Raw genomic sequence first — 57671 nt, 5'->3', positions numbered from 1 at the left:
CAATAGAAATTGTGGCACGAGCCGGGACTCCTGCCACCACGTATCCTGCTGTACCGGCCCCAGGCTCAAGAGCCCGACGGCCACGACCACCAGCAACGCGCCACGCGCGGCGCCAAAGGCCATGCCCAGGAACCGGTCCGTCCCGGAAAGCCCGGTGACGCGAATCAGTTCGCCGATCAGATAATTGATCATTGCGCCAACCAGCAAGGTGGCGATAAACAAGATGGCACAGCCCGCGATCACGCGAGCCGACGGAGTTTCGATGTATCCGGCGAGGTACTGGGACAGCGAACCACCAAACATCCAGGCTACGACTCCCGCGATGATCCAGGTCAGCAGCGAGAGGGCTTCCTTGACGAAGCCGCGGCTCAGACTGATCAATGCGGAGATGGCGACGATCGCAACGATCGCCCAGTCAACCCAGGTAAATGGCACGGTGCAGCCTACAGACGGATAAGGCGGCGCATTTTAGCAGAGCGCAGGGCTGTCGGTAAGCTGCACGATTCAAATCAGCTAAATCGCTGTCAGCCGCGCTCTGGCTGGAAGCGCACCACAAAACCCTTGAGGTTCTGCTGGCGGCTGAGCAGATCACGCAGGCGGTCGGCTTCGGCACGCTCGATCAGCGGGCCGACAAACACCCGATTCTTGCCATCGGCGGAACGGATGTAGGCGTTGTAGCCCTGGCTGCGCAGGGTTTTCTGCAAGTTCTCGGCACTTTCGCGACTGGTCAGGCTGGCCAGTTGCACCGACCAACTGACCGACAGGCCATTGGCATCCACGCGACTTTGCGTGGTGTCCGGCTTGGTCGTGGCGGCAGTAATCGGCTGGCTTGGGGCCGGCTTGACCGCTGGAGCGGCCGGAACGGGGGCTGGAGCCGGAGCGACTGACGGCTTGTTCGGTGCGGCAGGCGCAGGCGTTGCGGGTGCAGGTGCAGGCGCAATCGGCATCGACGGCGCCGACTGCTCGGCCAGCTCCTCGTCGCTCGGGACAGGTTCCTGAGGCAATGCCTGGGGCTCGGGCACCGCCACCGGTTCAACCTGCACAGGCGGTACCGAAGGCGCCTGGGGCGCGGCTGGCGCGTCAACCGTGACCTGGCGTTGCTCGTCCTGACGGGAAAACAGCATCGGCAGGAAAATCACCGCCAAGGCCACCAACACCAGGGCCCCGACCATGCGCTGCTTGTACGCCTTATCCAGCAATGCCATCTGCAGCCTCCTCCGTGGAGCGCCGGGCCAACCATTGAAGGACCTCGGCAACACAAAAAAATGATCCGAACAGCAGGATTTCATCATCGGCCGTCGCCAGGGCGCACTGCCCTTCCAAGGCATCGGCCACGCTAGCGTAGGCTTGCACTGAAGCGCCATGGCGCTGCAAGGCTTCCTGCAACTGCGCCGCGGTACGCGAGCGCGGCGAATCCAGTGGCGTCACCGCCCAATGCTGGACACTAGCACCCAACGCCTCGACAACGCCATCCAGATCCTTGTCGGACAGCAGCCCGAACACCGCCAGGCGCCGCCCCACCACGGGCCGCCGTGCCAGGCGCTCGGCCAGGTACTGCGCCGCGTGGGGGTTATGGCCGACATCCAGCAACAGGTTCAGACGCTTGCCTTGCCAATCGAACCGACGACGATCGAGGCGCCCGACCACACGGGTCGCCTGCAGCGCCTGGACGATTTGCCCGGCATCCCATGGCAAGCCCAGCAACAGGTAGGCCTGGAGCGCCAGGGCGGCGTTTTCCATCGGCAGGTCCAGCAAGGGCAGATCGTGCAATTCCACCGGATTGCCCTGCAGGTCGCTGCCGCGCCATTGCCAGTGCTGCTCGGTCATCGCCAGGTCGAAATCCCGCCCGCGCAGAAAGAACGGGCAGTTCAATTCGCGAACCTTGTCCAGCAACGGCTGGGGAGGATTGAGATCGCCGCAGAGCGCAGGCGCGCCCTGGCGAAAGATGCCGGCCTTCTCGAAGGCCACGGATTCGCGGGTATCGCCCAGGTAATCGGCATGGTCCACGCCAATGCTGGTGACCAGTGCAATGTCTGCGTCCACCAGGTTGACCGTATCCAACCGTCCGCCCAGGCCGACTTCCAGCACGACCGCATCGAGACCGGCACGGGCAAACAACCAGAACGCCGCCAGGGTGCCCATCTCGAAATACGTGAGGGTTGTATCGCCTCGCCCGGCTTCCACCGCGGCAAAGGCTTCGCACAGCTGGGCGTCAGTGGCTTCGACGCCGTTCACTTGCACCCGCTCGTTGTAGCGCAGCAGGTGCGGCGAGCTGTAGACACCGACGCTCAGCCCCTGGGCCCGCAGCAACGAGGCCACGAAGGCGCAGGTCGACCCCTTGCCGTTGGTGCCGGTGACGGTAATGACCCGGGGCGCCGGCTTGGCCAGTCCCATGCGGGACGCTACCGTTTGCGAGCGCTCCAGCCCCATGTCGATGGCCGATGGATGCAACTGCTCGAGGTAGGCAAGCCAGTCGCCCAGGGTGCGTTGGGTCATAGCCCGGCAGGCACTGGCGGAACCACGATCGGCTCGATCGGTGCGGCGACGAATTTCGGCGTCGGCAGACCCATCAATTGTGCCAGCAGGTTGCCCAGGCGCGGACGCAGCTCCTGGCGATGGATGATCATGTCGATGGCACCGTGCTCCAGCAGGAACTCGCTGCGCTGGAAGCCTTCCGGCAGTTTTTCACGCACGGTCTGCTCGATCACGCGCGGGCCGGCAAAGCCGATCAGGGCTTTCGGCTCACCGACGATCACGTCGCCCAGCATCGCCAGGCTGGCGGAAACACCACCGTAGACCGGGTCGGTCAGCACCGAGATGAACGGAATGCCTTCTTCGCGCAGACGCGCCAGCACCGCGGAGGTCTTGGCCATTTGCATCAGGGAGATCAGCGCTTCCTGCATCCGCGCACCGCCGGAAGCGGCGAAGCAGATCATCGGGCAACGGTTTTCCAGAGCGTAGTTGGCGGCACGAACGAAGCGCTCACCGACGATGGCGCCCATGGAACCGCCCATGAAGGAAAATTCGAAGGCCGAGACCACCACCGGCATGCCCAGCAGGGTGCCGCTCATGGATATCAGCGCATCTTTTTCGCCGGTCTGCTTCTGGGCAGCGGTCAGACGGTCCTTGTATTTCTTGCCATCGCGGAATTTCAGGCGATCCACTGGCTCCAGGTCGGCACCCAGCTCAACACGGCCTTCGGCATCGAGGAAAATGTCGATACGGGCACGCGCGCCGATGCGCATGTGGTGGTTGCACTTGGGGCAAACGTCCAGGGTCTTTTCCAGTTCGGGACGGTACAGCACCGCCTCGCAGGATGGACATTTGTGCCACAGACCTTCAGGCACCGAGCTTTTCTTCACCTCGGAACGCATGATCGAAGGGATCAGTTTGTCTACCAACCAGTTGCTCATGCTTTCTTTCTCCAGTACCGGCGGCCCGAACGCTTTGGTTCGCGGCCCCGCGTATGCCCTTGAGCTAAATTCATTGTGCGGCGAGTCGAGGGGCCGCCACGGTCAGTGCAAAACATGACCTGCGTGCAACCCAACCTTCCTCAGCCATCCCGGCAACCGCACGGCGGCTACCACTTCGCTATCGGCCCACCCGGAGGCGGCACCTGCCTGCTTTGTACAGTGCTGGTATGGACGGCGGCAGTCTGCCAGCCGTCACATTGACGACTGGCTACTGCGCACAGCGGCCATGAATGCACGAATCTTTGCAGGGTCCTTGATGCCCTTGCTCTGCTCCACACCTCCGCTCACGTCCACCGCGTAAGGGCGAACCTGGCGAATGGCCTGAGCCACGTTGTCCACGGTCAGGCCACCGGCCAGGATAATCGGTTTGTCCAGGCCTTGGGGCACCAGCGACCAATCGAACGCTTCACCGGTCCCTCCGGGAACGCCTTCCACATAGGTGTCCAGCAAAATGCCGCTGGCACCGGCGAAAGCTGCGCAACTGGCGGCAATGTCATCCCCGGCCTTGACCCGCAACGCCTTGATGTATGGGCGATGCCAGCCCTCGCAATCGGCCGGGGCCTCGTCGCCATGGAACTGCAACAAACCCAGCGGCACCGCATCGAGTATTTCGCCCAACTCGCAACGACCGGCATTGACGAACAGGCCCACCGAGGTCACGAACGGCGGCAGGGCCTCGATGATCGCCCTCGCCTGCTGCACCGTCACCGCGCGCGGGCTCTTGGCGTAAAACACCAGCCCGATGGCATCGGCCCCGGCCTCGACCGCCGCCAACGCGTCCTCGACGCGGGTGATCCCGCAAATCTTGCTGCGAACGACCGGCATGGTGGGTAAAACCTCAGGCAAATCCGTGAAAGTCCCGGATGGTAGCAAATGCTGCGGAGGGCGTCAGCCGTCGAGTTCCGAGAAGCCCGTGAGGAAATGTGGCCCGATGTAACGCTCCGGCAGCTCGAATTCATCGCGATATTCGACCTGTACCAGGTACAAGCCAAACGGGTGCGCCGTGACGCCACCGGAGCGCCGGATGCGACTGTCGAGCACTTCCTTGATCCACTCCACCGGCCGTTCGCCAGCACCAATGGTCATCAGCACGCCGGCAATGTTGCGCACCATGTGATGCAGGAACGCGCTGGCGCGGATGTCGAGCACGATCATCTTGCCGTGACGGGTCACGCGCAGGTGATGCAACTCTTTGATCGGCGACTTGGCCTGGCACTGGCCGGCACGGAAGGCGCTGAAATCATGGACGCCGACCAGGTATTGCGCGGCCTCGGCCATGCGCTCGACGTCCAGCGGGCGGTGATTCCAGGTGATTTCTTCGTTCAGGTGCGCCGGGCGGATCTGATCGTTATAGATCACGTAGCGATACCGCCGGGCGATGGCCTTGAAGCGTGCATGGAAGTGCGCCGGCATCACCTTGGCCCAACTGACGCTGACATCGTGGGGCAAGTTGATGTTGGCGCCCATCACCCAGGCCTTCATCGAGCGCTCGACCTGGGTGTCGAAATGCACCACTTGGCCGCAGGCATGCACACCAGCATCGGTACGACCGGCGCAATGCAGCGACACGGGCGAGTCGGCGACTTTGGACAGGGCGTTTTCAAGGGTTTCCTGCACAGTCAATACACCGGAAGCCTGGCGCTGCCAGCCACGATAGCGCGAGCCTTTGTATTCAACGCCCAAGGCGATCCGGAAAAAGCCGTCGGCCGCCATTTCGGCGGCCGGGTTGTCTATGTTTGCCAAGGAATTACAGCCTGCTGAGGTACGCAAAGGCGGGCATTATAAGGCCGATGGCTTGGGATGCCAGTCCGACGGGTGATCCTGTGTTGAATGAGCCGACGCTATCGCGAGCAAGCTTTGCTCCCACCACCCCCCCTGTGGGAGCCGAGCTTGCTCGCGATAGCGGTGGGTCAGCTTGCATTGATGTTGAATGTACCTTGGTCATCGAGAGCAAGCTTTGCTCCCACCGCAAATCCCCTGAGGGAGCGAGCCTGCTCGCGATGACGCCAGTCCAAACACCCGCAAAACCCGCCGCAAACAAAAACGGCAGCCTCACCGGCTGCCGTTCTTGTATAACCACTGACTCAAGCCAAACGCGACAACATCTCCTGCGCTTCGCTCTTCTGGGTGGCGTCGCCTTCGCTGAGGACTTCGCCGAGGATGTCGCGGGCGCCGTCGTTGTCGCCCATGTCGATGTAGGCCTGGGCCAGATCGAGCTTGGTCGCCACTTCGTCGGTACCGCTAAGGAAGTCGAAGTCCGGCTCGTCTTCAGCACCGACCAGGGCATCTTCGGCGGTAAACGTCGGCTGGCCCAGGCTGTCGGACAGGCGATCCAGCTCGGCGTTTACATCATCCAGCTCGGACTCGAAGGCATCCTTGGGCGCATCGTGCGCGTCCATTTCGTCAGACAGGGACAGATCGAAGTCCGCCGGCAGTTCGAGATCGTCGGCTGGGGTGTCAGCCAAGGCTGGCGCTTCAGTCGCAGGCAAATCCAGGCCCTTGAGATCGTCGTCCAGGTCCAGCAGGAAGTCTTCGTCGTCGAGCGCCGGGATCGGGGTCGGCGCATCGGCGCCCAGGTCCAGGTCGAATTCCGACAGGTCGTCCAGGCTTTCGTTGGCTTCAGTCTGCTGCTTGAGCACCGACTCGAAACTCAGGTCGTCGTCTTCCGGGAACGCGTCCAGCTCAGCGACAGGCTCTGGCGTCGGCGCAGCCGGGGTCGTTTCCAGGTCATCCAGGCTCAGGTCGAAGGCGCTGTCCAGCTCTTCGTCGGTCGGTGTCTTGTCTTCCAACAGCTCCTTGACGTACTGCGCGTCCAGCTCTGCTGCCACTGTCGCGGCGGCCAAGCCAGCGGCGGAGGCGATCACCATGGCCGGGAAACGGCTTTTCAGCTGTTCGACCTGGGCGAAGTTTTCGCCATTGGCCACCAACTGGCGTTCCTGGGCGACGAAAGCGTCGCGGTCGCCCTGCTGACCGTAGACTTCCATCAGCTTCAGGCGCAGGTCGCTGCGCTGGGGCTCGGCCTTGATGCCTTGTTCAAGCAGGTCGGCGGCCTGGTTCAAGCGGCCGCGATCGATATGGGACTGGGCCTGGGGCAGCACGTCGTCGGAGCGCTCGGCAGCCGGAGCCACCAATGGCGCCGCGATAGGCGGTGTGACCACCACAGGCGCAACCACTGGAGCCGGCTTGGGGACTGGCGCAGGGGCAGGCACGGGTTTTGGCTCAAGTTTTACGCTTGGCGGCGGAACATCAATGCCCTCGAAGCTGCTCGGGGGCAGATCGAGCTCCGGGGAGAAGTCAGCCTCCTCCTCGAGGGCTCGGGCCATGCGCAAGTGCTTTTCCGCTTCCTGTTGAGCCTTGCGGCGACGGGCGAGCAACAACAGCAACAACAGCAGGAGCAGCGCGCCGCCGCCAATCAATCCCAGCAGGATCGGATTGGTCAGCAGGTCGTTGTATTTTTGCTCGTTGGACGCGGCAGGCGTCGGCTCGACCGCAGTGGCAGGCGGCGTCGCTTCCGGGGCTGCCTCTGGCGCAGGTGCAGCCGCCGGGGCCTGTGCCGCTGGCGCAGGGGTCAGCTCTGCGGACATTGCAGGAGGTGCCTCGCCGGCAGGAGGAACGGCGGCACCTTCGGCCTGCATCTTGGCCAGTTGGTTGTTCTTCAGCTCGATCAGGCGCTGCAGTTTGTCCAGTTGGCTCTGCAGATCCGCCATGCGGCTTTTCAGTTCTTCGTTATCCCGGCGAGCCGAGTCGAGGCTTTCCTGGGTGACTGCAAGCTTGTTGGTGAGCGCCTGGGCATCGCCGGCAGCGCCCTTGCCCTTGCCGCCCGCCTTCGCTGAGTCAGCCGACACCAGGCTCAAGTTGTCGCGGCCGGCAGCCTGTGCCGGCGCGCCTTCACCACGGCCACGCTTGGTAGCATCCAACTGCTGCTTGCCAGCACCCGCCACGCTACGACGACCCGAGCGCCAGGCGGCGTTCTGCGCAGCCACTTCAGCGATGGCCTGGGGTTGCGGCAATGCAGTGCTTTGCACCGGGTCCGGCAGGCGCAATACCTGGCCGGTCTTGAGCAGGTTGATGTTGCCGTTGATGAATGCGTTCGGGTTCAACGCCTGGATTGCCAGCATGGTTTGCTGGACCGATCCACCGTTACGCACCTTGGCGGCGATTTCCCACAGGGTATCGCGCGGCGTGGTGGTGTATTGCGAAGGCTTGGTCGCCCCGGTGACCGGCGTGGACACGACCTGGGGCGGTTTCGCCCGGGCGGCGTCGGCGGCCTGTGGCGAGAATTTGGAAGGATCGAGCAATACGCTGTAGTCGCGCAGCAGACGGCCGTTGGGCCACATCACCTGCACCAGGAACTTGACCATCGGTTCAGACAGCGGCCGGCTGGACGTTACCCGCAGGACGCTCTTGCCATTGGCGTTGATCACCGGGGTGAAGCTCAGGTCATTGAGAAAGGCCTGGCGGTCGACGCCGGCCTTGGCGAAGTCATCGGGCGAGGCCAGGCTCGGCACGACTTCGGCAGCGGTCAGTTGCTGGACGTCGAGCAACTCGATCTCGGCGACCAGAGGCTGGTTCGGCGTCGACTTCAGGGTCAATTCCCCGAGCCCGAGCGCTTGCGCCATACCGGAGGACAGCGCCGAGGCGGCCGCTATTGCTAACACCAGTTTGCGAACTTGAACCATAGCCTCTTCCTTTGTTTGAACATTCCTCGGCCAGCGAGAAGGTATTGATGCCGCTGCCGTAAGGCATTGCGCGCAGCCCCGAAGCGACGGTGCGCGCGATCATTTCACTCATGCCCCGGGAAAGTCCCCCAGAGGGATGTTCGCCTTCAGCATTCCGACCAAGCATAGCGCCCAGCTAGAATCATTCGACAAATTGATGCCAAGTATCTTTTACAGCAAGTCTTTTATCAACAACTCAGCCACCTGCACCGCATTGAGCGCCGCGCCCTTGCGCACGTTATCTGACGTCAGCCACATATTTAGTTCCGCCGGATCGTCGATCCCACCGCGCACACGACCAACGTAGACCACATCCTGCCCCACCGCATCGCCCACCGCCGTCGGGTAATCGCCCGCATCCACCAGCTCGATACCGGGTGCCGCTTCCAACGCCGCGTTGACCTTGGCCAGGTCGATGGGACTGGCAGACTGCACAGTCACGCTAAAGCTATCGCCAAAAAACACCGGGGCTTGAATGCAAGTTACGGAAATCTTTAACAAAGGTTGATTCAGCACCTGGCGCAACTCGCGGACCAGGCGCTTTTCCAGCTGCGTATGGCCCTGCTCGTCCGGGATGCCGACCTGGGCCAGCAGGTTGAACGCCATCTGCCGATCAAAGAATTTCGGCTCCAGCGGACGGGCGTTGAGCAGCTCGGCGGTCTGGCGCGCCAATTCGCTCACGGCCACGCGGCCCTGGGCCGACACAGCGAGGCTGGCGGTCAGGCTGATGCGCTGCAAGTCCAGGCATTCGCGCAGCGGCGCCAGCACGACCGCCAAGGCCGTGGCCGAGGCGCTGGGGCTACCGACCTGCAACGGCTTGCTCAAACCGGCGAGCACCTGGGCGTTGGCTTCCGGCACGATCTGCGGCGCCTGTTCGGGCGGCAAGGCGCCGGACAGGTCAATCAGCGCACAACCGGCCGCCGTGGCCCGCGGGGCGAAACTCAGGGTCACCGCCGGGCCGGCGGCGAAGAACACCAGTTGGACTTTGCTGAAATCGAACTCGTCGACTTCGCGCACCCGCACGTTTTTGCCGCGGAACATCACCGAGCTGCCTGCCGATTCGCTGCTGGCCAGCAGGTGCAGGTTGCCGACCGGGAAGTCCCGCTCTTCGAGAATCTGGACGAGGGTTTCGCCGACAGTACCGGTGGCGCCGATCACGGCAATATCAAAGGACTGGCTCATGGGTCTACCTCAGGTAAAACGTGGGGAGCGGCACTTTACCGGGTGGTGGGTATGCAGGCAATTGGCCGGAGGCTTTGCAGTGCCTGGGCTGGCCTCATCGCGAGCAAGCTCGCTCCCACATGGGGTCTTCAGTGGCCACAAAACCTGTGGGAGCGAGCTTGCTCGCGATGAGGCCAGCCCTGACACACAACCGCCCCCAATAAAAAACCCGCACCTCTCACAAGGCACGGGTTCTTTCACAGCAGCAATCGATCAACGCTCGAGCAGGATCCGCAGCATGCGACGCAGCGGTTCGGCCGCGCCCCACAGCAGTTGGTCGCCGACGGTGAAGGCGCCGACGAATTGCGAACCCATGTTGAGCTTGCGCAAACGACCCACCGGTACGTTCAGGGTGCCGGTGACCTTGGTCGGGCTCAGCTCCTGCATGCTGATTTCGCGGTTGTTCGGCACCAGCTTGACCCAAGGGTTGTGCTGGCTGATCAACCCTTCGATGTCGGCGATCGGCACGTCTTTGTTCAGCTTGATGGTCAGCGCCTGGCTGTGGCAGCGCATGGCGCCGATGCGCACGCAGATACCGTCCACCGGGATCGGGCTCTTGAAGCGACCCAGGATCTTGTTGGTTTCGGCCTGGGCCTTCCACTCTTCACGGCTCTGGCCGTTAGGCAGTTCCTTGTCGATCCAGGGGATCAGGCTGCCAGCCAGCGGTACGCCGAAGTTCTCGGTTGGGTAGGCATCGCTGCGCATCGCCTCGGCGACCTTGCGGTCGATGTCGAGGATGGCGCTGGCCGGGTTGGCCAGGTCATCGGCGACGGCGGCATGGGTGGCGCCCATCTGCTTGATCAGCTCACGCATGTTCTGCGCGCCGGCACCGGACGCTGCCTGGTAGGTCATGGCGCTCATCCACTCCACCAGACCGGCTTCGAACAGGCCGCCCAGACCCATCAGCATCAGGCTGACGGTGCAGTTGCCGCCGATGTAGTTCTTGGTGCCCGCGTCCAGCTGCTGGTCGATGACCTTGCGGTTCACCGGGTCGAGGACGATCACCGCGTCGTCCTGCATGCGCAGGCTAGAAGCGGCGTCGATCCAGTAACCCTGCCAGCCGGCTTCACGCAGCTTGGGGAAGACTTCGCTGGTGTAGTCGCCGCCCTGGCAGGTCAGGATCACGTCGAGCGTCTTGAGCTCTTCGATGCTGTAGGCATCCTTGAGCGCACCGGTGTCCTTGCCCACGGACGGGCCCTGGCCACCGACATTGGAAGTGGTGAAAAACACCGGCTCAATGAGATCGAAATCCTGCTCTTCCAGCATTCGCTGCATGAGCACGGAACCGACCATGCCGCGCCAACCGATCAGACCTACACGTTTCATCGCAACTACACCTATACAAAAGTGGGCCACCGTCGAAGCGGTGGGCCCGAAAGATTACAGATTCCGCAGCGCGGCGACTACTGCATCGCCCATTTGCTGCGTACCGACTTTGGTACAACCTTGCGACCAGATATCACCAGTGCGCAAGCCCTGGTCCAGGACCACGCTGACGGCTTTTTCGATCGCGTCGGCGGCATCGTTCAAGTTGAAGCTGTAGCGCAGCATCATCGACACCGACAGGATGGTCGCCAACGGGTTGGCAATGCCCTGCCCGGCGATGTCCGGCGCCGAACCGTGGCACGGCTCGTACATGCCCTTGTTGTTGGCGTCCAGGGAGGCCGACGGCAGCATGCCGATGGAACCGGTGAGCATCGACGCTTCGTCGGACAGGATGTCGCCGAACATGTTGTCGGTGACGATCACGTCGAACTGCTTCGGCGCACGCACCAGTTGCATGGCGGCGTTGTCGACGTACATGTGGCTCAGTTCGATGTCCGGGTAATCCTTGGCCACCTGCTCGACCACTTCACGCCACAGTTGGCTGGAAGCCAGTACGTTGGCCTTGTCCACCGAGCACAGTTTCTTGCCACGCACGCGAGCCATGTCGAAGCCAACCCGGGCAATACGGCGGATTTCGCTTTCGCTGTACGGCAGGGTGTCGTAGGCCTGGCGCTCGCCATTATCCAGCTCACGGGTGCCACGCGGGGCGCCGAAGTAGATGCCGCCGGTCAGCTCGCGAACGATGAGGATATCCAGGCCAGCAACGATTTCCGGCTTCAGGCTCGATGCATCGGCCAGTTGCGGGTAAAGAATCGCCGGACGCAGGTTGCCGAACAGACCCAGTTGCGCGCGAATCTTCAGCAGGCCACGCTCAGGACGGATGTCACGTTCGATCTTGTCCCATTTCGGGCCGCCCACGGCGCCCAGCAGCACGGCATCGGCTGCACGGGCACGGTCCAGGGTTTCATCGGCCAGGGGCACGCCGTGCTTGTCGATGGCTGCGCCGCCGATCACATCGTGGCTGAGTTCGAAGCCCAGGCCGTACTTGTCGTTCGCCAGCTCCAGGACCTTGACCGCTTCGGCCATGATTTCCGGGCCAATGCCATCACCTGGGAGAATCAGAATCTGCTTGCTCATGCTTTCCTCGTTTGCTCTGTCGGCACACGCCTGGGCTTTGTACCCAACGCCTGGCCGGGAAAAATGCTATCGCTCGGCCCACAGCACCAGTACATCTGTACTGAACGAACCATCGGCCTCAATTTCAAAATATTCACGCACTTCGTCACCCATCGAGCGCTGCAGCTGGAGAATCGCCGCCCGCATCACCTCGGGGGTGCGCATGCGCTCGACCCAGGAGCGATATTCCAGGCGCAGGCGTTGGCTCGAGGTGCTGCGGGTGTGCAACCCCGCTTCGCTGACCTGGCGCAACCACTCGCCGGCAGAATAATCGCGCACGTGGCTAGTGTCGCGCAGCACTTCGACGCTTTGCAGGTACGTGTCCAGCAACGGCATGCCAGGCGACAGGACGTCGATGAACGCCACCACCCCGCCCGGCTTGAGCACCCGGCGCACTTCTCGCAACGCCAGGCCCAGGTCGCTCCAATGATGCGCCGAATAGCGGCTGAACACGAAGTCGAACTCAGCGTCGGCGAACGGCAGGCGCTCAGCGGCGCCGCATACCGTGCTGATATTGCCCAGGCCACGCTCGGCAGCCGCCGTGGCGACCACGTCGAGCATCTGCTGGGACAAATCATAAGCCACCACTTCACCGGCCAGCGGCGCCACGTGGAAACTCACATGGCCGGCGCCGCACCCCAGGTCCAGCACCCGGGCATCGCCACGACCGGCCAACGCAGCCTGTAGCAGCGCGAATTCAGCGCCCTGGGCGTGCACGGCACTGCTCAGATAGGCCGAGGCCTGTTCACCGAATTGCTTTTGTACAACCTGACTGTGGGCGGTGCTGGTCATGGGGACTTCCTTTTGGTGTTGTGTTGCCTGGGCGGGCCTCATCGCGAGCAAGCTCGCTCCCACAGGGAATTTTTGGCGTTCACAAAACACCTGTGGGAGCGAGCTTGCTCGCGATAGGGCCGGTACTGCCTACATCAATCCATCAAGCATCGCGAAACAACCAAGGCTGGCTCGCCCGGTGCTTGGCCTCGAACGCGGCAATCGCCTCGCCGTCCTGCAAGGTCAGGCCGATGTCATCCAGGCCATTGAGCAGGCAATGCTTGCGGAACGCGTCGATCTCGAAACCCAGTACCTTGCCGTCAGGACGGGTCACGGTCTGGGCGGCCAGGTCGATCTGCAGTTGATAGCCGGGGTTGGCCTCGACCTGCTGGAACAGCTCATCCACGTCAGCATCGCTGAGGATGATCGGCAGCAAGCCGTTCTTGAAGCTGTTGTTGAAGAAGATGTCGGCATAGCTCGGCGCGATGATGCTGCGGAAACCGTACTCTTCCAGGGCCCATGGCGCGTGCTCGCGGCTCGAGCCGCAGCCGAAGTTCTCACGGGCCAGCAACACGCTGGCGCCCTGGTAACGCTCGGCGTTGAGCACGAAATCCTTGTTCAACGGCCGCTTGGAGTTGTCCTGGTACGGCTGGCCGACATCCAGGTAGCGCCACTCGTCGAACAGGTTCGGGCCGAAGCCGGTGCGCTTGATGGACTTCAGGAACTGCTTGGGAATGATCTGGTCGGTGTCGACGTTGGCACGATCCAAAGGCGCGACAAGACCGGTGTGCTGGGTAAAAGCTTTCATGCTGCGCTCCTTCAGATCAATTCGCGGACATCGACGAAACGGCCGTTGACAGCCGCCGCCGCGGCCATGGCCGGGCTCACCAGGTGCGTACGGCCACCGGCGCCCTGACGGCCTTCGAAGTTACGGTTGGAGGTGGAGGCGCAATGCTCGCCCGACTCCAAGCGGTCCGGGTTCATCGCCAGGCACATCGAGCACCCCGGCTCACGCCATTCGAAACCGGCTTCGAGGAAAATCTTGTCCAGCCCTTCCGCTTCCGCCTGGGCCTTCACCAGGCCCGAGCCCGGCACCACGATGGCCTGCTTGATGGTCGAAGCAACCTTGCGGCCCTTGGCGATCACTGCCGCAGCGCGCAGGTCTTCGATCCGCGAGTTGGTGCAGGAACCGATGAACACGCGGTCGAGCTGAATATCGGTGATCGCCTGGTTGGCGCTCAAGCCCATGTATTTCAAGGCGCGGACGATGGAGTCGCGCTTGACCAGGTCCATTTCCTTGGCCGGATCCGGTACGTTCTGGTCCACCGCCAACACCATCTCAGGCGAAGTGCCCCAGCTGACTTGCGGCTTGATCTGCGTGGCGTCGAGCTCGACCACGGTGTCGAACTTGGCATCGGCATCCGACACCAGGTCTTTCCAGGCCTCGACCGCCATGTCCCATTCCGCGCCTTTTGGCGAGAACGGACGACCCTTGACGTATTCCACGGTTTTTTCATCAGCGGCCACCAGGCCAACGCGGGCACCGGCCTCGATGGACATGTTGCAGATGGTCATGCGGCCTTCGACGGACAAGTCGCGGATCGCGCTGCCGGCGAACTCGATGGCATGGCCGTTACCGCCGGCGGTGCCGATCTTGCCGATCACCGCCAGGACGATGTCCTTGGCGGTCACACCGAACGGCAGCTTGCCCTCGACGCGCACCAGCATGTTTTTCATTTTCTTGGCGACCAGGCACTGGGTGGCGAGCACATGCTCCACCTCGGAGGTGCCGATGCCATGGGCCAGGGCCCCGAAAGCACCGTGGGTCGAGGTGTGCGAGTCACCGCAGACCACGGTCATGCCAGGCAAGGTCGCGCCCTGCTCCGGGCCGATGACGTGGACGATGCCTTGGCGCACGTCATTCATCTTGAATTCGACGATGCCGTATTCGTCACAGTTATCGTCGAGGGTCTGGACCTGCAAGCGCGAGACCTGGTCGGCAATGGCTTCGATGCCGCCCTTGCGCTCCGGGGTGGTCGGTACGTTGTGGTCCGGGGTCGCGATGTTGGCATCGATGCGCCAAGGCTTGCGCCCGGCCAGGCGCAGGCCTTCGAAGGCTTGCGGCGAAGTCACTTCGTGGATGATGTGACGATCGATGTAGATCAGCGCCGAGCCATCGTCGCGCTGCTTGACCAAATGCGAATCCCAGAGCTTGTCGTAGAGCGTTTTGCCGGCCATCAGACGGTTCCTCATCAGCTTGTTTCTATGCCCCGGGCCTTGAACGAATCAATAACCCCTTGGCTTGTGAGGCTGATCCTATGGGGTTACATTAAATAACTCAAATTCATATTTTTCATACTTTGCATAACCAACTGGAATTCGACCGGAACCGCCATGGACCTCGCCAACCTCAATGCCTTTATAGCCATCGCCGAGACGGGCAGTTTCTCCGGCGCCGGCGAACGCCTGCACCTGACCCAGCCGGCTATCAGCAAGCGCATTGCCGGCCTCGAGCAACAGCTCAAGGTACGCCTGTTCGACCGCCTTGGCCGTGAAGTGGGCCTGACCGAGGCCGGCCGAGCCCTGTTGCCACGGGCCTATCAGATCCTCAACGTGCTGGACGACACCCGCCGCGCCCTGACCAACCTGAGCGGCGAAGTGACCGGGCGCCTGACGCTCGCCACCAGCCACCACATCGGCCTGCACCGCCTGCCACCGTTATTGCGGGAGTTCACCCGACGCTACCCCCAGGTGGCGCTGGATATCCAGTTCCTGGATTCGGAAGTGGCCTACGAAGAAATCCTCCATGGCCGGGCGGAACTGGCCGTCATCACCCTCGCCCCCGAACCCCACACGCTGGTACGGGCCACGCCGGTGTGGGACGACCCCCTGGATTTCGTGGTCGCCCCGGAACACGCATTGCTGGAAAACGGTGCGGTCAGCCTGGCGGACATTGCCTTGCATCCGGCGGTTTTCCCGGGGGGCAACACGTTTACCCATCACATCGTGCGACGGCTGTTCGAAGCCCAGGGCCTGACGCCGAACATCGCCATGAGCACGAATTACCTGGAAACCATAAAAATGATGGTCTCCATCGGCCTGGCCTGGAGCGTCTTGCCGCGCACCATGCTCGACGAACAGGTGGCGCGCATTCCTTTGCCAGGCATACAACTCAGTCGCCAGCTAGGCTATATCTTGCACACCGAACGGACGCTGTCGAACGCCGCACGGGCTTTCATGGCCTTACTGGACGCACAAATCGATTTGCCAGGGACAAGGGCATAGGTTGTGCCGCGCCTGTAGGGCCTGAAGCCTGTGCTTAACGCCCAACCCCGCTCAAGGCTCGCGAGATAATGCCCAAACCCGCTGACCACCTCCCGCCCATGCCACGCATCCAGGCGCTCGACCCGAAACGGTCCGAGCAGAGCTGGGACAGCGCGCCGCAGTTGCTGGCCGCCCTGAACGGTGCGCGGCTGGGAGCCTGGTCGTGGGACATCGAGACTGGGAAGATCAGTTGGTCGCGGGGCACCCAGGCGCTGTTCGGCTTCGATCCGCGCCAGCCATTGCCAGCGGATGTGGATTATCTGGACCTGTTGTTACCCGAAGACCGGGCCCGGGCCGTGCGCGCCTTTCATGCGGCAGTGGCCGGGGCGCCGCTGGAACAGGCCATGCACCACCGCATCGTCTGGCCCGATGGCAGCCTGCACTGGCTGGAAATCAGCGGCAGCGTGCTGCCCGACAAGCACGGTCGCCCGCGCATGATCGGGGTGATCCGCGAAATCACCCATCAGCGCGAGCGGGAACAGGCGCTGCGCAGCTCGGAAAAACGATTTGCCACGCTCTTTCACCTGTGCCCGAACATGGTGTTGCTGACCCGCCAGGAGGACGGGCTGATCAGCGAGGCCAACCAGTATTTCGAAAGCCTGTTCGGCTGGCCGGTGCATGACGTGATCGGCCGCACCACCCTGGAACTGGGCCTGTGGGTTGACCCCCAGCAGCGGGCGAAACTGGTGGAGGCGACCAAGGCCAAGGGCGAACTGATCAGCATGGAGGTGGAGTTCCGGGCCAGCAACGGCCAGATTCATAACGGCATTCTCAGTGCGCAGAAAGTCGAACTCGAAGGTCAGCCGTACCTGCTGAGCACCTTCCTCGACACCACCGAGCAAAAACTCGCCGAACAGGCCCTCAAGGACAGCCAGGAACGCCTGGACCTGGCCCTCGACTCCGCGCAACTGGGCACCTGGGACTGGCACATTCCCAGCGGCATGCTCTACGGCTCGGCCCGGGCCGCGCAGCTCCATGGCCTGGAGCCCAAGCCGTTCCACGAATCGTTCGATGCGTTTTTCGAAGGCGTCCCCACGGAAGAACGCAACAACATGCGCAATGCCTATCGCAGCCTGCGCGAAGGCCCGGCGGGCAACTATCAGTTGACCTACCGCGTGCAACTGCCGGACGGCAGCTCGCGCTACCTGGAAAGCCGCGCCCGCCTCTACCGCAACGACGACGGCAGCCCCTTGCGCATGGCCGGCACCTTGCTCGACATCACCGATCAGGTGGAGCGCGAACAGAGCCTGGCCGCCTCGGAGGAAAAATTCGCCACGCTGTTCCAGGTCAGCCCCGACCCGATCTGCGTCACTCACCAGGACAGCGGCCGGTTCCTCGAGATCAACTCCAGTTTCACCCAGACCTTCGGCTGGACCGCCAGCGACGTGATTGGTCTCGACGCCGACGAAATCGGCCTCTGGGATGCCTCGGGCAGTAGCCTGCAACGCATCGAACGGGTGATCCGCGAACAATCGCTGAGCAATGTCGCCATCGTCGTTCACCATAAGAACGGCCAGCCATTGACCTGCGTGATTTCCAGCCGGCAGATCAACGTCGGCAACCAGCCCTGCATCGTCACGACCTTGCGCGACATCACCCAGCAACAACGCTCCGAAGCCGCCCTCAAGGCCAGTGAAGAGAAATTCGCCAAGGCGTTTCATTCCAGCCCCGACGCCATCACCATCACGGAACTCGAAAGCGGTCGTTACCTCGAGGTCAACGACGGCTTCTGCCGGTTGACCGGCTACCGCGCCGACGAAGTGATCGGGCACACCGTCTACGAAGTGGGGATCTGGGCCGAAGAAAAACAGCGGGCCGCCTTGCTGGCCGAGCTGCATCTCAAGGGCCGCGTAGTCCACCAGGAGATGCTCGGGCGCAATAAACGGGGGGAAATCCTTACGGTGGAGGTGTCAGTCGAGCCTATCACCCTCAATGAAACCGCATGCCTGCTGCTGACCGCCCGGGACGTGAGCCTGTTGCGCAATGCCGAAGCCCAGATCCGCCACCTGGCCTACCACGACCCATTGACCAACCTGCCCAACCGGGCCTTGCTGATGGACCGGCTGAGTCAGCAGATCGCCCTGCTCAAACGCCACAACCTGCGCGGCGCCCTGCTGTTTCTCGACCTGGACCACTTCAAGCACATCAACGACTCCCTCGGTCACCCGGTGGGCGACACCGTGCTGAAGATCATCACCGCGCGCCTGGAAGCCAGCGTGCGCCTGGAAGACACCGTCGCACGGCTGGGTGGCGACGAATTCGTGGTGCTGCTCAGCGGCCTGGAAGGCTCGCGCAACGAAGTCAGCAAGCAAGTGCGGACCCTGGCCGACACCCTGCGCGAACTGCTTTCGGAACCGATGTTCCTCGATGGCCAGCGACTGCAGGTCACGCCGAGCATCGGTATAGCGCTGATTCCCGACCACGGTTCCACGCCCACCGATTTGCTCAAGCGCGCCGACATTGCGCTGTACCGCGCCAAGGACTCGGGGCGCAATACCTCGCAGATGTTTCACACCACCATGCAAAAAGCCGCCAGCGAACGGCTGCGCATGGAGACCGACCTGCGCCTTGCCCTGGCCCGTGGCGAGTTCAGCGTGCATTTCCAGCCTCAGGTCGATGCCCGGGACAACCGCATCATCGGCGCCGAAGCCCTGGTGCGCTGGCATCACCCGGAGCTGGGCGCCCAGTCGCCCAATGAGTTCATCAAAGTGCTGGAGGACAGTGGCCTGATCCTGGAAGTCGGGACCTGGATCCTCGATGAAGCCTGCGACGGCTTCAAGCAACTGATCGCCAAGGGCAAGATTGATCCCCAACAATTCAGTCTGTGCGTGAACATCAGCCCACGGCAATTTCGCCAGAGTGACTTTGTCGAACGCATCGAAAATAGCCTCGTCACTCACGGCCTGCCCTTCTCCCTGCTGAAACTGGAGATCACCGAAGGCATCGTGATCCAGAACCTGGACGACACCATCGCCAAGATGCGCCGGCTCAAGAAACTGGGGGTGAGCTTTGCCATGGATGATTTCGGCACCGGCTATTCGTCGCTGACCTACCTCAAGCGCCTGCCGGTGGACACACTGAAAATCGACCAGTCATTCGTGCGCGACGCCACCAGCGACCCCAACGACGCCGAAATCATCCGCGCCATCGTCGCCATGGCCCGCAGCCTCAACCTGATCATGATTGCCGAAGGCGTGGAGACCCTGGAGCAATTGCACTTCCTGCAAGGGCTTGGTTGTCATTTGTACCAGGGTTATTTGCATAGCCGGCCGTTGCCGCTGGAGGCGTTTGAGCGGTTGTTGCCATAATTTGGAACACGGGGCCTTTGTGGCGAGGAGGTTTTATGTGGGAGCAAAGCTTGCTCGCGACTGCAGGCGACCCGGTTTCTGAAGGACCGCATCGCTTTTATCGCGGGCAAACCTTGCTCCCACAACCCCCTTGCCACAATTAATCTTCCACTGATCTCCACAATGAAAAAGGGCGCCATTTGGCGCCCTTCTTCATTTACGCTGCATCAGTTTTGCAGCGCGGGTTGCTGCTGCGCTCCGTTGATCGGGATGCGCTTGGCCTTAGCCTCTTCCGGGATCACCCGCAGCAGGTCGATGCTCAACAGACCGTTGCTCAGGCCGGCGGACTTGATCTCGATATGATCGGCCAACCGGAAGGACAGCTTGAACGCACGCTGGGCGATGCCCTGGTGCAGGTAGGTAACGCTGTCGTTACTGGCTTCACGCTTGCCGCCACTGATGGTCAGCACACCTTTTTCCACTTGCAGGTCCAGGTCTTCTTCCTGGAACCCGGCGGCGGCGACTACGATGCGGTACTCGTCATCACCATGTTTTTCCACGTTGTAGGGTGGATAGCTGCTGCCCGGCTCGTTGCGCAGGGCGGTTTCGAACAAATCGTTGAAACGGTCGAAACCTACCGAGGAACGGAACAGCGGGGCCAGCGAAAATGCAGTACTCATGATTCAAATCTCCTGAAAAAATCAGCAAGTTTTTTTGTCTCCGCGACCCGAATTCGGCATCGCGTAACCCCTATCTAGGGACCGCCAAAAACTTTTCAAGAGCTTTTTCTGAATTTTTTTCAGGCCGCTTCGGTGCGCTGCACCCCCAGCAGATGGCCAACCGCGTCCAGGTCGGTTTCCCGGCGCAAAGCGGTAAACAGCGCCACCGCTTCTGGGTAATTGCGGGTCAGCATCGCCAGCCACTGCTTCAACCGGCCCGGGGCCTGGCGCGGTGTCAACTGCTCGACCACTTGCACCCAGAAGTCCTGGAGCATCGGCTGCAGCTCGGCCCAGGACATCTCGACCACGTCCTCACCGGCCCGGGCGGCGGCGATCTGCCGGGCCAGGTCAGGACGGGAAACGAGACCGCGACCAAGCATGATGTCTTCGACACCGCTGATTTCGCGGCAACGGCGCCAATCCTCGACGCTCCAGATATCGCCATTGGCGAACACCGGCACCTTGACCACTTCCTGCACCCGGGGAATCCACTCCCAGTGGGCCGGGGGCTTGTAGCCATCGACCTTGGTCCGCGCATGCACCACGATGTGCGCCGCGCCGCCTTCGGCCAGTGCCGTGGCACACACCAGCGCACCGTCCGGGCTATCGAAACCCAGGCGCATCTTGGCGGTGACCGGGATGTGTTTTGGCACCGCACGGCGCACGTGCTCGACGATTTCGTTGAGCAGTTCCGGCTCCTTGAGCAACACCGCCCCGCCCCGGGATTTGTTCACGGTCTTGGCCGGGCAACCGAAGTTCAAGTCGATAACCTCCGAACCCAACTCGCACGCCAGCGCCGCGTTTTCCGCCAGGCACACCGGATCGGACCCGAGCAACTGCACCCGCAGCGGCACACCGGCAGCCGTCTGGGCACCGGTCAGCAACTCAGGGGCGAGCTTGTGGAAATAGGCCGGCGTGAGCAGGCGGTCGTTGACACGAATGAACTCGGTGACACACCAGTCGATCCCGCCAACACGGGTCAGGACATCCCGCAGGATGTTGTCGACCAACCCCTCCATGGGCGCCAGGGCAATTTGCATGGAAACACACACTCGAACGAAAAAACGTGCGGCAGTTTACCGGATTTTGCCCACAACATCGGAATCCACCACCAAACCCTGTGGGAGCGAGCTTGCTCGCGATGACGATGGATCAGTCGGTGAGGACCCCGGATGGTTTCAACGCAGGACCATAACCTTCGATGAATTCCGGCGGCATGCGCTTGGGCCTGCCGGTGGACAATTCGATGCAGACGAAGGTGGTCTGGGCCCGCAGCAGCGTGGTGCTGTCGCTGGGCCGAATCAGCTGGAAATGCCGGGTCATCTTCAACCGCTGGTCCCAGTCGACGATCCAGGTCGCCAATTGCAGTTCGTCGCCTTCATAGGCGGCTGCCAGGTAATCGATTTCATGTCGCACCACTGCCATGGCCCGGTCCAGGCGGCGGTACTCCACCAGATCCAGGCCCAGGCGCTGGGAATGGCGCCAGGCACAGCGCTCGAGCCAACTGACGTACACCGCGTTGTTGGCGTGGCCCAGCCCGTCGATGTCTTCGGCATTTACCTGAAGATCAATAATGAACGGTGTTGCGCGATCCCAGCCCATGCCCCTCTCCTGGTCGAATTTGGATCGGGGCAGTGTACCGGATCCGAGCTGGACCGCTATCGCGAGCAAACTCGCTTCAAGCCGATTGCCGCGCTTGCAGACTGCGCCCGGCCAGCAGTGATAACACCCCATCAATGACACGAGGATCGGCCAGCACCCGCCGGTGCCCGCCCTGTGGCAGTCGCAGCAAACGACTGTCGAACCAGGCTTCATGGATCAACTGCGACTCCCTCACCGAAACCGATGTGTCGTCCTCGGCATGGACAATCAACCCCGGCACGTCCAGCTGGTAGTGCGCTACATCCATCTTCGAAGCGGGCATGCCCACATCGCTTTCCACCTGGCGAATGAACGCCGAACGCGCCTTGGGCGGCAAACCCATCATCCGGGAGAAACCGCGCAATACCCCAAGGATGCGAGCGGGTGCGGCGATGCTGACCAGCGTCTCGGTACGCAACCCCAACTGGACAGCCAACAGGGCACTGGCGCCGCCCATGGAATGCCCGATCACAGCCTGCAACGGCGGCAGCTCAGCGGCGGCTTCGAGCATGGCCCTGGCAAACAACAGGACATTCGCCTCGCGACCCGGTGAACGACCATGAGCCGGACCATCCAGCGCCACCACCGTGTAACCGGCGTCCACCAGGGCCGTGATCAGCGCCGCGAACTGAGTCGGCCGCCCTTCCCAGCCATGCATCAGCAAGACTGCCGGGCCTTTGCCCCAGCGCAAGGCCGAAAGACCGAAGCGCAAGGTGATACGCTCGGACGAGGCCAGCAGCGGCAGTTCCCAATCCCGCGGCGGCAAGTTGCGCGGGCGCATGAACAGCGAACGCATCTGCTTGGCCACCATGCGCGGAGCCACCCAACCAAGCGTGCCATTGACGCTACGAATCCAGCTCAGCCTGTCCATCGCTCATCTCCAGGGCTCGCGCCTCAGCTCATCGCACCGCCGACTTGGCGGCGCGCAGCAAACGATCCGATAACTCTCCAGGGCCCAGTGCCCGTGCCAGGGCCAGGCCACCCACCATCAAGGCGATGTCGGCCAGGGCCTTGTCGGCGTCCTCCGGGCTGGCCGCCAATTGCGCGACCATCAACTCGATATGCTCATTGAGCACTTCACGAAACGCATCCGGCAGCCGGCCGAGCTCGCCGACCGATGCAGGGATCGGGCAGGCGTGTTCGGTGGAGTCACGGTGCTTGCGTGACAGATAGAACGCCGCCACCAGAGCGCGCCGCTCTTCGCCTGTCAGCTCGCCGTCCATGTCGGCGATCAGGCCGCGGCGCCGATTGAGCAATTGCTTGAATGCCTCCAGCATCAAGGCATCCTTGCTTTCGAAATGGGCATAAAAACCGCCCACCGTCAGCCCGGCCGCGCCCATCACCTCGCCCACGCTCGGCTCAGCCGGCCCACGCTGGATCAGCGCATCGCTGGCGGCCTTGAGAATGCGTTCACGGGTTTGTGCCTTTTTATCGCTCATCGTCGCCTCCGAATATTACGATTGAAATATTATCCCTATAATAATTTTCCGCAAGCGGAAATTTTGACCGCTGGTCAGAAGTCTATTTTCAAGGATAGGGAATTGGCCGAACGCCAGACAAACAAAAGGGCCATTCAAGAATTGAATGACCCTTATAAAATCCCGCAGAGCGGGTAATCGTGGCGTCCCCTAGGGGACTCGAACCCCTGTTACCGCCGTGAAAGGGCGGTGTCCTAGGCCACTAGACGAAGGGGACACAAACCTTCTGACTTGATCAGCGCTGAGAACTGATCGATTCAAGGACGGTGTGGCCAGACCTTGAACCTGTAATTGGTGGAGCTAGACGGGATCGAACCGTCGACCTCTTGCATGCCATGCAAGCGCTCTCCCAGCTGAGCTATAGCCCCGGATTTTTCGCCTCGCGGCGGAGTGACATCTTGCAACATCGCTTCTGTAAAACTGGCGTCCCCTAGGGGACTCGAACCCCTGTTACCGCCGTGAAAGGGCGGTGTCCTAGGCCACTAGACGAAGGGGACGCAAACCCTTCTATACAACTGATCAACGCTGAGTGCTGATCGCTTCAAGACCGGTGTGGCCAGGCCTTGAAGTGTAAATTGGTGGAGCTAGACGGGATCGAACCGTCGACCTCTTGCATGCCATGCAAGCGCTCTCCCAGCTGAGCTATAGCCCCTCATCGCTGAGGACGGGGCGAATCTTAAGGGCGTATCGGAGGGCTGTCAAATTTATTTTCAACAAATTTGAAAATTTTTTGCCGGGATAACAATCACTTACCGACAAACCCCGGAAAACCGGGGTATGTCCTGCCTCATTGAACGCTTACGCGATCGCGCCCAGCAGTTTTTCCCACTCCTTGTTTTCCTTCTTCGACACACCACCGAGCAGATCGATGGCCTGGCGCAGGCGGAAACGGGTCAGGTCCGGCCCGAGGATTTCCATCGCGTCGAGCACCGACACCGAGCTGGCCTGGCCGGTAATGGCGGCGAACATCAGCGGCATGGCATCGCGCAGTTTCAACTCCAGCGACTCGACCACGGCCTGGATGGTCGCGGTGATGCTGCCCTTCTCCCACTGACGCAGGCTTTCGAGCTTCCACAGGATCAGCTGCATCAACTGGCGCACCTGGTCGCCCGAAAGCTTCTTGGATTCGAACAACTTCGCATCCGGCGTCACGCCACCGGCGAAGAAGAAGCCGGCCAGCGGGGCGATCTGGCTGAAGGTCTCTACCCTGCCCTGCACATGGGGAGCGATCTTCATCATGTACTCAGGGTTCAATGCCCACTTCTGCACACGTGCGGCGAACTCTTCCACCGGCAGGTCCCGCAACCACTGGCCGTTGAGCCACGACAGCTTCTCGACGTCGAAGATCGGCCCGCCCAGGGACACGCGCGACAGGTCGAAATGCTCGACCATTTCCTGCAGCGAGAACTTCTCGCGCTCGTCCGGCATCGACCAGCCCATGCGCCCCAGGTAGTTGAGCATCGCCTCGGGCATGAAGCCCATGCGCTCGTAGAACGTCACCGAGGTCGGGTTCTTGCGCTTGGACAGCTTGCTCTTGTCCGGGTTACGCAGCAGCGGCATGTAGCACAGCTGTGGTTGCTCCCAGCCGAAGTATTCGTAGAGCAGGATCAGTTTCGGCGCCGATGGCAGCCATTCTTCACCACGCAGGACGTGGGTGATGCCCATCAGGTGATCGTCGACCACGTTCGCCAGGAAGTACGTCGGCAGGCCGTCGGTCTTCATCAGCACTTGCATGTCCATGCGATCCCACGGGATCTCGACGTCGCCACGCAGCATGTCCGGCACCACGCAGACGCCTTCGGTCGGCACCTTCATGCGGATCACATGGGGCTCGCCGGCCGCCAGGCGACGGGCGACTTCTTCCTTGGACAGCAGCAGCGCCCGGCCGTCGTAGCGCGGGGTTTCACCACGGGCCATTTGCTCGGCGCGCATCTGGTCCAGCTCTTCAGCGGTGCAGAAACACGGGAACGCATGCCCCATGTCCACCAGTTGCTGGCAATACTGCTTGTAGATGTCACCGCGCTCGCTCTGGCGATACGGACCGTGCGGGCCACCGACGTCCGGACCTTCGCTCCAGTCGATTCCCAACCAGCGCAGGGCGTCGAAGATCTGCTGTTCGGACTCGCGGGTCGAACGCAACTGGTCGGTGTCCTCGATCCGCAGGATGAACTCGCCGCCATGCTGCTTGGCAAAGCAATAGTTGAACAAAGCGATGTAGGCGGTGCCGACATGGGGATCGCCAGTGGGCGAAGGCGCGATGCGGGTGCGGACGGTGGTCATGGCATGTCTCGGAAAGAATATAAAAGCGAAGATCAAACAGGGGGCGAATGGTAACAGGCGATGGCGGGCGGGCTCCAGTGAGAGCGGGATTTGTGTGGCCAGTCGTCAGACCGAGTCGCGCCCATCGCGAGCAAGCTCGCTCCCACAGAGACCGCGACTCGGTCCAAATGTGGGAGCGAGCTTGCTCGCGATGAGGCCCTTAAAACCGCCAAAAAACCTCAGACAGTCAGCAACCGCTCACGCAACTTGCCAATCTCATCACGCAACTGCGCCGCTGCCTCGAACTCCAGGTCCCGGGCCAGCTGGTACATTTTCTCTTCCAACTGCCGGATGCGCTTGGTGATTTCGCTCGGCGAGCGCAGTTCGGCCTCGTAACGGGCGCTCTCTTCCGCCGCCTTGGCCATGCCCTTGCGCTTCTTGCTGCGCGAGCCGGGCACGGTGGCGCCTTCCATGATGTCGGCGACGTCCTTGAACACGCCCTTGGGGGTAATGCCATTGGCCAGGTTGAAGGCGATCTGCTTGTCGCGACGGCGCTCGGTCTCACCGATAGCCCGTTCCATGGAGCCGGTGATGCGGTCGGCATACAGAATTGCCCGGCCATTGAGGTTACGCGCCGCGCGACCGATAGTCTGGATCAACGAGCGCTCGGAACGCAGGAAACCTTCCTTGTCGGCGTCGAGAATCGCCACCAGCGACACTTCCGGCATGTCCAGGCCTTCACGCAGCAGGTTGATGCCCACCAGCACGTCGAAGGTACCCAGGCGCAGGTCGCGGATGATCTCGACCCGCTCCACCGTGTCGATGTCCGAGTGCAGGTAGCGCACCCGCACGCCATGGTCGGCCAGGTAGTCGGTGAGGTCTTCGGCCATGCGCTTGGTCAGCGTGGTGACCAGCACCCGCTCTTCCACCGCCACGCGCTTGGAGATTTCCGAGAGCAGGTCATCGACCTGGGTCAACGCTGGGCGAACCTCGACTTGCGGGTCCACCAGTCCGGTCGGCCGCACCACTTGCTCGACCACGCGACCGGCATGTTCGGCCTCGTAGTTGCCAGGCGTGGCCGAGACAAAAATCGTCTGCGGGCTCACGCTTTCCCATTCGTCGAAGCGCATCGGCCGGTTATCCAGCGCCGAGGGCAGGCGGAAACCGTATTCCACCAGGGTTTCCTTGCGCGAACGGTCGCCTTTGTACATGGCGCCGACCTGGGGCACGCTGACGTGGGACTCGTCGATGACCAGCAAGGCATCGGCCGGCAAATAGTCATACAAAGTCGGCGGCGGCGCGCCCGCCGGACGGCCCGACAGGTAGCGCGAGTAGTTTTCGATGCCGTTGCAGTAGCCCAGCTCCAGGATCATCTCCAGGTCGAACCGGGTCCGCTGCTCCAGACGCTGGGCTTCCACCAGCTTGTTGTTCGAACGCAGGTATTCCAGGCGCTCCTGCAACTCGACCTTGATCCCTTCGATGGCGTCCAGCAGGGTTTCCCGGGGCGTCACGTAGTGGCTCTTGGGGTAGAAGGTGAAGCGTGGCAACTTGCGGATCACTTCACCGGTCAGCGGGTCGAACGCCGAGAGGCTCTCCACTTCATCGTCGAACAGCTCGATGCGGATCGCTTCCAGGTCCGACTCCGCCGGGTAGATGTCGATCACATCGCCACGCACCCGGAACGTCGCCCGGGCGAAATCCATGTCGTTGCGGGTGTACTGCAAGTCCGCCAGGCGCCGCAGCAAGGCGCGCTGGTCGAGTTTGTCGCCGCGATCCACGTGCAGCACCATCTTCAGGTAGGTTTCCGGGCTGCCCAGGCCGTAGATACACGACACGGTGGTGACGATGATCGCGTCCTTGCGCTCGAGCAAGGCCTTGGTCGCCGACAGTCGCATCTGTTCGATGTGGTCGTTGATCGAAGCATCTTTCTCGATGAAGGTGTCCGACGACGGCACGTAGGCCTCGGGCTGGTAGTAGTCGTAGTAGGAAACGAAGTACTCCACGGCGTTATTCGGGAAAAACGCCTTGAACTCACCGTACAGCTGCGCCGCCAGGGTCTTGTTCGGCGCCAGTACCAGGGTCGGGCGCTGAATCTGGGCGATCACGTTGGCGATGCTGAAGGTCTTGCCCGAGCCGGTCACACCGAGCAGCGTCTGGTGCGCCAGCCCGGCCTCGATGCCCTCGACCATCAGGCGGATGGCTTCCGGCTGATCGCCGGCGGGCTGGAAGCGGGTGACTAGCTGGAATTCAGACATGACATAACCTCTGGATTCACCCCTGTCGGCCAGCCGACAGGAACGAGAAAGACCGAAACGACTGATGTCGCCCGAGGAAAAACTGGAATGCACACAATGTGGAGGTGAATGCCTTCGCTTTCAAGACGAACGTCCTACACGCCTTGAAGACTTTGACGCGGCGAGAGGACTAACGGTCGAAAAAAATCGTAAAAACTTAGCGTAAAAACCGAATCGCCTGTCGCCGTGCCGGGTGATGGCCTCTATACTAGCTCCCCGTTTGTGCACCGCTCTAGTGCATTCGGCTGGAGCGCCACACCTCCCCTCACTCTCCATTAGAGCCGCGCAATAATGAGCCTGTTTTCCGCTGTCGAATTGGCACCCCGCGACCCCATCCTGGGCCTCAACGAAGCTTTCAACGCCGACACCCGTACCAACAAGGTCAACCTGGGTGTAGGTGTTTACTGCAATGAAGAGGGGCGTATTCCACTCCTGCGCGCGGTTGTCGAGGCCGAGACGGCTCGCGTGGCTCAGCACGTTTCCCGTGGTTACCTGCCGATCGACGGCATTGCCGCCTACGACCAGGCCGTGCAGACCTTGCTGTTCGGCAAGGATTCGCCGCTGATCGCCTCCGGTCGCGTCATCACCACCCAGGCCGTGGGCGGCACCGGTGCACTGAAGATCGGTGCCGACTTCCTCAAGCAACTGCTGCCTGACGCCGTCGTCGCCATCAGCGACCCAAGCTGGGAAAACCACCGCGCCCTGTTCGAAACCGCCGGCTTCCCGGTGCAGAACTACCGCTACTACGACGCCGCCACCCACGACGTGAACCGCAGCGGCCTGCTGGAAGACCTCAACGCCCTGCCCGACCGCTCGATCGTTGTGCTGCACGCCTGCTGCCACAACCCGACCGGCGTGGACCTGGGCCCGGAAGACTGGAAAAACGTGCTGGCCGTGGTCAAGGCCAAGAACCACGTACCGTTCCTGGACATGGCCTACCAGGGCTTTGGCGCCGGTATCGAGGAAGACGCGGCGGCCGTGCGCCTGTTCGCCGAGTCGGGCCTGACCTTCTTTGCCTCCAGCTCGTTCTCCAAGTCGTTCTCCCTGTACGGCGAGCGCGTCGGCGCCCTGTCGATCGTCAGCGAATCGAAAGAAGAAAGTGCCCGCGTGCTGTCCCAGGTCAAACGCGTGATCCGCACCAACTACTCCAACCCACCGACCCACGGCGCCAGCATCGTCGCCGCCGTGCTCAACAGCCCGGAACTGCGGGCCCAGTGGGAAGCCGAACTCGCCGAAATGCGCCTGCGCATTCGCGGCATGCGCGTCCAGATGGTAGACATGCTGGCCAAGGCCGCACCGCACCACGACTTCAGCTTCGTCGCTCGCCAGAGCGGGATGTTCTCCTACTCTGGCCTGACCGTTGAACAAGTGACGCGCCTGCGCAACGAGTTCGGCATCTATGCCCTGGACACCGGCCGCATCTGCGTGGCAGCGTTGAACCAGAACAACATCGATGCGGTGACCAAGGCCATCGTCCAGGTGATCTGACGCCCTCGGCGCTGGATGAAAAACGGGAAGCCATTGGGCTTCCCTTTTTTTGGCCTGATGCTTCTGTGGCCTGCTTCTGTGGCGTGGGAGCAAGCTCTCATGGAACAAATTGCAACCATGTGATTTTAAGGCTGAAAATACATATCGATCGTTCCCTCGCTCCTGCGTGGGAATGTCGCCAGGGACGCTCCGCGTTCCGCTTCTGGAGTGTGACGCAGAGCGTCACGGAATGCATTCCCACGCAGAGCGTGGGAACGATCAAAAACAGATATCTCGTGGACGTCGCTCTAGTTCCCTGCGCGACAGCGCAGCGTCGAAGACGTGGCGGGGACTCCCTCGTCACAAGAGCACCGGGCACGACACACTCGCTGAAGCTACAGCTCCGTCGCCCGCTGGCTCGCCGCATCGTCATAAACGACATACAACGACTCGGCCACCTGGCTCTTGATCGCCTTGGTGCTTTCCAGCCCCAGGACAAAGCCCTCGGCCTTGCCACCGGCGCGGTTCAACTCTTCGGCAGTGCTGGCCTGGGTGATGGCATCGTACAGTTTCTCGGCATGAGGCCCCACGCCCTTGGGCAGGCTGATCTGGGCGGTACTCACAAGAGCACCTCGGCGCGTCGGGCACTGAGAAGGCGTAACAGGTGGTTCATGGCGAGTACCTTAATGTCGGCGAATGGCCGGCAGTGCATCCTGCAACTTCCGGGCGACCATGGTAGTCCTCTCCTGCCCTGGCGGTAACTGCCAATCGTTGATTGACCGTCAAAGGGCACCAGGAATGCGCCGTCCGGCAATGGACGCTTGACTTCTCTTTTCCAATCAGTAACATACGCGCCATTCCGCGATAGCTCAGTTGGTAGAGCAAGTGACTGTTAATCACTGGGTCCCTGGTTCGAGTCCAGGTCGTGGAGCCAGACAGCAACAAACAAAAGCCCCTGAATCGAAAGATCCAGGGGCTTTTTTGTGGGTAAAAAATAGACTAATGGCCGTATAAGCCTGCCCGAGGTCGCTGCCGGAACAATAATCCGGCGCCAAAAAGGCATTATGGTCCGGATCCTGCTTTCTTTTTTTCCAACAACCCAAGCTGTCACATGAGCGTCATGACCGGGCCGCAAACTGGCTCTGTCCGCCAACAACAGCTTCATAAAAACAAGGACGAAGGTATGCCCACACAAAACCCTCATCGTATCGTCGGCCTGTGCACCTCCAGCAAGGTGTACAACGTGCTGACCGAACTCAAGCAACTGGAAGGCCACCGCAGCGCCAAGTTCCTTTCCCTGCTGGCGGAAAACCTGGTGCGCAAGGGCCTGCTCAACGAGCAGGAAGTGGTGCACATGCTCGATCTGGTCGTCGATTGAGCGGCATCGATTCCTACTATTGAGCCGGTTGATTTTTCGTTACCCCCACTGAGTCGTAAGGTAACCCCATCGATTGATGGAGGTTTCCCATGCCCAAGGTTCAAATCATGTCTGTCATTGGCAGCGCTGTCCCCGCCCCACTCCGGGAGCTCGGGTTGCTGGCCTGCTGGTATCTGGTGCAAGACGGCGTGACCATCAGCGGCCCGCTGACTTCACTGCCCGCCGCCCAGGCCCTGTCGCAACGTATCGGCCCGTACCTGCTGAGCGCCTAGGCTTTATACGAAAAGTGCCTGCGCGACTTTTCATACAAAGCCTAAGGCAATTGCACCCGCGGCGTGGTTTCGACGAACAGGGCCCAACTCGACATGAACAGCGCGGCGATCAGCGGCCCGATCACGAAGCCATTGAGCCCGAACACCGCCAGCCCGCCCAGCGTCGAGACCAGCACCATGTAGTCGGGCATCTTGGTGTCCTTGCCCACCAGGATCGGGCGCAGGAAATTGTCCACCAGGCCGATCACGAACACCCCGAACAGCGTCAGTACCACGCCCTGCCAGATCGCCCCCGAGAGCAGGAAATACACCGCCACCGGCGCCCAGACGAGGCCCGCCCCCACCGCTGGCAACAACGACAGGAACGCCATCAGCACCGCCCAGGGCAACACCGTCGGAATCCCCAGGATCCAGAAGATCAGCCCCCCCAGCGCGCCTTGGCTGATGGCGACCAGCAGGTTGCCTTTCACCGTGGCGCGCACCACCCGGTTGAATTTCAACTGCAGGCGGCGCTTTTGGTGTTCCGCCAAGGGAACGGCCGTGCGCACCTTGCGCACCAGCTCCGCGCCGTCGCGCAGAAAGAAGAACAGCAGGTAGATCATCACGAAGAAGCTGACCAGGAACTGAAAGGTTCCCTGCCCGAAGCTGAAGGCCTGGGTGGCGAAGAACTCGCTGCCCTGCATCGCGCTCTTGACGATCTTGTCGCGCAAGCCGTTCAGGTTGCCCAGGCCGAAGCGGTCCAGCAGGTGCTGAAAGTACGGCGGCAAGGCATCCTTGAAGCGGGCCAGGTAATCGGCAATGTCCAGTTCTCCACTTTCCAGGCTCTTGTACAGCGCCGCGCCTTCCTGGACCAACAACGTACTGATGATGATCACCGGCAAGATCGCGCAGACCACACAGATACTCAACGTGAACAACGAAGTGACATTGCGGTGCCAGCCGAACTTCAACTGCAGGCGGCGCTGCATCGGCGCAAAGACGATGCCCAGGATCACCGCCCAGAACACCGCGCCGTAAAACGGCAGCAGAATCCAGATGAAGGCGATGGTGACCAGCACCAGGAGCAACATCTGGGCTTTGTTTTGCAGCATCTTTCGATTCATCAGCTTTCCATGTCCAAAGGCGGGATAAACATTAGTCCGCCAGGACGCGCCGGAGTGCCTTCGCGTTTGCCCTGTGCCTTTGATCCAGATCAATATGGCCTGGCCGAGCATGGGCTACCCTCGCCGCCTTTTGCGATCCGACGCCATCATGACCCTCGCCGCCCCCGAACTACTGGCTCCCGCCGGCACCCTGAAAAACATGCGCTATGCCTTCGCCTACGGTGCCGATGCGGTGTATGCCGGTCAGCCGCGCTACAGTCTGCGGGTGCGCAACAACGAATTCGACCATGCGAACCTGGCCTTGGGTATTGCCGAGGCCCAGGCCATGGGCAAGCGCTTCTACGTGGTGGTGAACATTGCCCCGCACAACGCCAAGTTGCGCACCTTCCTCAAAGACCTCGAACCGGTGATCGCCATGGCGCCGGACGCGCTGATCATGTCCGACCCGGGGCTGATCATGCTGGTGCGCCGGCATTTCCCGCAGATGCCGATTCACCTGTCGGTGCAGGCCAACACGGTGAACTGGGCGAGCGTCGAGTTCTGGCAGCAGCAGGGCTTGAGTCGGATCATCCTTTCCAGGGAACTGTCCCTGGAGGAAATCGCCGAGATCCGCGAGCAGGTGCCGGCCATGGAGCTGGAAGTGTTCGTCCACGGCGCGCTGTGCATGGCCTATTCCGGACGCTGCCTGCTGTCCGGCTATTTGAACAAGCGCGACGCCAACCAGGGCAGTTGCACCAATGCCTGTCGCTGGAAATATTCGGCGCAACCGGCGGTGGAAAACGCTGTGGGCGACATCGTGCAGACCTATCAACCCGAGCCGACCCTGGGCCTTGGCGCGCCCACCGACCAGGTGTTTTTGCTTCAGGAAGCCAACCGCCCGGGAGAATCCATGCCGGCCTTCGAGGACGAGCACGGCACCTACATCATGAATGCCAAGGACCTGCGAGCCGTGCAGCACGTCGAGCGCCTGGCGCGCATGGGCGTGCATTCGCTGAAGATCGAAGGGCGGACCAAGTCGCACTTCTATTGCGCGCGCACCACCCAGGTGTATCGCCAGGCCATCGATGACGCGGTGGCCGGCCGGGAATTTGATCGCAACCTGATGACCGACCTGGAGTCCCTGGCCCAGCGCGGCTACACCGAAGGTTTTCTAAGGCGCCATGTGCACGACGAATACCAGAACTACCAGAACGGCAGTTCGGTGTCGGAGCGCCAGCAGTTCGTCGGCGAACTGACCGGCGAACGGCGCGAACGCCTGGCCGAAGTACGGGTGAAGAACCGCTTTGGCCTGGGCGATCACATGGAACTGATGACCCCCAAGGGTAATTTCCACTTCGACCTGCATCAGTTGCAGAACGTCAAAGGCCAGGGCATCGAGGTGGCACCGGGGGATGGGCACGTGGTGTACGTGCCGATTCCGGATGCGGTGGATCTGCGGTTTGGGTTGTTGATGCGCGATGTGCGTGAGCCATAGCCCCTGTGGGAGTGAGCTTGCTCGCGATGGCGGTGCGTCTGCCAAATGAATGTTGGCTGATCCAACGCTATCGCGAGCAAGCTCGCTCCCACAGGGTTTTGTAGCGGTTTGCACCTGTGAAGCACGGCAGAAACTGCCGAAGGCTGCGATCCTTCTTTCTCGATAAGACCCGGTTGCCCAGGTGAAAACATCTGGATCGAGAGCAAAAGATCGCAGCCTTCGGCAGCTCCTGCCGCGATGGGATCAGATCCGGAACTGTCCTACCAGCTTGCCCAGGCGCTGGCCCAGGTCGGCCAGGCTGCGGGAGGTCTGGGCGCCGAGTTGGGTTTCGTCGGCGACGCTGTCCACGGCCACGGCGATCTGATGCACGCTGCGGTTGATTTCCTCGGCCACCGCGGTCTGTTCTTCGGCAGCGCTGGCGATCTGGGCGTTCATCGAGTTGATGGTGCCGATCAACTGCGCCATGGTGTCCAGGGAGGCACCCGCCTCGTTGGCCCGTTCCGAAGTGCCCTCGCCAGCCTCACTGGAACGGCGCATCGCTTCCACCGCCGCATGAGTGCCTGATTGCAAGCGATCGATCATGCCCTGGATTTCCTGGGTGCTCTGCTGGGTCCGGCTGGCCAGGGCCCGCACTTCATCGGCCACCACCGCAAACCCACGCCCCGCCTCGCCGGCACGCGCGGCCTCGATGGCGGCGTTGAGAGCCAGCAGGTTGGTCTGCTCGGCAATCGAACGAATCACCCCAAGCACGCTGACAATCGAAGCCACGTCCTGCTGCAGGCTGTCCAGGGACACGCCACTGCTGCGGATATCGTTCACCAACGCATGAATCTGCTGGATGCTGCCGGCCACCACGCGCTTGGCCGATTGTCCTTCCTCGTCGGTCTGCTGGGCCGCGACGGCGGCGCCCTGGGCGCTGCGGGCGACTTCCTGGGCAGCCGAGGACATCTCGTTGATCGCCGTGGCGACCTGATCGGTTTCGTGGCGCTGGCGTTCCATGGCCTGCTCGGAGCGCTGGGCCTGCTCGGAGACTTGCGTCACCAGGCCGGTCAGTTGCGAGGTCATGTCGGTGATCTGCCGCACCAGGCCGTGGATCTTGTCGACGAAGCGGTTGAACGAACCGGCCAGTTGGCCGAGCTCGTCCTGGCTGGTGATGGTCAGCCGACGGGTCAGGTCGCCCTCGCCCGCGGCGATGTCGTCGAGATTGTCTTTCATCAGGTGCAGCGGCCGCAGGATCGTGTTGGCGAGCACCAGGCCCACCACCGCAATCACCAGCAACACCACCGCGGCGATCCCGACGATGCTCAATATCACGCCTTGCAGGCGATCGTGGACCTTGGTTTCCACCAGCGCGACCTGGGCTTCGATGCCGTCCAGGTTGACCGAGCTACCGACTGCCAGGTCCCACTTGGACAGGTATTCGGTGTAGCCAAGTTTGGGCACCAGGTCTTTGCTGCCGGGCAACGGCGAGCTGTATTCGAGGTAGTGAGTCCCGTCCTTGGCGACTTTCACCAGGTCGCGGTTGACGTAGACACCGTTCGGGTCGCGGTTGTCCTTGAAACTCTTGCCAACGCCATCGGGGCTGTTGGCCTTGAACAGACGAATGGTCTCGGAGTCGTAGCCGAAGAAATAGCCATCCTTGCCGTAGCTGATGTTCGACAGCAGCTTGATCGCCTGGGCGCGCGCTTCATTATCGCCAGGCGCAGCGGCATCGTAGAGCGGCTTGATGGCGGTCAGGCCCACCGCTACGTAGTTCTGCAGCGTGGCCTTGGCCTCGCTGAGCAGGCGCTCGCGGGTTTGCTGGACCTCTTTGCTAGCTTGCTCCTTCAAGATGAAAGCCGTGGTCAGGCTGATGATCACGGCGGACAGCAATACCGGCAGTATCGCAAGGGACAGGACTTTAGCCTTCAGGCTCAGGCGCATGCTGTTCACTCTTGTTGGTGTTATTGGCGTGGTTAGCTGTATTAACGGCACCGCGCGGCAAAACTGTAGGACAAGGTGAACAGGGTCTAAGAGAAGGGTCGATCTTGAGGGCCCCTTCGCGAGCAAGCTCGCTCCCACAGGGATTGGTGGTGTCCACAACTCTTGTGTTCACACCGATCCACTGTGGGAGCGAGCTTGCTCGCGATTGAGGTAACTCGGTATTGAGGTTACAAGACCATCGCCGCCACCCAACCAAACACCAGCAGCGGCAGGTTGTAGTGGATGAAGGTCGGGACCACGGTGTCCCAGATGTGATGGTGCTGGCCGTCGATGTTCAGGCCCGAGGTCGGGCCCAGGGTCGAGTCCGAGGCTGGCGAGCCGGCATCGCCCAGGGCGCCGGCAGTGCCGACGATGCAGACGATCGCCAGCGGGCTGAAGCCCAGTTGCAGGCACAGCGGCACGAAAATCGTCGCCAGGATCGGCACCGTGGAAAACGACGAGCCGATGCCCATGGTTACCAGCAGCCCCACCAGCAACATCATCAGCGCGCCAATGCCCTTGTTGTGGCCAATCCAGGCCGCCGAAGACTCCACCAGGCTCTGGACTTCACCGGTGGCCTTCATCACTTCGGCGAAGCCTGAGGCCGCGATCATGATGAAGCCGATCATCGCCATCATCTTCATGCCTTCGGTGAACAGGTCGTCAGTCTCGCGCCAGCGCACCACCCCCGACAGCGAGAAAATCAGGAACCCGACCAGGGCACCGATGATCATCGAGTCCACCAGCAACTGCACCGCGAACGCCGCCGCCACCGCCAGCCCGGCCACCATCAGGCTCAGCGGGTTATAGCGCACAGCCACTTGCTCGACCCGGGCAATCTTCTTCAGGTCGTAGACGCGCTTCTTGCGGTAGGAGAACAACGACAGCAGCAAGCCAAACACCATGCCCAACGCCGGAATGCCCATGGCATGGGTGACGTTGATGCCGCTGACGTCCACACCGCTGCGGGCGATGTTGGCCAGGAGGATTTCGTTGAGGAAGATATTGCCGAAGCCCACCGGCAGGAACATGTAGGGCGTGATCAGGCCGAAGGTCATGACGCAGGCGATCAACCGGCGGTCCAACTGCAACTTGGTCAGCACATAGAGCAGCGGTGGCACCAGCAGCGGGATGAAGGCGATGTGGATTGGCAAAATGTTCTGGGAGGCGATCGCGACCGTTCCCAGCAGACCGATCAACACCCATTTGACGCCCGTGCCACCCGCGGCATCCTGGCGATCCACCAGGGCCAGGGCTTTGTCCGCCAGGGCATGGGCCATGCCGGACTTGGCAATCGCCACGGCGAAGGCACCGAGCAAGGCGTAGGACAACGCCACTGTCGCACCGCCACCCAGGCCGGCGTTGAACGCCTTGAGCGTTGCCTCGATTCCCAGGCCACCCGTCAGGCCACCCACCAACGCACCGATAATCAGCGCGATCACCACATGCACGCGGGCCAGGCTGAGCACCAGCATGACGCCAACCGCGGCAATTACTGCATTTATCATCATTACCTCAAAGCACAGCGATGGAAAGCCACCGGACAAAAAGGTCGCGACTTTGCAGCAAGCGGCGGCAAGCTGCAAGGGCCGTGGGGCGGGTTTTCAAGTCTCGCCCCCCTGTATGAGGGGGATTTGTGGGAGCAAAGCTTGCTCGCGATGACGTTGTCACCTACAACACCTGTGCTGGCTTTAAAAATGCTATCGCGAGCAAGCTTGCTCCCACAGGTTCGCCCCACATACAGGCGGTGCCATGAATAGCTGTCAGCGCTTGGGCAACTCGATCACCACCTTCAACCCACCCCACTCGCTGTCGTCCAACGCCAGCAGGCCGCCCCAGGTGTCGACGATGTCCCGCACGATGCCCAGGCCCAGGCCGTGTCCATCGGTCTGTTCATCCAGCCGCGTGCCGCGGCTGAACACCTGGTCGCGGCGATCCTTGGGGATGCCCGGGCCGTCGTCTTCCACGGCCAGGCTGAACCCGTCGGCTGTCTCGGTCATGGTCAGGCGCACTTCGGCATCGGCCCATTTGCAGGCGTTGTCCAGCAGGTTGCCCAACAGTTCCAGCAGGTCTTCACGATCCCACGGCAGGTGCAGGCCTGGCGGGGCGACGTAGCTCAGGTGCAGGTGTTCGCCGTGGATCATGTTCAGTGTGGCCAGCAACCCCGGCAGCTCGGCGTCGCAGTCCAGGTGCGCGCCGGGCAAGGCATCGCCGGACAGGCGGGCGCGGTTGAGTTCCCGGTTCAGGCGCTGGCGGACCTGCTCCAGTTGCTCGAGCAACAGTTTGCGCAACTCGGGATACGGATCGAGCTTCTCGTTCGACGCCAGGCTTTGCAGCACCGCCAGCGGGGTCTTCAAGGCATGGCCGAGGTTGCCCAGGGCGTTGCGCGAACGCTTGAGGCTGTCCTCGGTGTGGGCCAGCAGATGATTGATTTGCGCCACCAGCGGTTCCAGCTCACGTGGCACCTGTTCGTCGAGTTGCGAACGCTGCCCGCGCTGCAACTGGGCAATCTGCTCCCGCGCCCGGTCCAGCGGACGCAAGGCGCGGCGCACGGTGATGCGTTGCAGCAACAGAATCAACAGCAACCCCGCCAACCCCAGCCCGAGGCCGATCTGCTGCATTCGACGGAAGCTGTCACGCACCGGTGTGTAGTCCTGGGCCACGCTGATGGAAATCGCCTGGCCCAGCCGTCGATAGTCGGTGCGCAGCACCAAGAGCTTCTGGCCCTCAGGCCCCAGTTGCAGGTTGCTGTGCAGGCCCGGGTGGTCGAGCCGGGGCAATTCCTGGTCCCACAGGGAACGGGAGCGCCAGTGCACATCGGCAAAATCGATGCGGAAATAGTGCCCGGAAAACGGCCGCAGATAGGCCGGCGACAGGCGTCGCTCATCCAACTGCAAACCCTGCGGGCCGCGCACCAGGGCCACCAGCAGGTTTTCGCTGTCGTTGCGCAGCCCGGCTTCCAGGTAACGCTGCAAGCCCAGCTCGAACAGCCACAGACTGGTCTGTGCCAGGACCAGGCCGACCACCACCATCACACCGATCAGCCCCAGGCTCAGGCGCCGCTGGATGGATCTCACTGCGCCTGCCCGCCGAACAGGTAACCCTGGCCGCGACGGGTTTCGATCACGCTGCGTCCCAGCTTGCGCCGCAGGTGATTGACGTGGACTTCCAGCACGTTGGAATCGCGCTCGGTCTCACCGTCATACAGGTGTTCGGCGAGATGGCTTTTGGAAAGGATCTGCTCGGGATGCAGCATGAAATAGCGCAACAGGCGGAACTCGGCCGCCGTGAGCTGGATGTCGGTGCCGTCGCGGACTACGCACTGGCGGCTCTCATCCAGGTGCAACCCGGCCGATTTCAGCGTCGGCTGGTTGACCTGGCCGTGGGAGCGGCGCAGCAACGCCTGGATCCGCAACTGCAGCTCTTCAGGATGAAAAGGTTTGGTCAGGTAATCGTCGGCCCCGGCCTTGAGCCCTTCGATGCGCTCGGCCCAGGACCCGCGTGCGGTGAGGATCAGCACCGGCGTGGCCAGGCCGCCGGCACGCCATTGGGCCAGCACGTCGAGCCCCGGCACGCCCGGCAGGCCGAGATCGAGGATGATCAGGTCGTAGGGTTCGCTGCTGCCCTGATACACCGCGTCGCGACCATCGGCGAGCCAGTCGACGGCGTAGCCCTGACGTGCAAGCCCGGCCATCAGTTCGTCCGCCAGGGGCACGTGATCTTCCACCAGAAGCAGGCGCATCAGTCTTCCTTATCTTTGAGTAAGCGGCCGGTCGCGGCCTCCAGGTCCAATTCGCGCACGACGCCCTCGGTGTCCAGCAGCTCGACCTCATAAATATAGACGCCGTGTTTTTCCTCCAACTCGGCTTCCAGCAGTTTGGCCCCGGGATGCAGGTCCAGCGCCTGTTGCAGCAGTTGCTCCAGCGGCAAGATCACACCCTGCTGGCGCAGTTGCAGGGCCTCGTCCTGATCCAGGTCCCGGGCCACGGCCAGCGAACAGAACGCCAGCAGCGCCAGCGCCCATCGACTATGGGCGCGCAGATTAAGCTTCATTACGTATCCTGATGATTCTTGAGCACCTTGCCGTTGGTGGCGTCCAATTCCAGATCCCACTCAATGCCCTTCGTGTCGCGCAGATCCACCTGGTAAATGTACTTGCCGTACTCTTCGTCCAGCTCGGTATCGGTCAAGGTGGCGCCAGGGTGTTCGGCCAGGGCAGCGGCATTGAGTTTTTCGAAGGACAGAATGGTACCAGCGTCTTGCAGTTTGCGGGCTTCGTCGTCATCAAGGTCTCGTGCGTGAGCCAGGCTCGTGCCGAGGGCCATGAGGGTCGCGATGAAAAAGGCAGTCAGGCGGTTCATGGGTTGTCTCCTTTTTATAATCTTCAGCGGGGGGGACTGTATCGGGATGAACTTAACTGAAACTGAATCGCCATCATGGAACCCACATCAATGTGGGAGCGAGCTTGCTCGCTATAGCAGTCAGTAGACATTGAAGTGACAGTTCCACCGCCATCGCGAGCGAGCTCGCTCCCACAGGGTTTTGTATCGTTATAATCAGCCGCTTACCCGTATTCGAGACCGGTATGACCGCCATCCACATCAAGTTTCCCGCGCTCACCCTCAAGGCCGGCCCGCGTGCATTCGGGCGGATTCGCCAGGCCGGCTTGAACGCCGCCGACGTCGGCATCCTGCCGGGCGCTGCCGGCGGTCCGAAGGCCCTGGGCATCCAGGGGCTGGACCTGGCGCTGTTCGGCGAATGGCTGCCCGCCGCGCCCCGGGAGCGCTCGCTGATCGGGGCCTCGGTGGGTGCCTGGCGCTTCGCCAGCGCCTGCCTGCCGGACGCCGCCGAGGGAATCCGGCGTCTGGGCACCTTGTACAACGAACAAAGCTTCGCCAAAGGCGTGACCATGGCCGGGGTCAGCCAGAGCTCGCAACGCATGCTCGATGATTTGCTCGACGGCCGCGACGCTTCAATCCTCGATAACCCGCAATACCGGCTCAACATCATGGTGGTCAAGAGCCACGGCCTGCTGGCCCAGGATCATCGCGGCCGACTGGGCCTGGGCTTGTCGTCGGTGATCGCCGACAACCTGCGAGGCCGGGCACGGCTGTCGCGGCATTTCGAACGGCTGATCATCCATGACCCGCGCCTGGCCCCGCCCCTGCATCCGTTGAATGACTTTCCGTCGCGCTTCGTTCCGTTGGCCGCCGGCAACCTGCGCCAGGCCCTGCTGGCCTCAGGCTCGATCCCGATGGTCATGGAAGGCGTGCGCGACCTGCCGGGTGCCGGTGCCGGCACCTACCGCGACGGCGGTTTGCTGGACTACCACCTCGACCTGCCGTACAGCGGCGAGGACATCGTGCTGTACCCACACTTCATTGATCGGGTCATTCCCGGCTGGTTCGACAAGGGCCTGCCGTGGCGCCGGGGCAACGTCGACCGCCTGCAAGACGTGCTGTTGCTGGCGCCGTCCCGTGAATACCTGGCGCGCCTGCCCTACGGCAAACTGCCAGACCGCAACGACTTCAAGCGCTTCATGGGCGATGACCCGAGCCGCCGCCAGTACTGGCGCACGGCGATGGACGAGAGCCGCCGGCTCGGTGATGAGTTCCTGGAGCTGACGGCCAACGGCGGGTTGGGCGAGCGTTTGCTGACCCTTTAGTCAGCACGGTCGCGCAACGCCGTTATCAAACTGATAAACTCCGCCGCCTGCCTCGCGACCGATATCTAAAGAGCCCGAACCTGTGGAAATTTTCAAAGAGTTTACCTTCGAATCCGCCCACCGCCTGCCCCACGTGCCGGACGGCCACAAGTGCGGCCGCCTTCACGGCCACTCGTTCAAGGTGGCGATCCACCTGAGCGGCGACATCGACCCGCACACGGGCTGGATTCGCGACTTCTCGGAAATCAAGGCGATCTTCAAGCCGCTCTACGAGCGCCTGGACCACAACTACCTCAACGACATTCCTGGCCTGGAAAACCCCACCAGCGAGGTCCTGGCCAAGTGGATCTGGAATGAACTGAAGCCATTGCTGCCGGAACTCAGCGCCATCCGCATCCATGAGACCTGCACCAGCGGTTGCATCTACCACGGCGAATAAACCTGTGGGAGTCCGCCTGTGGGAGCAAAGCTTGCTCGCGATGAAGATGACACAGTCTCTCTGGAACCGAGGCGCCTGCATCGCGGGCAAGCCTTGCTCCCACAAAATCTAGCGCCACCATTGGGGTTACCCTACCCCGTCAGCATTGGCCTATGCTTGGTCCCCTGAGCCATTTTCAGGGAGTATCGAGCATGACCCACTGGCCGCTGGATCAGATTTACGACTTCACCGGACACCCCATCCGCTACGCCATCCACGGCGATGGCCCGCCGCTGGTGTTTGTCCACGGCACGCCCTTCTCTTCCTACGTGTGGCACCGCATCGCCCCGCTGTTCTTCGCCACTCACACGGTGCATTACTTCGACCTGCTGGGGTATGGCCAGTCCGCGCAGCCCGATGCCGACGTGTCCCTCGGCGTGCAGAACCAGCTGCTCGCCCAACTGCTGGAGCATTGGCGCCTGGATTGCCCGGACGTGGTGGCCCATGACTTTGGCGGCGCCACAGCCCTGCGCACGCACCTGCTCAATGGCAAGGACTACCGCAGCCTGACCCTGATCGACCCGGTGGCCCTGTCGCCCTGGGGTTCACCCTTTGTCCAGCATGTACGCCAGCATGAAGCGGCGTTCAGCGGCCTGCCCGACTATATCCAGCGGGCGATCGTGCCAACCTATATCCGCGGCGCGATCAAACGGGACATCCCGGACGCAGAGCTGGCGCCCTACGTGCAGCCGTGGCTTGGCGAGTCGGGCCAGGCGGCGTTCTACCGGCAGATTGCGCAGATGGACGAGCGTTATACCCGCGAAGCCGAGGGTCTGTACCCGACCGTACGCTGTCCGACCCAGATACTGTGGGGCGAGGATGACCAATGGATCCCCATCGAGCGCGGGCGGGCCCTGCACAAGCTGATTCCAGGTGCACAGTTCCACCCTGTTCCGAACGCCGGGCACCTGGTCCAGGAAGACGCGCCGGAGGCTATCGTCGCGGCGGTGTTGCGATTCCTGGCGTTGCCCCCCTCAACCTGAAGCACACCGCATTCCCCCTGTGGGAGGCTGGATCATCGGCAATGAGAGCTGTGTTCCAACTTGAATCACCGCCGCACCGCTTTCGATCCCTTCGCCCACCCAATCCCAAAGATTGTCTATAAATAACCTCGCGATCACTCGCTTGGCACGGCCGCTGCACGCTTGCGACATCCCTCATCCGCAAGGACCGCCACATGACTCAGAACGATCCGGGCAATGACTATCCCTTGAGCGAAGTCCCGATGCACGCTCGCAAGGGCCTGGCCTCCACGGCCATGGTGCTGCTGGGTTTCACCTTTTTCACCGCCACCATGTTTGCCGGCGGCAAGCTGGGGGTGGCGTTCGGTTTTGCCGAAATGCTCACGGTCATCGTCATCGGCAATCTGCTGCTGGGCCTCTATGCCGCCGGCCTGGGCTACATCGCCTTCAAGAGCGGGCTCAATTCGGTGCTGATGGGCCGTTTCTGTTTCGGCGAGGTGGGCAGCAAGCTCAGCGACTTGATCCTGGGGTTCACCCAGATCGGCTGGTACGCCTGGGGCACGGCGACCGCCGCGGTGGTGCTGGGCAAGTATTTCGAATTGAGCGAGGGCACCGTGCTCGGTTTGATGGTGCTGTTCGGCCTGGGCTTCTGTGCCACGGCCTACATCGGCTATCGCGGGCTGGAAATCCTCTCCTACATCGCCGTGCCGGCCATGATGTTGCTGCTGATGCTGTCGATGTGGGTCGCGACGGTGAAGGTCGGCGGCCTCGACGGCTTGCTGGCGATAGTGCCGACGGGCAGCCTCGACTGGTCCACCGCCATCACGCTGGTGTTCGGCACCTTCGTCAGCGGCGCGACCCAGGCGACCAACTGGACGCGGTTCTCCCGTTCGGCGAAGGTCGCGGTGCTGGCGAGCCTGATCGGCTTCTTCCTGGGTAACGGCCTGATGGTGCTGATCGGCGCCTACGGGGCCATCGTCTATCAACAGCCGGACGTGGTCGAGGTGCTACTGTTGCAGGGCTTCGCCATGGCAGCGATGGCCATGTTGCTGCTCAACATCTGGAGCACCCAGGACAACACCATCTACAATTTCGCCGTGGCCGGTTGCAACCTGCTGCGCACCCGCCGGCGCAAAACCGTAACCCTGGGCGGTGCGGTGATCGGCACGCTGCTGGCGCTGCTGGGCATGTACGATCTGCTGGTGCCATACCTGATCCTGCTGGGCACGGTGATCCCACCCATCGGCGGGGTAATCATGGCCGATTTCTTCTTCCGCTGGCGTGGTCGTTATCCGCGCCTGGCCGAGGCGCAACTGCCGGCGTTCAACTGGCCCGGGCTGTTGGCCTATGGAGTTGGCACCGTCGCGGCGTTCAATTCGCCATGGGTCGCGCCACTGGTAGGAATCGCTGCCGGCGCGCTAACGTATGTGCTATTGATCAGCGTAATGGGTACTCGCACCGCTGATGCGCCCCTACAAGACCTCTAAAGGATTCGCCTGATGCACATCATCAACGCCCGTCTGCGTAACCGTGAAGGCTTGCATGAACTGCACCTGGAAAACGGCCTGATCGCCAACATCGCCCGCCAGACCGAGGCACCCAGCCTCGGCCCGGAAGACCTCGATGCCGGCGGCAACCTGGTGGTCCCGCCCTTCGTTGAACCGCACATTCACCTGGACGCGACCCTCACTGCCGGCGAACCGCGCTGGAACATGAGCGGCACGCTGTTCGAAGGCATCGAGTGCTGGGGCGAACGCAAGGCCACCATCACCGAGGAAGACACCAAGACCCGCGCCAAGAAAACCATCCAGGCCCTCGCCGCCCATGGCATCCAGCATGTGCGCACCCACGTCGACGTGACCGACCCCGAGCTTACGGCGCTCAAGGCGCTGCTGGAGGTGCGCGAGGAAAGCCGTCACCTGATCGACATGCAAATCGTCGCGTTTCCCCAGGAAGGCATCGAGTCCTATCGCAACGGCCGCGAGCTGATGGAAGAAGCCATCCGCATGGGCGCCGACGTGGTGGGCGGCATCCCCCACTTCGAGTACACCCGCGACCAGGGCGTCAGCTCGGTGAAATTCCTCATGGACCTGGCCGAGCGCACCGGCTGCCTGGTGGATGTGCATTGCGACGAAACCGACGACCCGCACTCACGTTTCCTCGAAGTGCTCGCCGAAGAGGCCCGCAGCCGCGACATGGGCGCGCGCGTCACCGCCAGCCACACCACGGCCATGGGCTCCTACGACAACGCCTACTGCGCCAAACTGTTCCGCCTGCTCGGGCACTCGGGTATCAGCTTTGTCTCTTGCCCGACCGAAAGCATTCACCTGCAAGGGCGCTTCGATAACTTCCCCAAACGCCGCGGTGTCACCCGGGTCAATGAACTGCTCGAAGCCGGGATGAACGTGTGCTTCGGCCAGGACTCCATCGTCGACCCGTGGTACCCGCTGGGCAACGGCAACATCCTGCGGGTGCTGGAAGCCGGGCTGCACATCTGCCACATGCTCGGCTACCGCAACCTGCAAAGCGCCCTGGACCTGGTCACCGACAACAGCGCCAAGGCCATGGCCCTGGGCGAGCGCTACGGCCTGGAACCCGGGCGCCCGGCGAACCTGCTGATCCTGTCGGCGGACAGTGACTACGAAGTGATCCGCAGCCAGGGCTTGCCGCTCTACTCGATACGCAACGGCCAAGTGCTGATGAAGCGGCAGATGCCGGTGGTGGAGTTTGCGCAGCAGTTGAACTGAATAGCGGTGGGTCAGTTGCATCCAGGTTGGATGTACTGCCGCCTTCGCGAGCAAGCCCGCTCCCACAAGGGGATCCTCAGTGGACATGAATGTTGTGTCCAACACCGATCCACTGTGGGAGCGGGCTTGCTCGCGAAGACGGCATCGGCCACACCGCAAAACATCCAGAAAACGCTACGACACAAGCCGCGCCGTCCCAAACAGCCTGACCCGCACCAACTCACCCGCCTCTTCTTCCAGCAAAATCGGCGCAGTGCCCCCCGGCATCACCACACTCACCGCCCCCGCCTGCACCCAGCCCACCCGCCACGCCGCACTGGCCACGGCACTGGCGCTGGTGCCCGAGGAAGCCGTGGGTCCCTCACCTCGCTCGAACACCCGGGCCGCGATTCGCCCTTCGGCTTCGTGCCAGGCCCATTGCAGATTCACCCCCCTCGGGCACGGGACGCCGGCCCCACCGGGCACCGCATAAGCAATCCGAGTCAGGCTTTGCGACAGCGCCGCAGCACGCATCTGCGAATTGCCCGGCAACGCCTCGACACCCGCCACCAGCGTCACGCAATGAGGATTGCCGATACTCACTAACTGGCTGTGGCCCCACGCTGGGTTCAACTGGTGAAGCGCCGCCACACGGCTGACATCGCACTGGTTGAACATCACGCTTTCGACCTCCTGGGCGCCAACAGCCTGGGCCCCGAACAGCGGTTTGCCCAGGTCCAGCCAGAAGCCTTGAACGCCGTCGAACTCAGCGGCACGAACCGAGGTTTGCAACGGTGACAAGCCGTCGGGTTTATCGTGATGAACCTGCAGCACACACTCACCCGCGCCTGGCATCAAACCTTGCGCTTGCAACGCCTGGGAGAAAATCGTCAGGCCATTGCCGCTGCGCTCGGCCAGGGTGCCGTCGGTGTTGACGATCAACAGATCAAAAGGCGGTTCGCTCTGGAACGGGCCGATCAACAGGCCGTCACTGCGATGGGCCTTGGCGTCCGGCGGCGCCTCATCCGGTGCCCAGGCGCAGAACGCGTGCACGGCAGCCGTTGACCAGGACTCACGCGCCTGGGCAGCCTGGACGGCTGACTGGGGCAGACCAATGCCGTGGTCACGGACCTGCTGCGGTGAAACGACTCCATAGATATTGCCGCGCGCGTCGTAAAACTTCGTCATGGACCAAACCCGGTATCAGCCAGCAGGGGCCGGTACTTTATGCTGGCAAAGGCTGTGAGAGCAAAGCCTGCACGTTGGCCGGCACCTTGGGGTCGCAGTGCGGTCAGTGGATATGCAAGCATAGGCCCCTACCCGCCGCACCGCACCACACCGCCCGAAAGCCAAGGACGTTTCATGACTGCCATTACGCCCCCGCCCACCTTTATTCCCGGACGCCTGGAACAGATGTCCACCCGCATCGCCTATCTCATCGCCGGCATCGGCATCGCCGCCTGGGCGCCGCTGGTGCCTTACGCCAAGGTGCGGGCGAACCTGGATGAAGGCACCCTCGGGTTGCTGCTGTTATGCCTGGGGGTCGGGTCGATCCTGGCGATGCCGATTTCCGGCGCGCTGGCGGCGCGGTTCGGCTGCCGGCGGGTGCTTAGCGGCGGCACGATTCTGATCTGCCTGGCGTTGCCGTTGCTGGCGACGATGACCTCCCTGCCCTGGCTGGTGGCCGCATTGTTCCTGTTTGGCGCCGGGCTCGGCACCGTGGACTCGACCGTGAACCTGCAAGCGGTGATTGTCGAGCGGGCCAGTGGCAAGACCATGATGTCGGGTTTCCACGGCATGTTCAGCCTCGGCGGGATCATTGGCGCGGCGGGTGTGAGTGCCCTGCTTGGCCTGGGGCTTTCGCCGCTGGGGGCGACGCTGGTGGTCAATGGGGTGCTGCTGGTGGCGTTGTTCAAGGCTGCGCCGCACCTGCTGCCCTACGGCAGCGAAAGCTCGGGACCGGCGTTCGCCATTCCCCACGGCGTGGTGCTGTTTATCGGCATCCTGTGCTTCATCGTGTTCCTGGCCGAAGGCGCGGTGCTGGACTGGAGCGCCGTGTTCCTGACCACCGAACGCGCGGTGGATACCGCTTATGCCGGACTCGGTTATGCCGCCTTCGCGCTGACCATGACCGTCGGCCGGCTGACCGGCGATTCAGTGGTGCATCGCCTGGGGGCCAAACGCGTGATCATCTATGGCGGATCGATCGCGGCAGCCGGATTCCTGTTGGCGACCCTCGCACCGATGTGGCAAGCCGCGCTGCTGGGTTATGCGTTGGTGGGCGCCGGGTGTTCGAACATCGTGCCGGTGCTCTACACCGCCGTCGGCAAACAGACCTTGATGCCAGAGGCCATCGCTGTTCCGGCCATCACCACCATCGGCTATGCCGGCATCCTTGCCGGCCCGGCGCTGATCGGCTTCGTCGCCCATGGCAGCAGCCTGAGCATTGCCTTCGGGTTGATTGCGATATCGCTGGTGGCGGTGGCGGCCAGTGGCAAAGTGTTGAAGGTCTGAGGCCTCCACGGACCTGTGGGAGCAAGGCTTGCCCGCGATGAAGATGACGCGGTCCTTTTGAGACCGAGGTGTCTTCATCGCGAGCAAGCTTTGCTCCCACAGGCTTGCCCCCACAGGTATTTTTCTTCTGATTACGCCTCAGGCATCTTGCGAAAGCCCACTGCCAAGCGGTTCCAGCCATTGATGGCGTTGATCGCCACGGTCAGGTCGACCATTTCCTTGGGGCTGAAGTGCTCGCTCAACAGGGCATAGTCCGCGTCCGGGGCATGGGTGTCGCTCAGGCGGGTCAGGGCTTCGGTCCAGGCCAGAGCGGCGCGCTCACGGCCGGTGAAGAACGGCGCTTCACGCCAGGCAGTCACGGCGTACAGCCGACGCTCGGTCTCGCCGTCCTTGCGGGCATCGGCGGTGTGCATGTCGATGCAGAAGGCGCAGCCATTGATTTGCGAGGAGCGCAGCTTGACCAGCTCCAGCAGGGACTTCTCCAGGCCCAGCTTCGAGACGGCGGTTTCCAGGGCCAGCATGGCTTTGAAAGCGTCAGGGGACGCGGTGTAGAAATCGATGCGCGGTTGCATGGTGAACTCCAGAACAATTGGGTGTGGCGCTACGTTAGCCGTGCAGTGGCGCGGTACAAATAGCCAATTGTTGGGAAGTTCGGGTGGCCAATGGGAGACCGATGCTGATCCTTTGAGAAGAACACGAATCTATCGTGGCGAGGGGATTGTGGGAGCAAGGCTTGCCCGCGATGGGTGCGATGCAGTCCTTCAGAGATCGAGGCGCCGGTTTCGCGAGCAAGCTCTGCTCCCACACAGCGAGGGAGCGGTGCTTGTCGTTCAGATACGGTTCAAGCCCGATTGCGCAACCACTGCAGGAAGCGTTTCTTGGCGACCGGCTTGGGGGCTTCGCGGGTCAGGTTCTGGGCGAGGTGCATGCGTACGTCCAGCAGGTTTTTCATCGCGTCGTTGATGTCGCGACGGGCTTCGAGGCAAGGCTTGAGGTAGCTGTTCTCGATGCGGTACAGGGTGCAGAAAGTCTTGGCGGAAAAATTCGCCAGCGCCGCCTGCTCGGCAACGATCCCGGCTTCGCCGATCACCTCCCCCGGCCCCATGCGCCCGCCCTCGAGTGGCTGGCCGTTGCGCATGAGGGTCACGCTGACCACCCCGGACTCGATGATGAACAGATGATCGCTGACCTCCCCGGCCGCCAGGATCACATCACCCGCACGGAAGGTCTGCAGGGTCATGTTCTGGCTGAAGGTATCTTTCTCGTCCTGGCGCAAGGTAGAGAAAATGTTCGAGCTTTCCAGCAAGGCCCTGGGTCGCGACACCTCCTGGGGCACCGCGCTTTCACTGGTGGACAACAGGCTCACGCCCGACGCCTGCAAATGCCGGAACGCCAGGTCGAACAGTTGGTTGCGCACCGTGCGCTTCTGGGCCATGGAGGCAACGAACCCGCTGATCTCGTACTCCGCCCCGCCACTGCCGCTGCTTTTGAGCGTCACGCAGGGGGCCGGGACGGCGAGCAAGGAACGACAGCCGATCATCGCCCGCTCCAACGCGTCGATCACGGTTTGTGGCCGCGCGTGAGGGCTGACCTGGATACTGATGGACAAACCATGGACGTCGCTGGGTCGACTGAAGTTGATGACCTTGGCCTTTGCCGCCAACGAGTTGGGAATCACCGCCATGCTGCCCTGGGCGGTCTGCAAGCGCGTGGCTCGCCAGTCGATGTCAGTGACCCGGCCTTCGGTGCCGTCGATGGAAATCCAGTCATCGAGCTGATAAGGCTTGGTGGTGTTGAGCACGATTCCGGAGAACACATCGCTGAGGGTGCTCTGCAAGGCCAGGCCGACGATGATCGCCATCGCGCCGGACGTCGCCAGCACGCCTTTGACCGGCAAATCCAGCACGTAGGCCATTGCGGCGATGACGGCGATCAGGAAAATCACCGCGCCGAGCAAGTCCTGCAACAAACGCCCGGTATGGCCGACCCGTTGCATCATCGCCGCGCCGATCAGCACCGTCAGGGTTCGCGCGGCAAACAGCCACCAGGCGATCTGCAGGCCGGTCGCGGCCAAGTGCCGCGGCACATCCTCGACCCACTGCGCCGGGACCATGGGGTTGAGGCCTTCGTTGAACAGCAGCACGCTGAACAGCGAAAAAATCACCAGCCGTGCGCCGACTTTCCAATAGATCCGATCCGCACTGACCAGGCGCCACATCAACAGGTCGAGCACCAGCAGCGCCAGGGAACAGAGCAGCGGGTGCTCGGAGATCAGAGACAGCATCGGGACAGCTCCAGGAAGGCGATTGGCGAAGATTGGCACAGAATGACCACGCTGTAGAGCTCCTCACAAAACTCCTGTGGGAGCGAGCTCGCTCGCGATTGCGGTGTATCAGCCAATGACTCATCGACTATCAGACTGCTATCGCGAGCAAGCTCGCTCCCACACAAGCTCGCTCCCACACTGGGTTCTGGGTGGCTGTTGTTTCGCCTCAATCCTCCATCCGACCAAAACGCCCGGAGTGGAAATCGTTGAAGGCCTGGTGGATTTCCTGCTCGCTGTTCATCACGAACGGACCATGGCCGACGATGGGTTCGTCGATCGGCTCGCCACTGAGTAGCAGCACCACCGCGTCGTTATTGGCTTGCAGGCTCAATTGGTCGCCAGCCCGGTCGAACAGGGCCATCTGCCCGGCCTCGACCCGTTCGCGACCATTGGCCTGGACCGAGCCTCGCAAGACCACCAAGGCGGTGTTGTGGCCTTCGTGCAGGTCGAGAATGAGGTTTTTCCCGGCATTCAAGCGGATGTCCCAGACATCGATAGGCGTGAAGGTCCTGGCGGGGCCTTGATGCCCTTCGAAGCGCCCGGCGATCAGGCGCAGACTGCCGGCGTTGTCTTTCAGGGCGATGTTCGGAATGTCGCCCTTGAGGATCGTCTGGTAGCCGGCCGGGGCCATCTTGTCCTTGGCAGGCAGGTTGACCCACAACTGGACCATCTCCATGAACCCGCCCTGCCGGGCGAAGGCTTCGGAGTGGAACTCTTCGTGGATGATGCCGGACGCGGCGGTCATCCATTGCACGTCGCCGGGACCGATCTTGCCGCCGCTGCCGGTGGAATCACGGTGCTCCAGTTCGCCCTGGTAGACGATGGTCACGGTTTCGAAACCGCGATGCGGGTGCTGGCCGACGCCACGACGCTCGGTGGTGGGCGTGAATTCAGTCGGGGCGGCGTGGTCCAGCAGCAGGAACGGGCTGACGTGCTTGCCCAGGTTGTCATAGGAAAACAGCGTGCGAACCTGGAAGCCATCGCCGACCCAATGGGGCCGCGGACTGGTGTAGAGGCCGATGATGTTTTTCATGCTGTGTCTCCAAAAATCAGGCGCTGCGATTCAATGGACACAGCTTAGAACCGACACCTTTGCAGCACTAGACTGCAAAAACCGGCCTTAGCGTTCTATTTAGAGAACAGCGATCAAAAAACTGTGGGAGCGAGCAGGCTCGCTCCCACATTATTTGGTGTAACTCATTCAAAGGTGATTGCGCTTGGCAAACTCCGACAGCCCCACCAAGGATTTCAGGCCGAGCTTTTCCAACAGCCGAGTCTTGTAGGTGCTGACGGTTTTTGGGCTCAGGAACAGGCTTTCGGCGATGTCCTTGCCGCGCATGCCCATGGCCAGCATGCGCAGGATGGACAACTCGCGGGCGGAGAGGCTTTCCAGGGCCTGCTGTTCGCTGCGTTGCTGAAAATCCAGCCTGACGGACATTTGTGGAAAATAGGCATAACCGGATTTCAAGGCCTGGATGGCCTTGGTCAGTTCCTTGAGGTCGCTTTTCTTGGTCACAAAACCTCGGGCCCCGGCCGAGATGCAGCGGTTGCAGAAGTGCTGCGCATCCTGGGAAGTGAACACCAGCACGCTGCATTCAGGGAACTGGGCCATGATCCAGACCAGCAGGTCCAGGCCATCGAAACCGTTCATCACCAGGTCGAGGATCACCAGGTCCGGCGCGCACTCCTTGATGAGGGCCCTGGCATCAGCCGTGCCGCCGGCGTCCCGGATGTGGGTGAACGCCTCATTCTGGCAAATAAGCCGCAGCGCCCCTCGTATGACAGGGTGGTCATCCACGATCAACACGTCTTTCAAGGCAATTCCCCAGGTCATTACAAACGGCACCGGCGCCATGACTGCACCGGACTCTTGCACAAGCGCCAGGTCCTGCCACCTGTCAGATCCGACAGTGCAGACCAGCGGTCTTTCTCAGCGTCCACGGCCCTGCCTGAGGGCACGCGTCCACGGTTGCAACGACTCACTGGCTTGAGGGTCGACCCGCTCCATCAGGCGCCGCAGGGAGGCAAGGTCAGGCAGTGGCGCCTGGCTCAGGTGCATGCTCGATCGGCGCGCGACAGGCACCGGCGACAGGCTGGCCGGTTGCGCGTTGTAAATCATCCCGTGACGAACCTGTGGGCTATAGATAACAAAATCGTGCAAGTCCAACGCCCCGCTTGCCAGCCCGGCATTGACGACAATCAGGTCGAAGGGCTCGCTGCCGTACTCCACCAGCGTCAGCAACTCTTGCACATGGCTCACGGGGACAATCCGGAAATAGCCCTGTTGATTGAACAGGCGCTCCAGCACGATTCGATGAGCATGGTGTGGGTCGGCAATCAAGATACGGAGTGCTTTGTTCGGCATGGCAAGCTTTCCAATAGCAACGCGACAGGTAGAAACCGGCTCAAGAACATTAAGGGTCGTCAGGCTAGAGGAAGCTTTTGAAAGACGATGTAGGACTATTCCTAAAATGAAGCCAGACGAAGCCCTTGTTAGGTCTTCAGTTGTTCCGCCAGGTGCTCGATGGCTTGGCGAATATCTTCCACGGCTTGGGCGAGCAACAACGTGTCGTCGCCCCGACAAGCGTTTTCCAGCGCTTCGCAGGCGGCGATCAGGCGTTGCGCCTGAACGATCCGCGCTCCACCCTTGATCCGGTGCGCCAGGTCCGCCAGGCCCGGCAAGTCTTGTCGGCTGGACAGATGCAACAGTCGCGCTAGATCGTCGGCATTGCTGCTGACCAGTTCTTCCAGCAGTGCCCTGATGGCGGTCGTGTCGCCGCCGGTCAGTTGTTCCAGGCTGGTCAAATCGATGCCGTCGTCGGGCTGAGGCGCCCCCACGTCCGGCGTGACCGAAGCCAGGCACGCGTTGAGCGCCCGAAGACTGATGGGTTTGAACAGGCAATCGTCCATCCCGGCCTCGGCGCAGCGGTCCTTTTCCTCAGGTTGGGCATTGGCCGTGAACCCCAGGATCACCCCGGGCGAGAGGTTTTGCGCATGCTCTTCGTCGCGAATGGCCCGCGCCAGTTCATAGCCGCTCATCAAGGGCATGTTGCAATCAGTGATGACCACATCGAAGTGCTCGCTGCGCCAGGCGTGCAGACCTTCGACACCGTTCTGCGCTTCCTGGACACGATGGCCCAGGTAGCCCAGTTGCTGGGACAGCAACAAGCGATTGGCCGGGTAGTCGTCGACCACCAGGATACTCAGCGCCCGGCCCGGCACCAGCGCCTCGGCCTCGACAGGCGGCGCGGTCGGCAAGGCATCGAGCAGGGGCAGGTCCAGCAGGATCTCGACCTGCGTGCCCGCCCCCGCCGCGCTGCGCAACGTCAGGGTGCCGCCCATCATTTCGCACAACGTGCGGCTGATGACCAACCCCAGCCCGGAACCGCTGCGGGCCGACTGGGTCGTGTGGGTGGCCTGGGTAAAGGGGCTGAACAGGCGACGCTGGTCCTCAGGCGAAATCCCGCAGCCGGTGTCCTCGACTCGCAGGCAAATGCCCAGGCGCCCGTGTTCAACGTCCGGCTCGCCGCTCACACTCAGGCGCACCTCGCCCTGGTCGGTGAACTTGATGGCGTTGCTCAACAGGTTCGAGACGATCTGCTTGAAGCGCAACGGGTCGATCAACACGTCACGGTTGACCCCGGCGTCCAGCACCCGTTGCAAGCGCAGGTGTTTCTGCCGGGCCAGGCCCTCGAAAATCCGCGCCACCGACTCGGTCAATTCGTGCAGATTGGCCCGTTGCGGCGCCAGCGACAGCTTGCCCGACTCAATGCGAGCGATGTCGAGGATGTCGCCGATCAAGTCCAGCATGCCATGGGCGGCCCCCGACGCGACCTCGATGGCGAACCGGTCCACGACGCCTTGGTCGGCTTTTTTCAGGGCCAGTTCCAGCAGGCCGATCACCGCGTTCATCGGTGTGCGGATCTCATGGCTCATGGTCGCCACGAAGGTGGTCTTGGCCCGATTGGCGTCGTCGGCGCTTTCCTTGGCGACGCGCAATTGCTCCAGCAGGCGCCGCAAGTAAATGACCCAGCCCAAGGTCACCAGCAACAGCAGCGCAGCGACAGTGAACCCCTGGAGAATCGTGGTGCGGTTGCGCAGCCAGTAACTGTCGTCGATCACTACCTCACTGCGCCAGCGGTTGGTCAGCTCGTCCATCTCTTCGGGAGAAATGCTCAACAGCGCCTTGTCGAGAATCGAGTAAAGCTCCAATGCGCCCCGGTTCGTCGCCAACGCAACGCGCGCGGGCAAGGTGCCGACAGTACTGGTGACCTGCAGCTTGTCGCGATACTGGCGGGAGATCATGTAGCGGGCGCTGATCAACGGATTGACCGCAGCGTCCGCCGTGCCGGCGGCGACCATGGCCATGGCGTCGGCGGTGTTTTGTGCCGTCACCAACTGCACGCGGGGGAACTGCTCCAGCAGGAACTCGCGCAACACGCTGCCGCGCACCAGCGCCAGGCGCTTGCCAGCCATCTGGTCCAGGGTTAGCGGGCCCTTGGCCCGAGCGGGCACCACAAGCACGAACGGATTCGTCAGGTACGGTCGGGTAAAGCGCAACTCGTCTTCGAGTTCGGTGCTGGGTATGGCGGTCGCCAAGACATCGGCCTTGCCGCTCTTGATCTGGCCGATCAAATCGTCAACCGAGCCGCCACGCTGCACATCGAATTTCAAACCGGTGCGCAAGCTGATCCTCGCCAGCACATCGGCGCCGATACCGCGCAAATGGCCCTGTTCATCGAAGAACGTCAGCGGCAGGAAGTTTTCGTTGGCGGCGACTTTGATCCGTGGGTGGGCATCCAGCCAGCGCTGCTCCTTGACGCTGAAATGCAGTGCCTGCTGCCCTGGCAGGCTCACGCCGCCGGCACTCCAGCGCCGCAGGATGCTCATGTGTTCGCTGGCGGGAATGGCTTGCAGCGCGGCATTGATGATGCGCAACAGGCGCGCGTTGTCGCGACTGACCGCGAAGGCGAACGGCTGCACTTCCATGCGCGAGAAATCGGCCAGTTGAATATTGTTCAGGTAATTCTTGCTGATCAGGTAGTTGGAACTGATCGAATCCCCCAGATAAACGTCGGCCTGACCAAACGCCACGGCACCGATGGCGCTCAAGGTCGAGGGGAACAACCGCAAGGAAGCCTCGGGATAAAACGCCTCGACCGTCTCCGGCGGCAAGTAGTGATACAGCATCGCCACGCGCTTGCCCGCCAGGTCGGTGGGCAAGTCCTGGCTGTCGTCGATGCGGGCCACGAGGGTGGGCAGGTCATCGGCATAGGCCTGGGACATCGCCAGGTCCCGATCGGCGGCTTCGAAGCCGTTGGCGGTGCCGAGCATGTCGATCTCACCGCCGCGCAGGGCCTGGAGCGATTCGGCACGGGATGGATAGCGCTGGACCTGCACCTTGACGTGCAGGAGTTGCCCGAGCAATTGCGCATAGTCGGCGGTCAGGCCTTCATAGTCGCGACCATTGCCGGTGATGCTGAACGGCGCGTAGTCCGGCGCCGAGGCGCCCAGTTGCAACGGGCCCTTCTGGCGCAGCCAGGTCCAGTCGGCATCGTCCAGGGACACCGAATAATCGCTCACATTGGAGCGCCCGAGCACCTGCAGCGCCTCGGGGGCCGCGCCCACCGGTGGCACCACACTCAATGAGCCCAGCAACAGCGCCACCAGGCCTGTGCGAAGAAGCAGCATCATCTGGTCAGGGTGTTTCGCTTGGCGTAGTCGGCCCGGCGCACCGTCGACTGCACATTCAGTCAGGGTGGACCGGCTGAGGGGTTCAGACTGCCAATACGAGGGAACAGCGAACCGAGCCTTTCAAACAGCAGGAGGCTGTGAAGTGAGTGTAGGAAGTTTCTGAAGAATTTCCTGCGAGTGACCCAAGGCCAGGCCTATGACCTGTGGGAGCGAGCTTGCTCGCGATGGCGTCAGTTCAGCCAATATTGAAGTGACTGACACTACGCCTTCGCGAGCAAGCTCGCTCCCACAGGGCCTATACGGCGGCAAGCAACTGATCGCGCACCGGACGCGCCTGCCCGCGATTGTTCCCGTGCTCATACAGCGAGCCGGCGATTTCATCGGCGCGCACCGGCAGGATTGACAGCAAGGTGTCGCTCAGGCCATGGCTGGCCTGGCAGAAGCCCTGCATGTAGATCGCCGCCTTGCAGCGCTCGTCGGTGATCAGCTTGTAGTTGCGATCCACCTCGAAATCCCCCAGGTACTGAGCCAGCGGCTCCAGCAGGGTGCGGTGCATCTGCCGCTCGTAACCGGTGGCCAGCACCACGGCGTCATAGCGGCGCACGGTCAGTTCGCCGGTGGCGTTGTTGCGCACTGCCAGCTCCACGCCGGCGTCGGTGGCCGTGGCCTTCTCCACCGTCGTGAGAGTGCGGAACGCATGACGGGCGATGCCGGAGACTTTCTGGCGATAAAAAATCCCGTAGATGCGTTCGATCAGGTCGATGTCCACCACCGAATAGTTGGTGTTGTGGTACTCGTTGACCAGGCGCTCGCGCTCGCTGTGGGGTTGCTGGAACACCAGGTTGGTGAACTCCGGCGAGAACACTTCGTTGACGAACGGGCTGTCGTCCGCCGGCTTGAGGGCCGAGCCGCGCAGGATCATGTCGACCTGCACCGAAGGGAAGCTGTCGTTGAGGTCGATGAAGGCCTCCGCCGCGCTCTGCCCACCGCCGATGATCGCGATGTTCATCGGCTGGCCCTTCACGCACGGCTGGCTCGCCATACGCGCCAGGTACTGGGAATGGTGGAACACCCGCGCGTCGTCCTTGAACGCCTTGAACGCCTCGGGGATGCGCGCCGTGCCGCCGGCACTGACCACCAGCGCACGGCTGCTGCGGACCAATTCTTCGCCCTGGACATTGCGGGAAATCACCCGCAGCGCCTCGACCTGCTGGTTGTGCAGCAGCGGTTCGATGCGCAGTACTTCTTCGCCATAGCGACTCTGCTCGGTGAAATGCCCGGCCACCCAGCGCAGGTAGTCATTGAACTCCATGCGGCACGGGTAGAAGGTGCCGAGGTTGATGAAGTCCACCAGGCGGCCATGGTGCTTGAGGTAATTGACGAACGAATACGGGCTGGTCGGGTTGCGCAGGGTCACCAGGTCCTTGAGAAAGGAAATCTGCAACTCGCTCTGAGTCACCAGGGTGTTGCCGTGCCAGCGGTAGTCGGCCTGCTTGTCGAGGAACAGCACGTCCAGCTCGCCCTGGACCGACCCGCGCTCCTGCAGCGCGATGGCCAGCGCCAGGTTCGAGGGGCCGAAACCGATGCCGATCAAGTCGTGAACGATGGGCGATGCAATTGCCTGTGTCATGTCCAGTGTCCTCTGGAAAAGCCCTCAACAGGGCGCGAAAAGCCTGGGGTGACCTGCCCAGCGTTTAGGGGGCCAACAAGTCGTGTGTTGAGAGGAACGAGGACAATGAAAAAAAATTTACCGCGAGGCGACCGGCGTGGGCAGATTAATGCGCGTCCCACTGCCGCACGCGAACGCGGCAGTGCTTCATGGCGTTGACGATGTGTTTTTCCACCAGTGCCCGGGAAATGCCCAGGCGCTCGGCGATTTGCGGGTGGGACAGGCCTTCGAGCTTGCGCAGCAGGAAGCTCTCGCGGCACAGCGGCGGCAGCTCGGCCAGGGCACGCTGGAGCA

The 57671-nt window shown here is 62.3% G+C and carries 49 protein-coding genes and 5 tRNA genes (2 of these 54 only partly in view); 13 read left to right on the top strand and 41 right to left on the bottom strand.

Features of this window, described 5'->3' with window-relative positions; all coding sequences use genetic code 11:
* The 13 genes from AB4O09_RS10810 to leuC form a co-directional block, all read right to left on the bottom strand.
* Positions 1–435 carry the 5' portion of a CvpA family protein gene (locus AB4O09_RS10810; protein ID WP_003179770.1) on the bottom strand. Its footprint begins 126 nt before the window's first position, so only the first 435 of its 561 coding nucleotides appear in the window; the start codon lies at positions 433–435; the stop codon falls past the left edge of the window.
* Positions 436–524: 89 nt separating this feature from the next.
* Positions 525–1205, bottom strand: coding sequence for an SPOR domain-containing protein (locus AB4O09_RS10805; protein WP_003203843.1), 681 nt, complete (start codon positions 1203–1205; stop codon positions 525–527).
* Positions 1189–2496, bottom strand: a complete 1308-nt coding sequence (gene folC, locus AB4O09_RS10800; protein WP_460108181.1) for a bifunctional tetrahydrofolate synthase/dihydrofolate synthase — start codon at positions 2494–2496, stop codon at positions 1189–1191. Before folC ends, AB4O09_RS10805 begins: the two co-directional genes overlap by 17 nt.
* Positions 2493–3413, bottom strand: a complete 921-nt coding sequence (gene accD, locus AB4O09_RS10795; protein WP_003203847.1) for an acetyl-CoA carboxylase, carboxyltransferase subunit beta — start codon at positions 3411–3413, stop codon at positions 2493–2495. The genes folC and accD overlap by 4 nt, the downstream gene beginning before the upstream one ends.
* Before the next feature lie 252 nt (positions 3414–3665).
* Complete coding sequence (locus tag AB4O09_RS10790; protein WP_027912979.1) at positions 3666–4298, bottom strand: phosphoribosylanthranilate isomerase; 633 nt, start codon at positions 4296–4298, stop codon at positions 3666–3668.
* 63 nt (positions 4299–4361) lie between these two features.
* The gene (gene truA, locus AB4O09_RS10785; RefSeq protein WP_003203852.1) at positions 4362–5186 is read right to left on the bottom strand and encodes a tRNA pseudouridine(38-40) synthase TruA; all 825 of its coding nucleotides are present in this window, start codon (positions 5184–5186) and stop codon (positions 4362–4364) included.
* Positions 5187–5557: 371 nt separating this feature from the next.
* Positions 5558–8152: a FimV/HubP family polar landmark protein gene (locus AB4O09_RS10780; protein WP_003203854.1), complete on the bottom strand. Its 2595-nt coding sequence runs from the start codon at positions 8150–8152 to the stop codon at positions 5558–5560.
* 210 nt (positions 8153–8362) lie between these two features.
* Complete coding sequence (locus AB4O09_RS10775) at positions 8363–9373, bottom strand: aspartate-semialdehyde dehydrogenase (protein ID WP_003203855.1); 1011 nt, start codon at positions 9371–9373, stop codon at positions 8363–8365.
* 252 nt (positions 9374–9625) lie between these two features.
* Positions 9626–10738, bottom strand: a complete 1113-nt coding sequence (asd, locus tag AB4O09_RS10770; protein WP_003203857.1) for an aspartate-semialdehyde dehydrogenase — start codon at positions 10736–10738, stop codon at positions 9626–9628.
* 54 nt (positions 10739–10792) lie between these two features.
* Positions 10793–11875 carry a 3-isopropylmalate dehydrogenase gene (gene leuB / locus AB4O09_RS10765; protein ID WP_003203859.1) on the bottom strand — a complete coding sequence of 361 codons (1083 nt, stop codon included), beginning with the start codon at positions 11873–11875 and terminating at the stop codon, positions 10793–10795.
* A gap of 66 nt (positions 11876–11941) precedes the next feature.
* Complete coding sequence (locus AB4O09_RS10760) at positions 11942–12706, bottom strand: class I SAM-dependent methyltransferase (RefSeq protein WP_431093107.1); 765 nt, start codon at positions 12704–12706, stop codon at positions 11942–11944.
* 142 nt (positions 12707–12848) lie between these two features.
* Positions 12849–13493 (bottom strand): 3-isopropylmalate dehydratase small subunit, encoded by a 645-nt coding sequence (leuD, locus tag AB4O09_RS10755; RefSeq protein ID WP_003203864.1) that lies wholly within the window; start codon positions 13491–13493, stop codon positions 12849–12851.
* Between the two features lie 11 nt (positions 13494–13504).
* Positions 13505–14923, bottom strand: a complete 1419-nt coding sequence (leuC, locus tag AB4O09_RS10750; protein ID WP_003203866.1) for a 3-isopropylmalate dehydratase large subunit — start codon at positions 14921–14923, stop codon at positions 13505–13507.
* 156 nt (positions 14924–15079) lie between these two features.
* Between leuC and AB4O09_RS10745 the strand changes: the two genes are divergently transcribed.
* Positions 15080–15970 carry a LysR family transcriptional regulator gene (locus tag AB4O09_RS10745; protein ID WP_003203868.1) on the top strand — a complete coding sequence of 297 codons (891 nt, stop codon included), beginning with the start codon at positions 15080–15082 and terminating at the stop codon, positions 15968–15970.
* A gap of 68 nt (positions 15971–16038) precedes the next feature.
* Positions 16039–19317 carry an EAL domain-containing protein gene (locus AB4O09_RS10740; protein ID WP_003203870.1) on the top strand — a complete coding sequence of 1093 codons (3279 nt, stop codon included), beginning with the start codon at positions 16039–16041 and terminating at the stop codon, positions 19315–19317.
* A gap of 206 nt (positions 19318–19523) precedes the next feature.
* Here AB4O09_RS10740 and AB4O09_RS10735 read toward each other — a convergent pair whose 3' ends face one another.
* From AB4O09_RS10735 to uvrB, 11 genes are all read right to left on the bottom strand, one after another.
* On the bottom strand, positions 19524–19976 hold the full coding sequence (locus AB4O09_RS10735; RefSeq protein ID WP_003203872.1) for an Hsp20 family protein: 453 nt from the start codon (positions 19974–19976) through the stop codon (positions 19524–19526).
* Between the two features lie 119 nt (positions 19977–20095).
* Positions 20096–21055, bottom strand: a complete 960-nt coding sequence (locus tag AB4O09_RS10730; protein ID WP_003203874.1) for a tRNA dihydrouridine synthase — start codon at positions 21053–21055, stop codon at positions 20096–20098.
* 112 nt (positions 21056–21167) lie between these two features.
* The gene (locus tag AB4O09_RS10725; RefSeq protein ID WP_027912976.1) at positions 21168–21617 is read right to left on the bottom strand and encodes an acyl-CoA thioesterase; all 450 of its coding nucleotides are present in this window, start codon (positions 21615–21617) and stop codon (positions 21168–21170) included.
* Positions 21618–21693: 76 nt separating this feature from the next.
* On the bottom strand, positions 21694–22527 hold the full coding sequence (locus AB4O09_RS10720) for an alpha/beta fold hydrolase (protein ID WP_038858163.1): 834 nt from the start codon (positions 22525–22527) through the stop codon (positions 21694–21696).
* Between the two features lie 28 nt (positions 22528–22555).
* Entirely contained in the window at positions 22556–23095 is a 540-nt protein-coding gene (locus AB4O09_RS10715) for a TetR/AcrR family transcriptional regulator (RefSeq protein WP_003203880.1), read from the bottom strand.
* 180 nt (positions 23096–23275) lie between these two features.
* Positions 23276–23351: transfer RNA gene (locus tag AB4O09_RS10710), tRNA-Glu, on the bottom strand.
* A 75-nt stretch (positions 23352–23426) separates the two neighbouring features.
* Positions 23427–23502, bottom strand: a tRNA-Ala gene (locus AB4O09_RS10705).
* A gap of 53 nt (positions 23503–23555) precedes the next feature.
* Positions 23556–23631: transfer RNA gene (locus AB4O09_RS10700), tRNA-Glu, on the bottom strand.
* 79 nt (positions 23632–23710) lie between these two features.
* Positions 23711–23786 (bottom strand) — tRNA-Ala (locus tag AB4O09_RS10695).
* Between the two features lie 146 nt (positions 23787–23932).
* Entirely contained in the window at positions 23933–25414 is a 1482-nt protein-coding gene (gltX, locus tag AB4O09_RS10690) for a glutamate--tRNA ligase (RefSeq protein WP_460108178.1), read from the bottom strand.
* 218 nt (positions 25415–25632) lie between these two features.
* Positions 25633–27648, bottom strand: coding sequence for an excinuclease ABC subunit UvrB (gene uvrB / locus AB4O09_RS10685; RefSeq protein WP_003203884.1), 2016 nt, complete (start codon positions 27646–27648; stop codon positions 25633–25635).
* 330 nt (positions 27649–27978) lie between these two features.
* Between uvrB and AB4O09_RS10680 the strand changes: the two genes are divergently transcribed.
* Positions 27979–29175 (top strand): amino acid aminotransferase, encoded by a 1197-nt coding sequence (locus AB4O09_RS10680; protein WP_460108176.1) that lies wholly within the window; start codon positions 27979–27981, stop codon positions 29173–29175.
* A 374-nt stretch (positions 29176–29549) separates the two neighbouring features.
* On the opposite strand, the gene AB4O09_RS10675 is transcribed toward AB4O09_RS10680, so the two are convergent.
* Positions 29550–29777, bottom strand: coding sequence for a hypothetical protein (locus AB4O09_RS10675; protein ID WP_063320300.1), 228 nt, complete (start codon positions 29775–29777; stop codon positions 29550–29552).
* A 235-nt stretch (positions 29778–30012) separates the two neighbouring features.
* On the opposite strand from AB4O09_RS10675, the gene AB4O09_RS10670 reads away from it, so the two are divergent.
* The 3 genes from AB4O09_RS10670 (at position 30013) to AB4O09_RS10660 (ending at position 30804) form a co-directional block, all read left to right on the top strand.
* A tRNA-Asn gene (locus tag AB4O09_RS10670) sits at positions 30013–30088 on the top strand.
* Between the two features lie 249 nt (positions 30089–30337).
* A complete protein-coding gene (locus AB4O09_RS10665) occupies positions 30338–30532 on the top strand; it encodes a hypothetical protein (RefSeq protein ID WP_003203896.1) in 195 nt (64 codons plus the stop codon).
* A gap of 89 nt (positions 30533–30621) precedes the next feature.
* Positions 30622–30804 (top strand): hypothetical protein, encoded by a 183-nt coding sequence (locus AB4O09_RS10660; RefSeq protein ID WP_003203898.1) that lies wholly within the window; start codon positions 30622–30624, stop codon positions 30802–30804.
* Positions 30805–30845: 41 nt separating this feature from the next.
* Here AB4O09_RS10660 and AB4O09_RS10655 read toward each other — a convergent pair whose 3' ends face one another.
* Positions 30846–31907, bottom strand: a complete 1062-nt coding sequence (locus AB4O09_RS10655; protein ID WP_003203899.1) for an AI-2E family transporter — start codon at positions 31905–31907, stop codon at positions 30846–30848.
* 148 nt (positions 31908–32055) lie between these two features.
* Here AB4O09_RS10655 and trhP point away from each other — a divergent pair, with 148 nt between their 5' ends.
* Positions 32056–33381, top strand: coding sequence for a prephenate-dependent tRNA uridine(34) hydroxylase TrhP (gene trhP / locus AB4O09_RS10650; protein ID WP_003203902.1), 1326 nt, complete (start codon positions 32056–32058; stop codon positions 33379–33381).
* 243 nt (positions 33382–33624) lie between these two features.
* On the opposite strand, the gene AB4O09_RS10645 is transcribed toward trhP, so the two are convergent.
* From AB4O09_RS10645 to AB4O09_RS10620, 6 genes are all read right to left on the bottom strand, one after another.
* A complete protein-coding gene (locus tag AB4O09_RS10645) occupies positions 33625–35304 on the bottom strand; it encodes a methyl-accepting chemotaxis protein (protein WP_003203904.1) in 1680 nt (559 codons plus the stop codon).
* Positions 35305–35531: 227 nt separating this feature from the next.
* Positions 35532–36848: a Na+/H+ antiporter family protein gene (locus AB4O09_RS10640; protein ID WP_161796651.1), complete on the bottom strand. Its 1317-nt coding sequence runs from the start codon at positions 36846–36848 to the stop codon at positions 35532–35534.
* A gap of 258 nt (positions 36849–37106) precedes the next feature.
* A complete protein-coding gene (locus AB4O09_RS10635; RefSeq protein WP_003203907.1) occupies positions 37107–38420 on the bottom strand; it encodes a sensor histidine kinase in 1314 nt (437 codons plus the stop codon).
* Positions 38417–39085: a response regulator transcription factor gene (locus AB4O09_RS10630; protein WP_003203909.1), complete on the bottom strand. Its 669-nt coding sequence runs from the start codon at positions 39083–39085 to the stop codon at positions 38417–38419. Before AB4O09_RS10630 ends, AB4O09_RS10635 begins: the two co-directional genes overlap by 4 nt.
* Positions 39085–39396, bottom strand: a complete 312-nt coding sequence (locus AB4O09_RS10625) for a PepSY domain-containing protein (RefSeq protein ID WP_003203911.1) — start codon at positions 39394–39396, stop codon at positions 39085–39087. The genes AB4O09_RS10630 and AB4O09_RS10625 overlap by 1 nt, the downstream gene beginning before the upstream one ends.
* Positions 39396–39704 (bottom strand): PepSY domain-containing protein, encoded by a 309-nt coding sequence (locus AB4O09_RS10620; RefSeq protein WP_003203913.1) that lies wholly within the window; start codon positions 39702–39704, stop codon positions 39396–39398. The genes AB4O09_RS10625 and AB4O09_RS10620 overlap by 1 nt, the downstream gene beginning before the upstream one ends.
* A 224-nt stretch (positions 39705–39928) precedes the next feature.
* Between AB4O09_RS10620 and AB4O09_RS10615 the strand changes: the two genes are divergently transcribed.
* The 5 genes from AB4O09_RS10615 (at position 39929) to codA (ending at position 45195) form a co-directional block, all read left to right on the top strand.
* Positions 39929–41008 carry a patatin-like phospholipase family protein gene (locus AB4O09_RS10615; protein ID WP_460108174.1) on the top strand — a complete coding sequence of 360 codons (1080 nt, stop codon included), beginning with the start codon at positions 39929–39931 and terminating at the stop codon, positions 41006–41008.
* A gap of 82 nt (positions 41009–41090) precedes the next feature.
* On the top strand, positions 41091–41447 hold the full coding sequence (queD, locus tag AB4O09_RS10610) for a 6-carboxytetrahydropterin synthase QueD (RefSeq protein ID WP_003203918.1): 357 nt from the start codon (positions 41091–41093) through the stop codon (positions 41445–41447).
* A 191-nt stretch (positions 41448–41638) separates the two neighbouring features.
* The gene (locus AB4O09_RS10605; protein WP_460108171.1) at positions 41639–42469 is read left to right on the top strand and encodes an alpha/beta fold hydrolase; all 831 of its coding nucleotides are present in this window, start codon (positions 41639–41641) and stop codon (positions 42467–42469) included.
* A gap of 194 nt (positions 42470–42663) precedes the next feature.
* Positions 42664–43935, top strand: coding sequence for a cytosine permease (gene codB / locus AB4O09_RS10600; protein WP_013693924.1), 1272 nt, complete (start codon positions 42664–42666; stop codon positions 43933–43935).
* Positions 43936–43947: 12 nt separating this feature from the next.
* A complete protein-coding gene (gene codA, locus AB4O09_RS10595; RefSeq protein ID WP_027912968.1) occupies positions 43948–45195 on the top strand; it encodes a cytosine deaminase in 1248 nt (415 codons plus the stop codon).
* Positions 45196–45369: 174 nt separating this feature from the next.
* Here the strand turns inward: codA and AB4O09_RS10590 are convergent, their stop codons facing one another.
* Positions 45370–46362 carry a diaminopimelate epimerase gene (locus AB4O09_RS10590; protein ID WP_460108168.1) on the bottom strand — a complete coding sequence of 331 codons (993 nt, stop codon included), beginning with the start codon at positions 46360–46362 and terminating at the stop codon, positions 45370–45372.
* A gap of 174 nt (positions 46363–46536) precedes the next feature.
* Between AB4O09_RS10590 and AB4O09_RS10585 the strand changes: the two genes are divergently transcribed.
* Positions 46537–47688: an MFS transporter gene (locus AB4O09_RS10585; RefSeq protein ID WP_003203927.1), complete on the top strand. Its 1152-nt coding sequence runs from the start codon at positions 46537–46539 to the stop codon at positions 47686–47688.
* Between the two features lie 131 nt (positions 47689–47819).
* Here AB4O09_RS10585 and AB4O09_RS10580 read toward each other — a convergent pair whose 3' ends face one another.
* From AB4O09_RS10580 to AB4O09_RS10545, 8 genes are all read right to left on the bottom strand, one after another.
* Complete coding sequence (locus AB4O09_RS10580; protein WP_003203930.1) at positions 47820–48260, bottom strand: carboxymuconolactone decarboxylase family protein; 441 nt, start codon at positions 48258–48260, stop codon at positions 47820–47822.
* A gap of 269 nt (positions 48261–48529) precedes the next feature.
* Complete coding sequence (locus tag AB4O09_RS10575; protein WP_003203932.1) at positions 48530–49972, bottom strand: mechanosensitive ion channel family protein; 1443 nt, start codon at positions 49970–49972, stop codon at positions 48530–48532.
* Between the two features lie 208 nt (positions 49973–50180).
* A complete protein-coding gene (locus AB4O09_RS10570) occupies positions 50181–51047 on the bottom strand; it encodes a pirin family protein (RefSeq protein ID WP_003203934.1) in 867 nt (288 codons plus the stop codon).
* A gap of 168 nt (positions 51048–51215) precedes the next feature.
* Entirely contained in the window at positions 51216–51830 is a 615-nt protein-coding gene (locus AB4O09_RS10565; RefSeq protein ID WP_003203935.1) for a response regulator transcription factor, read from the bottom strand.
* 114 nt (positions 51831–51944) lie between these two features.
* Complete coding sequence (locus AB4O09_RS10560; protein ID WP_028236688.1) at positions 51945–52379, bottom strand: response regulator; 435 nt, start codon at positions 52377–52379, stop codon at positions 51945–51947.
* Between the two features lie 128 nt (positions 52380–52507).
* Entirely contained in the window at positions 52508–55708 is a 3201-nt protein-coding gene (locus AB4O09_RS10555) for a transporter substrate-binding domain-containing protein (protein ID WP_003203938.1), read from the bottom strand.
* Between the two features lie 295 nt (positions 55709–56003).
* A complete protein-coding gene (locus AB4O09_RS10550; RefSeq protein WP_123423077.1) occupies positions 56004–57338 on the bottom strand; it encodes a lysine N(6)-hydroxylase/L-ornithine N(5)-oxygenase family protein in 1335 nt (444 codons plus the stop codon).
* 145 nt (positions 57339–57483) lie between these two features.
* On the bottom strand, positions 57484–57671 hold the end of the coding sequence (locus tag AB4O09_RS10545) for a sigma-70 family RNA polymerase sigma factor (protein ID WP_003203940.1). Its footprint extends 295 nt past the window's final position; the window shows 188 of its 483 coding nt (coding positions 296–483); the start codon falls outside the window, past its right edge; its stop codon occupies positions 57484–57486.

This window comes from Pseudomonas sp. H1_F01 (assembly GCF_054681425.1).
This window is presented reverse-complemented; position numbering and strand designations above follow the sequence as displayed.

Coding starts and splice junctions, on each gene's coding strand:
- AB4O09_RS10730 (WP_003203874.1), bottom strand. CDS start 21,055: ATGCAAATTGCCCTGGCGCCCATGGAGGGGTTGGTCGACAACATCCTG.
- AB4O09_RS10570 (WP_003203934.1), bottom strand. CDS start 51,047: ATGAAAAACATCATCGGCCTCTACACCAGTCCGCGGCCCCATTGGGTC.
- truA (WP_003203852.1), bottom strand. CDS start 5,186: ATGGCGGCCGACGGCTTTTTCCGGATCGCCTTGGGCGTTGAATACAAA.
- asd (WP_003203857.1), bottom strand. CDS start 10,738: ATGAAACGTGTAGGTCTGATCGGTTGGCGCGGCATGGTCGGTTCCGTG.
- accD (WP_003203847.1), bottom strand. CDS start 3,413: ATGAGCAACTGGTTGGTAGACAAACTGATCCCTTCGATCATGCGTTCC.
- AB4O09_RS10575 (WP_003203932.1), bottom strand. CDS start 49,972: ATGCTGTCTCTGATCTCCGAGCACCCGCTGCTCTGTTCCCTGGCGCTG.
- AB4O09_RS10645 (WP_003203904.1), bottom strand. CDS start 35,304: ATGCGCCTGAGCCTGAAGGCTAAAGTCCTGTCCCTTGCGATACTGCCG.
- AB4O09_RS10620 (WP_003203913.1), bottom strand. CDS start 39,704: ATGAACCGCCTGACTGCCTTTTTCATCGCGACCCTCATGGCCCTCGGC.
- AB4O09_RS10745 (WP_003203868.1), top strand. CDS start 15,080: ATGGACCTCGCCAACCTCAATGCCTTTATAGCCATCGCCGAGACGGGC.
- AB4O09_RS10735 (WP_003203872.1), bottom strand. CDS start 19,976: ATGAGTACTGCATTTTCGCTGGCCCCGCTGTTCCGTTCCTCGGTAGGT.
- trhP (WP_003203902.1), top strand. CDS start 32,056: ATGACCCTCGCCGCCCCCGAACTACTGGCTCCCGCCGGCACCCTGAAA.
- AB4O09_RS10780 (WP_003203854.1), bottom strand. CDS start 8,152: ATGGTTCAAGTTCGCAAACTGGTGTTAGCAATAGCGGCCGCCTCGGCG.
- AB4O09_RS10655 (WP_003203899.1), bottom strand. CDS start 31,907: ATGAATCGAAAGATGCTGCAAAACAAAGCCCAGATGTTGCTCCTGGTG.
- AB4O09_RS10715 (WP_003203880.1), bottom strand. CDS start 23,095: ATGAGCGATAAAAAGGCACAAACCCGTGAACGCATTCTCAAGGCCGCC.
- AB4O09_RS10615 (WP_460108174.1), top strand. CDS start 39,929: ATGACCGCCATCCACATCAAGTTTCCCGCGCTCACCCTCAAGGCCGGC.
- AB4O09_RS10550 (WP_123423077.1), bottom strand. CDS start 57,338: ATGACACAGGCAATTGCATCGCCCATCGTTCACGACTTGATCGGCATC.
- AB4O09_RS10805 (WP_003203843.1), bottom strand. CDS start 1,205: ATGGCATTGCTGGATAAGGCGTACAAGCAGCGCATGGTCGGGGCCCTG.
- AB4O09_RS10580 (WP_003203930.1), bottom strand. CDS start 48,260: ATGCAACCGCGCATCGATTTCTACACCGCGTCCCCTGACGCTTTCAAA.
- AB4O09_RS10590 (WP_460108168.1), bottom strand. CDS start 46,362: ATGACGAAGTTTTACGACGCGCGCGGCAATATCTATGGAGTCGTTTCA.
- leuD (WP_003203864.1), bottom strand. CDS start 13,493: ATGAAAGCTTTTACCCAGCACACCGGTCTTGTCGCGCCTTTGGATCGT.
- AB4O09_RS10790 (WP_027912979.1), bottom strand. CDS start 4,298: ATGCCGGTCGTTCGCAGCAAGATTTGCGGGATCACCCGCGTCGAGGAC.
- AB4O09_RS10560 (WP_028236688.1), bottom strand. CDS start 52,379: ATGCCGAACAAAGCACTCCGTATCTTGATTGCCGACCCACACCATGCT.
- AB4O09_RS10660 (WP_003203898.1), top strand. CDS start 30,622: ATGCCCAAGGTTCAAATCATGTCTGTCATTGGCAGCGCTGTCCCCGCC.
- AB4O09_RS10555 (WP_003203938.1), bottom strand. CDS start 55,708: ATGATGCTGCTTCTTCGCACAGGCCTGGTGGCGCTGTTGCTGGGCTCA.
- AB4O09_RS10775 (WP_003203855.1), bottom strand. CDS start 9,373: ATGAGCCAGTCCTTTGATATTGCCGTGATCGGCGCCACCGGTACTGTC.
- AB4O09_RS10625 (WP_003203911.1), bottom strand. CDS start 39,396: ATGAAGCTTAATCTGCGCGCCCATAGTCGATGGGCGCTGGCGCTGCTG.
- leuB (WP_003203859.1), bottom strand. CDS start 11,875: ATGAGCAAGCAGATTCTGATTCTCCCAGGTGATGGCATTGGCCCGGAA.
- AB4O09_RS10605 (WP_460108171.1), top strand. CDS start 41,639: ATGACCCACTGGCCGCTGGATCAGATTTACGACTTCACCGGACACCCC.
- AB4O09_RS10585 (WP_003203927.1), top strand. CDS start 46,537: ATGACTGCCATTACGCCCCCGCCCACCTTTATTCCCGGACGCCTGGAA.
- AB4O09_RS10630 (WP_003203909.1), bottom strand. CDS start 39,085: ATGCGCCTGCTTCTGGTGGAAGATCACGTGCCCCTGGCGGACGAACTG.
- uvrB (WP_003203884.1), bottom strand. CDS start 27,648: ATGTCTGAATTCCAGCTAGTCACCCGCTTCCAGCCCGCCGGCGATCAG.
- leuC (WP_003203866.1), bottom strand. CDS start 14,923: ATGGCCGGCAAAACGCTCTACGACAAGCTCTGGGATTCGCATTTGGTC.
- codB (WP_013693924.1), top strand. CDS start 42,664: ATGACTCAGAACGATCCGGGCAATGACTATCCCTTGAGCGAAGTCCCG.
- AB4O09_RS10760 (WP_431093107.1), bottom strand. CDS start 12,706: ATGACCAGCACCGCCCACAGTCAGGTTGTACAAAAGCAATTCGGTGAA.
- folC (WP_460108181.1), bottom strand. CDS start 2,496: ATGACCCAACGCACCCTGGGCGACTGGCTTGCCTACCTCGAGCAGTTG.
- gltX (WP_460108178.1), bottom strand. CDS start 25,414: ATGACCACCGTCCGCACCCGCATCGCGCCTTCGCCCACTGGCGATCCC.
- AB4O09_RS10725 (WP_027912976.1), bottom strand. CDS start 21,617: ATGGGCTGGGATCGCGCAACACCGTTCATTATTGATCTTCAGGTAAAT.
- AB4O09_RS10665 (WP_003203896.1), top strand. CDS start 30,338: ATGCCCACACAAAACCCTCATCGTATCGTCGGCCTGTGCACCTCCAGC.
- AB4O09_RS10720 (WP_038858163.1), bottom strand. CDS start 22,527: ATGGACAGGCTGAGCTGGATTCGTAGCGTCAATGGCACGCTTGGTTGG.
- codA (WP_027912968.1), top strand. CDS start 43,948: ATGCACATCATCAACGCCCGTCTGCGTAACCGTGAAGGCTTGCATGAA.
- AB4O09_RS10740 (WP_003203870.1), top strand. CDS start 16,039: ATGCCCAAACCCGCTGACCACCTCCCGCCCATGCCACGCATCCAGGCG.
- AB4O09_RS10680 (WP_460108176.1), top strand. CDS start 27,979: ATGAGCCTGTTTTCCGCTGTCGAATTGGCACCCCGCGACCCCATCCTG.